This is a genomic window from Rhodospirillaceae bacterium (assembly GCA_016722635.1).
GTDB lineage: Bacteria > Pseudomonadota > Alphaproteobacteria > JAEUKQ01 > JAEUKQ01 > JAEUKQ01.
The window spans coordinates 343,912-401,582 of sequence record JADKIX010000011.1 but is presented as its reverse complement, the minus strand read 5'-3'; the positions used below and the strand labels follow the sequence as shown (position 1 = coordinate 401,582).

Below are 57,671 nucleotides of genomic sequence, written 5' to 3'. Positions count from 1 at the left end.
ACGCCTAGGATCGGCTTCCATAATCTCAAAATTTAATCCGGAAGGATGGACAATCAATTCGCCACGGCTAGGGATGCGGCCGGTTAGGGAAAACATCAGCCCGCCAATCGTATCAATATTTTTCTTTTCTTCCTCGGCGGTTAAAACCTTGCCGACTTGCTGTTCTAATTCCTCGATGGATAGCCGTGCATCCGCCAACCATGATCCGTCGGAGCGATGGATTAAACCGGGGGTCTCCGGCACGTCGTGTTCATCTTCAATATCCCCAACAATTTCTTCAATGACATCCTCGATGGTAATCAGCCCATCCGTACCACCAAATTCATCAATAACCACGGCCATGTGAATGCGGCTTAATCGCATTTCAAGCAATAAGTCCAAAACCGACATGGTGGGGGCCACAAATAAAATATCACGCTTTAACGCTTCTAACTGGTATTCGCGCTCATGAATGGTGCAAGCCAAAACATCCCTTATATGGACAAACCCAATCACCTCATCCAGATGGTCCCGGTATAAAGGCAGCCGGGAATGACCATCACGGCTAAAAACTTTTAATAGTTCTTGTAAAGTTTGGTGATGCGGTACGGCGATAATATCGGCTCGCGGGATCATGACATCATAGGCTGTTAAATCACGCAGTTTTAATATGTTTTTTAGCAAACTGCCTTCATCAGCCCCAAATGCCGAGGAATCGGGGTCAGCGTCATGTTCTTCAATCAAGTCTTCTATCACTTCACGCAATTCTTCCCCCCCATTGCGGCGCTTCCAAAAATTAAAAATACGTTGCCACAGCCTCTTCTTCCCAGGTTCAGGATTAGGGGGAGTGGAAGAATTAAGATGGGAAGAAAAAGAATGTTTTTCTGACATGCTACAGAACCATCATCATCGGTTGGGGAAAGAAGTGATATAAGGATTAGCAATATGGAGCGAGGCTAATGCCCCAATTTCCAATTTTTCCATGATTTTCGCCTCATTTTTATTTTGGTGATCATATCCTAATAAATGAAGAAAGCCGTGAATCAGCAAATGGGTAAAATGATCCTTAAAAGTTTTGTCTTGTTCTACCGCCTCTGCCATTATTGTCTCATAAGATAAAAAAACATCCCCTAAGAAATGAACAGGTTCGCCGTCTTGATCTTGATATTGCTGAGGCAAGCAAAAAGATAGCACATTGGTTGGTTTATTGTGGTGGCGGTATTGCTGGTTAAGTTGCTGAACATGGGAGTTATTGGTTAGAATGATGGACAAAGCAAGTGTTTGGAAGGACGGAGGACAAAATCCTAAACAATTTTTAGCCAAAACTTTTCTGATATGTTGGCGCAGCTGGGGAACAGCATTGTGCCAATTTTTATTGAGCGTTCGAACCGACAAATGAAGTTTTCTTTTAGGAAGATGCGAAAGAGTCATGTTATGAAGGTTGACCTTGCTTCACCAATGTCTGGCGGCGTTCATACGCTTCAATAATTCGGGAAACCAAGGCGTGACGCACCACATCCTCTTTTGAAAATTCAATCATTTGGATATCCTTCACCCCCTTTAAAATAGATAAAGCATTAGCTAATCCTGAGGTTATCCCCGAGGGTAAATCTATCTGCGTCAGATCGCCAGTAACCACCATCTGCGCCCCTTGCCCAAGCCTGGTTAGGAACATTTTCATCTGAACAGCGGTGGTATTTTGGGCTTCATCTAAAATAACAAAGCTGTTTGCCAACGTGCGGCCACGCATAAAAGCTAACGGGGCAATTTCAATATCCCCTGTTGCCAAACGCCGCTCTACCTGTTCGGACGGCAGCATGTCATATAAAGCATCATATAAGGGCCTTAAATAGGGATCGACTTTTTCTTTGAGATCGCCTGGCAAAAAACCCAATCTTTCGCCAGCCTCAACCGCAGGCCTTGATAAAATAATTCGATCAACCTTGCCATTAATCAGTGCGGAAACAGCAGCAGCAACCGCAAGATAAGTTTTCCCCGTACCCGCTGGCCCTAAACCAAATACTAAGGGGTATTGCCGCAAGGCCTTCACATACGCCACTTGATTGGCAGAACGCGGGATAATATGTTTCCGGATTGTTTTGATAACCCCTTCATTAACCGTATCCGGAAGTGAGGCAATGGGTGCAGGATTCGCCTGATCCATGTTGCCCGCAACACTAGCATTTTTTCCCTAATCATGCGGACATTTGCCTCCATCTCTGTCAAATCAACGTCGGAACCTTTTTTTAACCGTTGATACAGAAGATTTAGAACGGTTTTTGCTATATCAATATTAGATATTGATCCTGAAATAAGCAATTTATTCCCCCGTGACACAATAGAAAGTTGCAAGATCTGTTCTAAGCGCGCCAAATTTTCTTCATGCTGACCGTAGAGCGACGACAACAGCCGATTATCGTCAAAAGATAACACAACCGGTGGGGAAAGTCGGGGGTCTTGAGAATCAAGCATTATGTGCACCTTCCCTAGGCGGATAAGAAACCAATTGACCCCCTAAACTATGCGAATTAGCTTGGTCAACCCGAACGCAGACCATCTGGCCAATTAAATCTTCCGAAGCTTCCACATGAACTAATTGCATATGGGGACTGCGCCCATGGACTTGATGCGGTTGGCGGCTTTTCTTTTCCAAAAGCACCATAAGTTCCTGCCCTACCATTTGCTGGTTGAACTGGTATTGCTGTTGGTCTAATAAAAATTGTAATTCCTGTAGGCGTTGATCTTTCAATTCCTCAGATATTTGTTGGTCATGATTAGCAGCGGGGGTGCCAGGACGCGGGCTGTATTTAAAAGAATAAGCCTGCGCATAGGTAATTTTTTTGATAAAGCTAAGAGTTTCTTCAAAATCTTTTTGGGTTTCGCCTGGAAACCCCACAATAAAATCGGAGGAAAGGGCGAGGCCTGGCTTAACCGACCTGATCTTATCGATCACTTTTTCGTAATCAGCAGTATTATGGCGGCGGTTCATCTGTTTTAAAATCTTGTCGGAACCCGATTGCACGGGCAAATGCAGGTAAGGCATCAACATAGAAATTTGCCCATGCGCCTGAATAAGGTCATCTCCCATATCCAAAGGATGGGAAGTGATATAACGCAAGCGCTGCAATCCATCAATCTCTGCCAATTCCAGCAACAACCTAGCCAAACCCCAGGTTGCAATACCTGAAGGGGCCAATCCGTGATACGCATTGACATTCTGGCCCAGTAAAATAATTTCTTTGGCCCCACCTTTTACCAGGTCTTTGGCCTCCACCAGAATAGACTGAACCGGCCTTGAAACCTCGCCTCCCCTGGTATAAGGTACCACGCAAAACGTACAAAACTTATCACATCCCTCTTGTACAGTTAAAAAAGCCACGACCCCTTTACCCAAACGGTGCTGTGGCAAATGATCGAATTTTGACTCAAGGGGAAAACTGGTATCTAATGCCGTTTTCTTCCCTAGAGTAGGAACAGCAGCACTTTCCTGGTAATGCCTAATCATTTCCGGCAGTCGGTGATAAGCTTGCGGCCCCACCACAATGTCCACATAAGGGGCCCGGCGCTGAATTTCTTCCCCTTCCGCCTGGGCCACACAACCAGCAACGGTTAAGATGCTTTGCTGCCCCGTTTTTTGCCTCGCCTGCTTCATTTGATGGAAGCGGCCCAAATCTGAAAAGAGTTTTTCAGCTGCCTTTTCGCGGATATGGCAGGTATTCAAAATGACCATATCGGCTTGTTCAGGTTCGTCAACCTGGCGGTATTGCATGGCAGCCAAAGATTCGATCATCCTTTCCGAATCATAAGCATTCATTTGGCAACCATAGCTTTTAACAAAAACCTTTTTCATCCCTTCATCTTTCCCCTTTCATTTGAAAGGGGGCTTGCCTGCCGACCGGTAATTGCCTCCTGAAATCCCTCCTGGACTTGCTGAAAACAATAATCAGTCATCTCTTTACGGGATTTGAATTGATGGATATTAACCGGTTCATGAAACTCAATTAAAACACGTATTTTCCCTAAACGTAATAATTGCCAAATATGCTCACCAAACCCTACATCCCCATACCAAGCTATTAGATATCGCCAACTATACCCTAGCGGCAGCCCGTTCAAATGGGTATAAGCGATCGATACGGGTTGTACCATGACATATGGATGCGTGACATTATCATCGGGTATTAATTTGGTTTCCGCGGCAGATAACAAAGAACTGCGAAAAGGAAAAAGCCTATTCCCGTCATTGGTGGTCCCTTCGGCAAAAAGCATCAGGCTATCGCCTTCTTGAAGGCGATCCGCCATTGAATTGCGATGGATACCCGTGTTTTTACGTTGACGATCGATAAAAACTGTCCGTTGCAACCTAGCTAATAAGCCAAAAATTGGCCACTTACCAACCTCCGCCTTGCTCACAAACGAAATCGGCATCAGAGAAGCAAAAGAAATAATATCGACGTAACTTGTATGGTTAGCTACATACAAAGTCGGCCGATGCGGCGATGGTTGACCTTTGATGGATATGTAAATCCCTAATATCCGGCAACATATCCGATGATAAAAAACGGCAAATGCCCCTAATTTTTCGCCATTCACCCAACGTAAAACCATTTGGGTGCTAATAAAAACCAGATTGATTATGGCATAAATGAATAAGCGCCATATTGCCAATATTCTGGAACCCAAGGAAAAGGCGCGCATTTTTTTTGGCTGTCCAGGTAAACTCTGGATTTCCTCCAATGTTTCATGCGTCATATGGCCGGTTTTCAATTTTCTTCCTCACGCACCGTATAATGCCTAATATATTTCCCAGTTACCAAGTCCGTTTTGACGACGACATTGACATCGGTTGTATTAAATTGTTCATCAACCACCGCCCCCTCGCCTATAAACCCTCCCAAGCGCAGATATCCCTTAATTAGGGGGGGCAGACTGGTTAAAGTTGCTCGGACATTGATCTTTTCTTTAGGAACCATGTTCATATTAACATAGCGCTTGGTTACAGCAACCGCCCGTAGGTCTGGCGGAGCCAAATGAAAATGATGCAAATAAGCCAATTGTGTGGATAATTCTTGCAGATTGGTACCCGGCAAACTTGCACAACCAAACATGATTTGCACCTGATAAAAACGGACATATTCGACAATCCCCCGCCATAAAAGCTGCATCGCAGGGCCAGTCCGATATTGCTTAGCAACGCAAGAACGCCCTAATTCCATAATTTCACCCGGATGTGCCATTAATCGGCTGATATCATATTCATCTTGGGAATAAAACTGTCCACATCTTTTTGCAGCCTCGCGTTTCATGAGACGATATGTTGCGACCACATGCGGTTGGTCAAGAGGATGAGAGTTGGGTTGTTCCCCAGAATCTTGATGATTCAAAATAATCAAATGATCACAAAATTGATCAAACCTATCAAAATCGCGTCTAAGTTTTCGGACTTGATCACTTGGTTTAGCCGCCATTTCTTCATAAAAAACCTGATAACGCAACGCCTGTGCTGCATCGATTTCCTGCGGTGTACCAGCCAATCTTATTTCCAATGGGCCTACCCTGACCTGCACTGGCGACTTTTTTGTCTCCCCCGATAATTGCTGCATGTTCCTAGTTTACCCTAACCATATAAATAGTTATTTGTTTCATGATTTATATCATCACTTTGCTTATTTTTTCTTTAGAGGTATAGCATAAAGCTCCAGGCGATGTCCAATCAACTGATAGCCAAGTTTTTCCGCAACTTTTTGCTGTAAATCTTCAATTTCCTGGTTATGAAACTCAATGATACCGCCGCTACGAACATCAATTAAATGATCATGATGAATATCCGGCATCTCTTCATAGCGGGAACGTCCATCCCGAAAATCATGCCGGGCAATAATATTAGCTTCTTCAAATAGCTTGACGGTACGATAAACCGTAGCCATCCCGATTTTTTCATCCAACTGCTGCACTCGCTGCAAAACCATTTCGACATCCGGATGATCGGTGGATTCTGACAGAATCTGTGCAATCAACCGTCTGGCCCCGGTTAATTTAATACCTTTTCCCAAACAGTTTTTTTCAATATTTGATAAAGAATTGGTTTTATTATCCGCCATAACATACCTATCCTGTCTCAGTGGCTATATAATGAAAAAATTTCTCACCCCAGTCCTATCTAAATTATTTTCACCAGAGGTCATATTTCAAAACCATGGCATCTTCCGGTTCCTGCGGAGGATTATAATAATAATTAGGTCGAATTGACAACAGTTTAAAGCCCATCGATTGATAAAATTTTTGGGCGGATAGATTTTTGCAACTGACTTCAAGCAAGAAATTTTTTAATTTTTCTTGTTTTCCCCACTCCATCATATGTCGTATTAAGCAAGATGCGGTGCCTTGCCTGCGGCAAGAGGGAATAACCCCTAGCGATAAAATATCCCCCACATCATCTGTAAGTCTAAAAACCAGATAGCCAATCTTTTGTTGGTTTTTCTGTGCCAGCAAGGCGTAGGTTCTATCCACCCCCAGCGCTTCCTGCCAGCTTGCTAACGACCAGCTCTGATCAAAACATTGCTGCTGTAATTGCCATAAAATTTGCCAATCAGTGGCTTTAAGAGGATGAATGATCATCAGGCAATGACCAAAACAGTTTTTTGGCTTCCGAAACATCCGGTGTCTTCAAATAAATTGGAAGCGCATCTAAACCAGGTTGTTTTTGCCGTAATTGATAAGCCGCCAGCTGCGCTACATACTTGGCATGTGGCTGATAAGAATTGTTGATGAGGGAAGAAATATGAGCCGGTGTTTTGGCGGTTCCATCCCCGATAATGATGGCCGCCTTGTGACCGATTAGCGTTTCTATTTCCTCTGGCATGATCACCAACGGCAGGGTTAAGGGTTTTGCCTGATGGGTGTAGAATCTGGCAAAAACATCTTGGCGCTTGCCGTCCAATAAAACCAGGATAGCACGGTTATCAGACATTTCTGTTGCCGCCGCTGAGGCTAAAGCCAAAAAACTGCAGACGCCAAAAACGGGGATACCTAGGCTGAACCCTAAACCCTGCGCCGCGGCTAATCCAATCCGCAAACCCGTATAAGAGCCGGGTCCGACACTCACTGCTATCTGATCCAATTGCTTAAGAGAGATTTTTGCTTCACACAATAATAACTCGATCAGCGGGATAATCGATCCTACCGCACCTTGCGTGGTTTCTTGCATCCGCATCGCCTGGGATCCGCTCTGCCATAAACAAACTGAACAATGGCTTCCACCTGATTCAATTGCTAAAATAGTTGTCAACTGTTATCACTTTCCTATTTGATAACTTCATGATATGAAATAGTCAGAAAATTGCAACTATCCCGTTATTTTCGTCCGTATTGATTATCAACATCGCATGCAGGGTCTTATGTTAATCCCTATAGAACCGTCCCGATTTGATGTGGAAATTGCTTTGGCTTATGCAACCACCAGCAATGTCACCAACAAAAAAATTTATCAACACGCTTTTTGTTATCTGCACCCAGACGCTGCAAACTGTTTGGAAAAAGCCATCAAACTATCCGCTACCCTTGGGTACCGGCTAAAAATTTTCGATGCTTTCCGCCCTGTTGAAGCGCAATGGATATTGTGGAATCAATTCCCAGATCCTAATTTTGTAGCTGATCCCCGGAAAGGTTCACCCCACTCAAGGGGTGTTGCTATTGATTTGACTTTAATTAACCATCAGCAGCAAGAGTTAGACATGGGAACAGCGTTTGATGCTTTTACCCCCCTGTCCCACCACGGTAACCTTGGTATTTCAGCAATAGCCCAACAAAACAGGATGGTTTTACTGGGGATTATGACGGCAGCTGGCTGGGACTTTTACCGGAATGAATGGTGGCATTACCAATTATTCAATTCCCGGCGTTACCCTTTATACCAAGATAGCGCTGTTCCCAAGCGGCTGATGACCCCTATCGCTAAATAATTCGGCAAGTTTCCTTAAAAGTCAGCCGGTCATTGCGAGGGAAAGCTTTACCCTGGTCGGCATAGCCCAAATTGCAAAGGAAATTGCTTTGAAAGCGCCCATCGGGGAAAAATTCTCGGTCCAACTTCTTTTGGTCAAACCCTGACATCGGCCCGCAATCCAAACCCAAAGCCCGAGCAGCCAACATAAAATAGGCACCCTGCAGCGAGCTGTTGCGGAACGCCGTGGCTTTAATTTCCTCCTCATTACCAACAAACCAGGATTTCGCATTAGCTTGCGGAAACAGTCGCGGCAAATAATCATAAAAATGCATATCTTGGGCGATAATGGCCGTAACCGGTGCTTTCATCGTTGCTTCAATATTGCCGGGCATCAAACAATCCCTCAAACGCGCCTTGCTAGCAGTACTTTTGACGAAAACCAGGCGCATCGGATTGGTATTCGCACTCGTCGGGGCCATTTTGGCCAAATCATAAGCCGCTTGCAGCAAAGATTCTTCCACAGGTTTATCTAGCCAAACGCGGTGCGTATGCGCCTTTAAAAACAACTGATCCAAAGCACCTTGAGAGATTTTGTCGAACATGTGCTACCTATCCCTTACTAGAATTATGATCATGATATATCCGGGGGCTAAACAGCTTTTACTTGCTTGACCTCGGGAACATAGTGACGAAGCATGTTTTCAATGCCCACTTTCAAGGTCGCGGTTGAACTGGGGCAACCCGCGCAAGAACCGCGTAAATGGACATAAACAGTCCCATCTTTAAAATCGGCGAAGACAATATCCCCACCGTCTTGGGCCACAGCAGGCCGCACCCGGGTCTCTAATAATTCTTTTATTTTGGCCGTGATCTCATCATCTTCCACAACCCCTAACACTTTTGCTTCCATGGTTTGAATAGCCGGTTGGCCGCTCGTAAAATGGTCCATCATGGCGCCCAAAAGGGCTGGTTTTAATATCTGCCAATCTTTTTTAGGATTTTTGGTAATGGTCACAAAATCATTCCCCAAAAACACTCCCTCCACACCCTCAATCTTAAATAATCTGGAAGCCAGGGGCGATCCAGCTGCCTGTTGGCTCTTCGGGTAATCAACCCCTTCTTTCCCCGTGACTTTCTGGTTAGGCAAGAATTTCAGGGTTTGGGGGTTGGGGGTCTGTTCGGTTTGAATAAACATTTTGGTCTTTCCTATGATTACTTTTGCATCCTAATGAAATAGGAAGGGCGACACCCTTATTCAATCCTTCCTTTATTGCCTATTATCCTGCTAATAAGGCACAGCATATCTCAAGAAAATTTTTATGTCACCCGCCGAATGTCTTCTTCCGTCAAATTATTCGGCACAATGATTAAGGGTATTTTAAGACGGGCTGATAACTTTGCATTCCACTGGGAAGAAATAGTCCCGGGGGTTTTCCCGACGACATCCACAATCATTACCAAGGCACTAATTGTTTGCTCTTCCTCAATCAATTGGGCGGTTTCATCAATTTTCTTGCCTTCCCGGATAAATAACGCGGGCGTTATACCAGATTGACGCTGAACCTCACCAGCTGCTTTTTGGAGCACCTGTTCGGCTTCCTGGCGCTGTTGTTCTTGCAATAAATTGCCAACTGATTGCCATTCTACAAAGTCAGAGGGTTCCACCACATATAATAGGGCAATCCTGCCATTGACCCTTTTGGCCATGCGGCATGTATAATACAGGGATATTTTCATATCTATCTTTGATTCCATAACCACCAAGAAGACTTGGCGGCGTTCCTTTTCTATGTCGACATTGATCATAATCTTTTACCTCCGACGGAAAAATACATACCCGACCCCTCCCCCCAATATGGCAAGACAGATCGACAATGACCCATAAAACCATTTTTGCTGATGGGCAAAATCAAATATTTCGGCCCCAAAACCAACCTTACTAACAACCAAAGGAGTCCGCTGCACCCCCACAACGTTTTTATCGCGCACCAACATGATATCGACAACATAGTCGCCAGTTGGCACATTGGAAGGGAAAAAAATATTGGTGCGGAATAATTCCCGCCCCATAAAATTAACCCGGGCAATATCAGTATAATATAATTCTTGCAGTCTTTTGTTGGTAATTAACGCCTCATGAAATTGCTTTTCTTCCTCCGCTGTTAATTCCCCATCCACTTTCATCGGGACGTTCTCAATACCGATATTTAATTGCTTTTGTGTTTCAGCACTTAAAATCTGTTCAATCGGCTTGCTCGAGGCAATGGCATAAAAGCTTGGGATATTTTCAAAAGTGACATTCGCTTGATTAACCCAAACTCCGGCCAGCCTTTCTTTTTTCCTGACGATAATGCTGGTCAAGGGGCCTTGTACCACCACAATAATATCCCCTGGGGCATCAATTGAGCCGAACATCAACAAATCTGTGCCTTTAAAACCTGTCGTAATCGCAATCAAATGGCTGGACAAATCGGCAATCAGGGTATCGGCTTTAGCAAAAGGTGACCCTATCAAAGTTAAAGCTATCAACACCATTTGCCTGAAGAAATAATTGTTTCTCAACGCAATTCTCCGATTGTCCGAATCGAATAAATAGCGCTTGGTTTGACTAACAACTCATTCGCAAGCCCCACGCAAACACCCAACATTAGCAAGGAAAACCCAAATCGTACATACTCCCCCCGAATCTTGCCACTTAATTTTGTTCCCCACTGCGTTCCCACCACCCCACCTGTCATCAGAATCGCCGCCAGCAATATGTCAACCGACTGGTTTTGGATTGCTTGTTGCAAGGTGACGTTGGCAGTTACGAAAACCATTTGGAATAGCGAAGTTCCAACCACCACCGTAATTGGCATCCCTAATAAATAAATCATGGCGGGAACCAGCAAGAAGCTTCCGCCGACCCCCATAATTGCCGACAACAACCCTACCCCAAAACCAATTGCCATCGGCAAGCAAATGCTAATATATAATTTTGATTTCGGAAAATTCCGTTTAAAGGGTAATGTTTGAATCCACGGTCGTTGATAAAAAGGTAGGCGGACTTTCGTGGGTGGTTTAATCATTTTTTTAAAAAGACTGCGGATACTTTCCCACAACATCAGTAGCCCGATGGATCCTAAGCAGGAAATATAACTGATAGCCACAACCAGGTCGGCCTGGCCAATTTTTGCCAAAAGTCCAAACAGCCAGACCCCCAAACTGGACCCGCCCATTCCGCCAATTAATAATATTCCACCCATTTTAAAATCAATGTTACCCCGGGACCATTGTGATAAGGTGCCGGAAAGCGAGGTTGCCACCACTTGGTTCGCTTGGCTCGCCACCGCAACCGGGGATGGGATGCCAATAAAAATCAAAATCGGCGTCATCAAAAAACTGGCACCAATCCCGGAAATGCCAGATATAAATCCTACTAATCCGCCAAGTGCTAGCAGCAAAAATACATCCAACGATAATTCAGCAATTGGTAAATAAACTTGCATGCTTTTTGCTCAGCGCCTTATATAGCCGTAAAAATTAACATTTAAGGGTATCCTGTTTCCAGAAACCCCATAATTTGATGAACTTCATGTAGGGTTTTATTGGCAACTGCCCGCGCTTTCATAACACCTTTTTTTAAGACTTCATCAATATAAGATGGATCTTGCATCATTCTTTTCATCTTGTTGCCAATCGGCCCCAGATGGGCAATCAGCACCTCAACCAGTTCTTTTTTAAAAAAAGAAAATTCTTTGCCAGCAAATTCCTGCAAGGTTTTTTCGATCGACTGCCCCGCAACTGCGGTATACATATTCAATAAATTAATTGCCTCGGGACGATCCATCGTGATTTGCGGGTCTATTTCACCAGAAGACCTAAGAACTTCAGGGCCAGGCAACGGATATAAATCGGTTTTGGCTTTACGGATTTTATCCCGGATTAAATCGTCATCATCCAATATATTCAACCGACTATAATCAGAAGGGTCTGACTTGCTCATTTTTTTAGTACCATCCCGCAAACTCATTAATCGGGTAGCGGTACCCATAATTTTTGGTTCCGGCAACTGAAAATACGCAACCCCGAAATCATTGTTAAATTTTTGGGCAATATCCCGGGTTAGTTCAATATGTTGTTTCTGATCTTCCCCAACCGGCACATGGGTTGCTTTATAAAGCAGGATATCAGCCGCCATCAGGGTAGGATAACTAAACAAGCCGACGCTAACATTTTCTTTGTCTTTGCCCGCTTTTTCCTTAAACTGGATCATCCTGTTCAACCAGCCCACGCGCGCTACGCAACTGAGTATCCAACCTAACCTTGCATGGGCTTCAACCTGGCTTTGGTTAAAGATAGGATGCAGGTCAGGATTAATTCCCGCCGCTAAAAACGCGGCTGTCACTTCCCGGGTTTGCTGCTGCAGAATTTTCGGATCTTGCCAAACCGTTATAGCGTGCAAGTCAACCACCGTAAAAAAACAGGTGCTTTTTTCCTGCAACATTACCCAATTGCGGATTGCCCCTAAATAATTACCTAGGTGCAGATTGCCGGTGGGTTGAACCCCTGAGAGGATAAGGTCTTTATTCATGATAAAATCGCCTGGCAAAAATTTCAACATTCTTTTAAAGCTATGGCATCATCAAGTTTATCTTGTGGTTCGCTTTGACCATGAAATAACACCCATCAAGAAAAGACAAGTAAAATAAACCAAGGCAGCACTGATGATGATAACAAATAAATATAAAAACCGCCCCCATAAAGATACAGGCCACACAACGTAACCTGCAAAAAGGGCGACCATGACACCCATCAGCGCGCCGCTTAGGCACATTTTCCCTATATTTTTTTTTAATTTTTTGCTCAGCTCAAAATATCCCCATTTCTTTGCTTGAAGGTACAGCATGATCGCATTGGCAAAACTGGCCACCACCGTGGCAACAGCAATCCCTATAAAACCTATCCAGGGAAATAAAGCCAAATTAAGAGCCATATTGATGGCCACACAAACCAAGGCAATATGGAAGGGGGTTTTGGTATTGTGCCGGGCATAAAAACAAGGCAATAAACTTTTAACCCATAAATAGGCGGGCAACCCAACAGATAATATTTGCAGTGCCAGGCTGGTTTCCAGGGCATCTGCATGGGTAAATTGGCCGCGTTCAAATAAAAGGTTCACGATGGGATAAGGAATAATAATCAACGCAATGGTCGCAGGTATGCCCAATAACAACGATAAAAATAGACCTTGCTCCTGCAGATTGTTGGCCCGATTTTTATCCTGCTTTGCCAACGCTTGGCTTAGCATCGGCAATAACGCCGTGCCTGCGGCGGTACCAAGCAACGCCAAGGGCAGTTGGTAAACCCGGTCAGCATAATATAAATAGGAAACCGCACTATCTTGCCAGGTGGCAATGATGGTTCCCACCAACAAATTAATCTGGGTCACCCCAGCTCCCACAAACCCCGGTAACATTTTTTTAAAAAATGCTTTGATCTCGGGTGTTAGGCGGGGGTAAACAAAATGCAGTGAAAACTCGGCCCTATAGCAGAAAAACCCCGTCATCAGGAATTGCAAAACGCCGGAAACAAAAAGTGTCCATGCTAAAACAAGGCCGGGTTGGCTTGAGCCAGGAACCAGAAAATAAAGAGCAAAAATCAGACAAAGATTTAATAGAATGGGAGCTAAGGTTGCAACGGCAAATCGGTTCAGGGAATACAAGATACCACTTTGCAAGGCCGTTAAAAACATAAAAATCAGGTAAGGCAGGGTAATTTGGGATAACTGCGATGACAGGTTAATTTTTTCCGGCGTGTCCGCATAACCAGGGGCAATCACGTCAATCAGCCAAGGCATCCCTATTTGTAAGACGCTAATAAATAAAAATAGACCTGTAACCATCAGGGTTTGTAACCGTTCGGCGAACAGCTTCGCCTGCTCTTTGCCTTGTTGATGCAACAATTGCGAAAAACTAGGCACAAAAGAGGCGTTAAAGGCGCCTTCGGCCACTAAATTACGGAACATATTGGGCAAGCGCTGGGCCACGATAAAGGCATCTGCCACTAATCCAGCCCCCAAATAAAAAGCCATCAACACTTCTCGAAGCAGACCCAGAACCCGGCTGACCAGGGTATAAAACCCTATCGTTAGCAAAGACTTAGAAAGATTTCCAGGGCGATTGATCAAAATGATATCTTCAACTATTAAAGGTTAAGGGTGTGTACGTATCGTCTTTTTTAGGCAAAAAGCATTCATTGGGTTGCAGGTTAACACTGTTCTTTGGATTATTTATAGTGAAAAAAAGAAGGGTTTATTTTTCAGTAATTTTGCTTAACTACTTAAAATTATCTTAGGCATTATGGCAAAATGATGGCTTAATCATAAATGGCTTTCTTATTAGCATCAGTTGTCTTCAAAAGATAATGCTGATATAATCGTCAAGCAATCATGAACAATTAAATAAGGAATAAAATTATGCGTTTTTGTTGGATTACCTTGGTGGCTCTAGTCATTTCAGGTTGCGCTTCATCGAGCGGCCCTTCTTACAAAAAAAGCATTCAAGCAAATCTAGCAGGGAATGTGGTTCAAGTTGTCGTTTTGGATAAAAGCCGGGTCATTCAAGCCAGGTTAAAAAACGGCGAAAAATTCTCATTCAATCAACCCAAATTCAGTATCAACAGTTTGTGGAACAATCGCACCCAGCTTTCAGCCCGAGCATCGGTTTTGGGGTTGGCGCTTTCACCGGCGGCAATGTCCAGTTCGGTGGCGGAGTTGGGGTGGATGTGCCCTTAACTTCCCGTGACCATAATCTGTGGATAGAAAGTTCTGTTGCCATTGCTATCCCCAATATGGCCAATTATCGTCAATCTTGGTCTTCTTGGTCGGTTGAAGTGGTGCTTGAAAACCCAAGCTCCCCTGAGGAACCCATCATGATACAAATTCCAGCTCCTCAGCCGCAATAATGGGATCGTGATTGCTGACAGCCGCTCCATTTTTTAAGATTTTGGGATAGGTTTTTTTACCAGATTTTGCAGTTCATATAGTTTTTCCAAGGCTTGCCGGGGTGATAAAGCGTCCACATCAAGCTTTAAAAATGCCTCTTCCACAGCTGACAACTTGTCAGATTCTTTTTCACTTTTGTCCATACTGATTGGCTTGTCAGAGGAAAAGCGGCAACCCCTCTGGTAATAAACCCATATTTTTTTTGTTGTCGTTTGCTTCGAGTAGGATAAGAATTTTTCGGGCCCTAGAAATAACGGCCTTCGGGACACCGGCCAACCTGGCTACATCTATACCATAAGACCTATCGGCAACGCCTGGGATTAATTGATGCAAGAACACGATTGTTTCCTGCCATTCTTTTAATTTAAAACAATACTCTCTCATTGAAGACAGTTTCTTTCCTAACCCTGCCAATTCCCTGTAGTGGGTGGCAAATAAACAACGGCTTTTAAGCGTATCATGCAGATGTTCCAAAACCGCCCAAGCAATCGCTAATCCATCAAAAGTTGATGTGCCACGGCCAATTTCATCCAAAATAACCAAAGAACGGTCGGTCGCTTGGTTAAGAATGGCAGCGGTCTCCAACATCTCCACCATAAAGGTTGATTGACCGCGAGCCAAATCGTCAGCTGCACCAACCCGGCTGAACAATTTATCAACAACACCAATATTTGCCTGCGTTGCCGGAACAAATGAGCCAATTTGCGCTAAAATAGTAATCAAGGCATTTTGCCGCAAATAAGTTGATTTGCCAGCCATATTGGGTCCGGTAATCAGCCATAATTGTTGTCCGGCACTTAGGTTACAATCATTGGCAATGAAGGATTTACCGTGCTTCATCAAAGCATATTCAACAACCGGATGACGTCCACCTTTGATATCAAAATGCAGGCTATGATCCACCAGCGGGCGACAATAACTCTGTTCCACAGCAAGCGCAGCAAGGGCAGCAATGACATCGATATGCGCCAAAGCATCGGCTGTTTTCTGGATCATCTCTGCTTGGGTGTTAACTTCTTGTACCAAATCCTGAAACAACAGCAATTCCAACGCTAAAGCTTTATCGGCGGCTTGAAAAATTTTCTGCTGCAACTCACTCAGCGCAGTTGTCACGAAACGGACAGCACCAGCCATTGTCTGCCGGTGAATAAAATTTTTATCCGGATAATCAAATAGTTTCGGCGATTGGGCGGTGGTGGTTTCGATATAATACCCTAAAATATTGTTATATTTGATTTTTAGGCTAGTTAGGCCGGTCAACCCACGATATTGGTTTTCCAGAACCGCAATTTCCTGGCGCGAATCATCCCGCAAATGACGCCATTTATCTAATTCCTGATGATATCCAGCGACAATAAACCCCCCTTCTTTGGCATCCAACGGCAAAGAAGGTGTAAGTGCTTTAGCAAGCCGCTCAATCAACGGTTGATGATAGCCAAGTCCAGCCAATAATTCCTTAAAAGCCTTGGGTAACATCGATATCGAGGAAAGGTTTTCTTTAATGGTTGTTGCCTGTTGTAAGCCCGACTGGATTGCCCCCAAATCCCTGGGACTACCACGCCCAATCATCAGCCTAGATAAAGCCCGTTGCAAATCCGGTATTTTGGCCAATTTCTTTTGGGTGTCGATCCTTGCTTGTCCTTGAATGATTAGAAACTCAACCATTTCTTGTCGACTAATGATTTTGGCTGTATCTGTCAAGGGATAGGCCAGCCAAGCAGATAAACAACGAGATCCCGCCGCGCTGCTGGTACGGTCAATCACTTGCAGCAAACTTCCCTCATAATGATTGGATTGGGTGCGGTCAATTTCCAAGCTGCGCCAAGTGAAGGCATCAATTTCCATGATCTCGTTGCCGAACACCCGTTTCAAGGGTTTTAATAAAGGGATTCTGCCTTGTTGAGTCAATTCAATATATTCAATCAAGGCTCCTGCAGCCGCAATTTCATTCGGGTTGAACGACCCCAATCCTTCTAAAGATTGGATATTATAGACTTTCTGCAACCGTTGCCTGGCGCCCTTAGGATCAAAGCGATCTTTGGGACGAATGGAGACAATTTTGCGCCACTCCGGCAATAAAGCGCTGATTATCGTTTCCGAATTTTCATCGGATATCAGTAATTCCCTTGGGGATAAGCGCTCAAGCCACGATAATAATTGACCCATTGGTATTTCGGCGGTATAAAAATCGGCAGTTGACAAATCGATCCAAGCCCCTGCCATCAATCCATTTTCTATACATAAAGCAGCCAAATAATTATATCTTTTGTTATTTAATAAGTTTTCTTCTGTCAGCGTCCCGGGGGTCATAATTCGTACAACCCGGCGTTGGATGATGTTTTTCCCCTCTCTTTTTCTAACCTGCTCAGCTTCTTCCATTTGTTCGCAAATAGCAACCTTGCGACCGTTTTGAATTAATTTAGCCAAATAATTTTCAGCCGCATGGGCAGGTACCCCGCACATAGGAACGTCCTGTCCCTGATATTGGCCCCTTTTCGTTAACACCAAGCCCAAAATTTTAGATGCTTGAATGGCATCTTCAAAAAACAACTCATAAAAATCACCCAAGCGATAAAATACCAAACTATCCTGATGGTGCTTTTTAATATCAAGATATTGCGCTAAGGCCGGGGTGGTAGAATTTTTATTATCTGAGTCAACCATGACGCTTATTTTTCACCGTAAAAGGGGGTTTTTCCTTGAAAGATGGGAAAGCTTTTGATAGGAAAACCAAGGGGATTTATCATAGGCGTTTTCACATGATAATTCTTGATCAAACGACCCAACAACGCAACCAATAATTGAAGAGCGATCGGACTTATTTATTTTATATCAAGACATGAAAAAAAAATTCATCTATAAAATAAAAATGGCCTGCTGGGAAGTAGCAGGCCATTCGATCCTACATCATCAATCAAATTTTCAATCTTACTGTCCATTAATGGTAACGGATTTAATCCAGTACGTACCACCACCGTTAACCACCGTAAAATTATCGAAACCGCGGTTCAAACTATTATCGTTGCTACGCGCCACTACCCTGTTGTCAACCAGCAGATTCATAGCCCCACGCCCATCGCGGTTCAATTCAATGACATGGTACTTACCATCTTCAAACCCAATATTGCTGCTGGATGAAGCCAGAATAGTCGTACCCCTGTTGGTAACCTTCAGCAATTGTATCCCGTTATTAGAACCAGGTGTGTAGGATACAACGTAGGAAGCGAAACTTTGAGCATTGGTGACAACAAAATCGACCCTGCCACCTGCAGCACGTGAGTTAAATTCCACTTTTAATTGGAAACTATTGGGGATCTTTAAGAAAATCCCAATTTGGGCAACTTGTGCGGCCACATTTTGCTGGCCCGGTTGTTGGAATAAGGCGCCTAATAAAGCTTGTGCTACATTCTGGCTGTTACCAGCATAAGCTGAATAAACCGATGAACGCAGGCCAAGATTACTACCGCCGGTATCAATCCGCCAATTGCCTGATTTGACAGTCCAAGCTGGATTTCGGGTGTAGTCGCCATCACGGAAATTATCCGACAAAATAATGCGCGACCAACCTGAGGCAGGCGGATTATTATTGTCATTATTACCTGTTGACAATCTTTCGTAGCGTTGCACAAAATCATTCAAATCATCTAAGAAAGCGGGGTCAGCTGCCTCGGCCCGGTCCGCTTCCCGGATCATTTGCTTCAGTTCGTTAAACATTCCTTGTAGGTTGTTCGCATTTCCATCCCAAGGGCGATATTGTTGAGCTGAAAGCTGGGACAAGGCAACGCCAGATAACAAAGTTGCACCCATCAGGGCTTGTGTGAAGCGGTTATGGAAGAAATTCATGGATCAGATCCTTTTTAATTGGTTGTCGCTACATTCGGAACAAGTAAAGCCTGTCTGGTTGTACTATATTTACATCAACAAAACAATATTTGTATGTTATGTGTGAAAAACACTATTTTGAGTCCTTTAAAAAAACGGACTTTTCCAATCGCCGTTGCCCAAATGTGGCTACGGATAATTATGTTAAATAGGTAATGGATTGGCATGATACCATCAAAAGCATTTCCCCTAGCCTTTATCGTACGCAGTTTTGTTTTCAGTGTTTTGTTAACAGGGTTACTGAGTGGGTTAGGATTGTTAGAGATCTGGGGATTTTTCGTTTGCCTGTTAAGCCATTGCGTAATCATTGCCTTTGGCTATTTTCAATTGAGTCGGAAGACCACAGCTAGGGAACATAGACCAGGAGAAAGACAGGGAAATGATATTTTAGATTTATCCCCTTCCCCTGCACACCATCCTGAATCTTTATCAAATACCTTTTTTGTTTCCCCAACAGCCAAATTTTTGCTGGATCTTTTGACCCGTTTGTTTGAGAACTGGCCAGAGGCAGTATTAATCATAAATACCCAGCAAAAAATCATTTACAGCAATGCAGAAGTTAATAAATCATTGGGATACACCGGATCTTTGGTAGGAGTTGAGTTAGCGGGCCTGATCCGTCATCCCGATTTGTTAAATGGGATCAATCAAATCAATCAACAGCAATGCGAATTTTTAAACCTGGAATTTTCTTTAACAATCCCGGTAACTAGGCATTGGAATATTACCTTACAACAATTATCCTTGCCCTTAGCAGAGTTTCTGGCCACCGTTATTGTTTTACGTGATCAGACTTTTGCTAAAAAAATGATCCAAAAGAATCAAGATTTTGTTGCGAACGCCAGCCATCAACTACAAACGCCTTTAGCCGTTATTTCTAGTCTTACAGAAACACTTCAAGATCACTTCCCCGAAGATCTTAAAAAAAGAGAGCTTTTTCTTTCTTTATTTCAACAACAAGTCCGGCGCATGGGCCAATTAGTCAAAGATCTGCTCCTCCTGTCCAAGATTGAACAGCTGGAAAGTAGCTATCCAGAAAACATTGTTTCCTTGGCATCTATCCTGGAAACAGTGCAAGGTGATCTGCAACCATTGTTAAATAAATATTCCATTGATCTGCAATTGGGGGGTGAGCCCACCTCATTTGATTTTATTCCTCCTGGGGAGGGATTTTTAGAAAAAACGGATGATTTACCTACCTTATCCGGTGATAGTCAACAATTATACATCCTGTTTGAAAATTTGCTGGATAACGCCGTTAGATACAGTATGCCTGGCAATAAAATCTGGTTGGTTTTCAGGTATCGCCAATTGGACGCCGGGGGAAAAGAGTTAGAAATCTTAGTGGTGGATTCAGGAATGGGGATTGCGGAAGAAGATCTTGCAAGGATTACCGAACGTTTTTATCGCGCCGATAATAATCCTAATACACAAGGAACAGGTTTGGGATTAGCGATAGCTTCACATATCATTCAGCGCCATCGTGGCCGGTTAAAGATATATAGCCGCCCCAAACAAGGAAGCTGCTTTGTCGTTTCGCTACCTGTCCATAACGAATTAGCTGTTTAATATAATCAATCCGTTTGTCATGAAGTTGTCATAATCATTTGCCAATATGATTGATATTATCATTTGAATTGATAATGATATTTGCAACCCCTATCAAAATTAGGACTAAGCTCATGAAAATATTATCAACTGCCCTTGGGATAACTTTATTATCCTGGGCAACCATCGCCGAAGCACGGGATCAGATCCGTGTTGTAGGCTCCAGCACCGTTTTTCCTTTTACCACAAATGTTGCCGAAAATTTTGGCCGAAATACAAAATTTCGTACCCCTATTGTTGAATCAACTGGCACAGGGGGTGGAATCAAATTATGGTGTTCAGGTTTTGGTGAATCTTATCCCGACGTCGTTAATGCCTCAAGACGGATCAAAGATTCGGAAATCGAGCTTTGCACCAAAAATGGCGTCACCGAAATCATCGAGTTGAAAATAGGGTTTGATGGTATTGTTATTGCACAATCCAACCAACATCAGCCTTTCAACCTGACTACCAAGGAATTATGGCTGGCGCTGGCAAAAACCGTTCCAGTCAACGGGAAATTAGTGGCTAATCCCTATAAAACCTGGAAGGATATTAACCCGCAATTACCCAATGATAAAATTGAGGTTTTGGGGCCCCCGCCAACTTCCGGTACCCGTGATTCTTTTGTCGAATTGGTAATGGATAAGGGATGTATGCAATTTCAGGAAGTTGCTTCTCTAGCGGCCGACCAACGGCAAAATATTTGCCAAACCATGCGGGAAGACGGCGCTTTCATTGAAGCAGGCGAGAACGATAACCTTATCGTTCGGAAATTGCAGGCCAACCCTAAATCTGTGGGCATTTTCGGCTATAGTTTCCTTGAGGAGAATGGGAATATTTTATATGGTTTGGCGATTGATGCGGTAAAACCAGATTTTGATAGCATTGCCACAGGGCGTTACAAGATTGCCCGCCCTTTGTATGTTTATTTCAAAAAAGGTCATTTTGACCTTGTGCCAGGATTAAAAGAATTTATGCTGGAATATGCTAGCGACCAATCGAGCGGGCAAGATGGATATTTAGCTGATAAAGGTTTAGTTCCCTTACCTGCATCGGATCATGCCCAACAATTGCAAAATATCCGGCAGTTGAAGGTTTATCGGCCTTAACGATTAAGATATTGGCCCTAAAATGGAGGGAATGGCGTGCTGTTTTTCTTGATGCTGGCTTTTCTCGCTCTTACTTCTTATTATTGGGGAAGCCGAAAAGCTTCCCTAATCCAGCGAAAAACTGGCCTGGTTCTGGCTGCACGCCCCGCCTATTATGGTTTCTATTCTGCAGTGTGGGCAGGCGGTATTGGTCTTCTGTGCCTCTTGGCTAGTGCCATTTTCCTACCTTATTTCACCTATCATCAAACAATTGCTGGTATCCCTGAAAACATTTTTAGGGACAGCAACCTTACCCCCCAAGATTTTTATTCCCTTCTGCAAGCAAGCTTAACCAATCCTTTTTCACAGATATCGCCCATTGTGCCGCAGGATATTTGGGATAAATTCCAGCATTTGCTGCAAAAATGGCAGGAGATAGAATATTATGCCTACATAATGATTCTGTTGATTGGCACAATAATTGGCGGCTGGTGGTCAAAACACTATATCAGAACAGATTTCCGGGCCCGCCCAGCTGTTGAAAGCCTGGTTAAAATATTTCTGGCAGCTTGCGCCAGCATCGCGATTGCCATTACCCTAGGGATTGTTTTGTCTCTATTAATGGAAGCTTGGCGGTTTTTCGATCGTGTGCCCTTAGGTGAATTCCTGTTTGGTACGGAATGGAGCCCACAAACCGCCATTCGAGCAGATCAAACCGGAAGTTCAGGCAGCTTCGGGGTCATTCCTGTTATCTTGGGCACCGCTTTAATCACAGTGATAGCCATCACTATCGCTGCCCCCTTGGGTTTAATGTCTGCTATCTATATGGCCGAATATTTATCGCCGCGGCAGCGCTCAATCCTGAAACCAGTGCTTGAATTATTGGCAGGGATCCCTACCGTCGTTTACGGGTATTTTGCAGCCATCGTGCTGGCCCCCCTTATCCGTAAATTGGGGGAAAGCTTAGGTTTGGACGTCGCCGCTGAAAGCGCCTTAGCAGCTGGATTGGTGATGGGAATGATGATTATACCCTTCGTAGCCTCCCTAAGCGATGATGCTTTAAAAGCAGTCCCCAGCTCACTGCGCGATGGTTCTTACGCATTAGGCGCTACAAAATCAGAAACCATTTGCCGGGTTTTGGTCCCCGCTGCTTTGCCGGGAATTATCGGGGGAATATTGCTCGCGGTATCACGCGCGATCGGCGAAACCATGATCGTAGTAATGGCCGCTGGCTTAGCTGCCAATTTAAGTATTAACCCTCTCCAATCTGTCACCACCGTCACCGTCCAGATCACGACCCTTTTAACAGGTGATCAAGAATTTAACAGTTCTAAAACTTTGGCAGCTTTTGCCCTTGGTTTACTGCTGTTTGTGATTACGTTGAGTTTAAACATTATATCTTTATGGATTTTATCGCGCTACCGGCAAAAATATGAATAATACCCTGTCCTTGACCCAAACCCCGAAAAAATTGCGGCAACGCTTGAAAGGTGAACGCCGTTTCAGGATAATGGCGTTGGTTAGCTTGGCAATACCCAGCAGTTTTTTATTTTTCCTGCTCACTTATATTATGTATCATGCGTGGCCAGCTTTTTTTCACACCTATATTAGCCTTGAGGCCACAACAACGGATATAGCGCCCTTAGCCAGCAATGATGGGACCGGACCGGATTACCGGGTCATGATCCGCCAGCTGTTGGAAAAGAACCTTGCCATCAACCCAACGTCTTCAGAACGCCGGGAACTCATGAAACTGTTATCCCCGCATGCTGCAGACGAACTGCGCGACCTTCCACCCCCCATAGGCCAGCCATCTTCTTTTTTCATTGACGTGCGCACGTCAAGCTTGGTTGACGAATATCAAACAACCGGCCAAAAAGATTCAAAACTTAGCGATAACCAACGCCAATGGGTGGAACAACTGGAACAACAGCAACAGATCAAAACCTCTCTTGATAAATTGTTTTGGAGCAAAGGCGATAGCCGTGAGCCGGAAGAAGCTGGTATTTTGGGCAGTATTACAGGCACTTTCCTAACCATGGTTATTACTTTATTATTATCTTTGCCTTTTGGGGCGGCGGCAGCTTTATATTTGGAAGAATTTTCCAAGAAAAATTTCTTAAGCCGTTTAATCGAAATTAATATTAATAATTTGGCAGCCATTCCCTCCATCATATTCGGGTTATTGGGAATTGTCGTATTTTTGGGATTTTTTGATCTGCCCCGTTCTTCCCCAATGGTTGGGGGAATGGTGCTTGCCTTAATGACCCTACCGGTTATTATTATCGCAGCGCGGGCTGCGCTACGTTCGGTACCCGATTCCGTGAGGCAAGCAGCCCTGGCGGTCGGTGCTTCCCCAGCCCAAGTTGTTTGGCATCATGTTTTTCCTTTGGCGTTACCCGGAGTTTTAACGGGAACGATTCTAGGGATGGCGCGTGCATTAGGTGAAACGGCACCTTTAATGATGGTCGGCATGATCGCTTTTGTGGTGGATATCCCAGCAAAATTCACCGATCCCGCAACCGTTTTACCGGCACAAATTTATATGTGGTCTGATCTGCAGGAGACTGCTTTTGTTGAAAAAACCTATGCAGCTATTTTTGTGTTGTTATTATTTTTGGTGTTAATGAACTCGGTTGCCATTATCATCCGGCAACGGGTGGAAAAAAAATGGTAAAACCAAGCTAGAATTTTTTGCTTTTTATTAAAAACAATAAGGCGTTTAGTAGAAACCTATGACAACCCAAGCGAAGATAACTGTTAAAGACTTAAATGTTTATTATGGGGAAAAACAGGCCCTCAAGTCTGTGACCTTGGACATCCTGTCGTCCCAAGTAACCGCTTTAATTGGCCCATCCGGCTGCGGTAAATCTACTTTCCTGCGGTGCTTAAACCGGATGAATGATGTGATCGCCAGTTGCCGTATCCAAGGCGAAATCCTTTTAGATGGCCACAACATTTATGATCCCCAAATTGATGTAGTCACCTTGCGTGCCAAAGTTGGGATGGTTTTCCAAAAACCGAACCCTTTTCCCAAATCAATTTATGAAAATATTGCCTACGCTCCTAAATTGCATGGATTAGCCAATAACCGGCAGCAACTGGATGCCATTGTTACGAACAGCCTAGAAAAAGCAGGGTTATGGAAAGAAGTCAAAGACCGTTTGAAGGAACCAGCTTTATCGCTGTCTGGCGGCCAACAACAGCGGCTTTGCATTGCCCGGGCAATTGCTATCAATCCCAATGTTATTTTGATGGATGAACCCTGTTCAGCACTTGACCCCATTGCGACCGCTAAGGTTGAGGAATTGATTGATGAGTTATGCCACAATTTCACGATTGTCATCGTGACCCATTCCATGCAGCAAGCGGCCCGCGTTTCTCAAAAAACTGCTTTTTTCCATCTGGGTGAATTGATTGAAAGTGGCGCAACCGACGAAATTTTTACCAGCCCTCAGGATCAGCGCACCCAAGGATATATCACCGGACGTTTCGGCTAAAAAAATAAAAAAAGGAAAAGATGATGGTAAATTTACCCGAACATATTGTGAAATCATTTGATGACCAATTAAAACAATTAGGCAATATCCTTGTTGAAATGGGTGCTTTGGTCGAATCGCAACTACAACAGGCGGTCGAAGCCTTGGCGTCCCATGATTTGAAACAAGCGAAAGAAGTGGTTGAGCAAGACCAAAAAATTGACTCGCGCGATCAAATGGTCAGTAATTTAGTTGTCAAAATCCTGGCACTCAGGCAACCGATGGCCCAAGATTTACGAGAAGTTGTCTCCTCTTTAAGAATTTCCAGTGATTTGGAGCGCATGGGCGATTATGCCGCCAACGTTGCCAAACGTGTCCCAGCATTACCCGAAACCATGATGAACGGACAGTTTATGACAGGTATTGCCCGGATGGGCAAAGCCGTGCAACAAATTGTTAAAAATGTGTTGGATGCCTATATCAATAAAAATATAGATCAAGCCCTGCAAGCCTGGCGGCAGGATGAAGAAGTGGACGCCCTTTATACCAGCGTCTTCCGGGAGCTTCTGACCTATATGATGGAAGATGTACGCACCATCGGTGGGTGTATCCATCTATTGTTTATTGCCAAGAATATTGAGCGGATCGGCGACCACGCCACCAATATTGCGGAAACCATTTATTTTATGGTGCATGGCTCCCCAATTAAAGGGGACCGTCCCAAAAGCGATCACACGATTACCAATTCTTACCTAACTCCCACCCCATCTGCTCTTCCTAAGAAGGAATCGCCCAAATAGTCCAGCCTGTTTCGATGACAATTTTGATTGTTGAAGATGATCCAGCCCTGATGGCTATCCTGGAATATAACTTAGAGTGTGCAGGTTACCAGGCGATCCTGGCTAAAGATGGTGAGATTGCCTTAACATTGATCCGGGAACAGAAACCCGACTTGGTGATTGCCGATTGGATGGTGCCTAAAATTTCTGGCATAGAACTTTGCCGGATCTTAAGACGTTCCCCACAATTTTATTTATTGCCCATCCTTATTTTGACAGCCCGTACGGAGGAAGATGACAAGCTGCGCGGGCTGGAAACAGGCGCTGATGATTATATGACCAAACCGTTCAGCACCAAGGAATTGCTGGCCCGGGTGAAAAGCCTGCTGCGGCGTAGTTTGCAGTTAACCTCAAACAGCCAATTGCTTTATGCCAATTTAACCGTTGATCTTGACCATCACCAAGTTTATCAGGAACAAGAGTTGATTTTATTAAGCCCAACAGAATTTAAACTATTAAGGCATTTGCTGCTAAACCAAGGCCGTCCGTTAACCAGGGAACAATTGCTGGATGCAGTGTGGGGCCAAGGTCACTATATTGATCTTCGAACAGTTGATGTCCACATCGGGCGCTTGCGGCAGGCCCTATATAATCCTAAGAAGCCCAACGACCCCGATATAATCCGTACCGTCCGATCCGTTGGGTATATGGTTGATAAACTTAGGTCTTCCCCTGCGATTTAACCCCTGGGCGCCATTGCAGGATAAAGGCCAAGGAAAGAGCTGGCAATGCCAAGCACGCACTGATCAAAAAGAAATTGCTATAGCCAACCTGCTCGGTTATCCAGCCTGAAAATCCGCCCAAGATGGTGCCTGGTAAGTTCATTAAAGAACTGAATAAAGCATATTGCGTAGCCGTATAGGCCTTATTGGCCAAGCCCGAGAAATAAGCAACTAAAATTGTAGCCGCCAAGCCATTGCCAAAATTATCGGCACTGATGGCTGAAGCCAATAATAGGATATCTTTTGGATGGTCTGCCAGCACCATAAACATCAGGTTAGGCACAGCTAGTAAAATGATAGCAGGCAACAACAACCTCTTAGCAGAATAGCGGGCAACTAAAATTCCTGCTATGAACCCCCCTAATATAGTGATCGCAAATCCATAAACCTTGGTAATATTGGCAATTTCGATATTCGTAAACCCCAAATCTTTGTAAAGAGGGTTGACCATTGGCCCCATGACAATATCACTGACTTTGCAAAGAGCGATAAACCCCAAAATAACAAGAGCGCTACTCCAAGATTGGCGTTGAAAAAACTCAATAAAGGGCCTTAAAACAGCTTGTTGGATGTGTGCAAGAAACCCCCTTGCAGGAGATGTTGAGTAAGCTTGAGGTTCATGAGACAGCAAAACCACCAGGATAAGTGGCAGGAAACAAGCAGCCATCAATAAATAGGCATCTGGCCACGACAATAAATCCGCCAAATAAAAAGCCCCCACCCCTACCACCAAAGATCCGGCGATGCGATAGCCCAAAATGTAATTGGAAACCATAGCTCCTTGGAACTCTTCCCCAGCCACCTCGATCCGGTAGGCATCAATGGCAATATCCTGGGTTGCCGACCAAAAGGCCACCCACAAAATCGCCAGGATAAACATCCCCATATTCCCAAGATATGTTAAATTTCCAAGGCCTTTAGGCTGATCAAGTATAGGGTCAGGAAAAACAGGTGCTCCCCAAACCATCAATAATAATCCACTGACAATCCCTATCTGGGACAGCAAAATCCAGCCGCGCCGCTTTCCCAAGAACCGGGTAAGAAGGGGGATTTTTATTTGATCTACCAAGGGGGCCCATAAAACTTTCACCCCGTAGAAAACTCCAACCCAACTGATATAGCCTATCATTGCTCGATCCACGCCACCCTCACGCAACCAAGCGGTTAAGGATCCATGCAACAGGAAATACGGCATGCCTGCAGATATCCCCAGCAATAACAAGGCAAAACTGCGGCGGTCTGTATACAGACCGACCGCTCTCAACCACCAAGATTTTTTAGGTGAACCTAAATGTTGGTTTTGTCCCAATATGCTATTAATCCGAATTTTGTTTGTTGAATCTCTTGCGCTCATTAGGGTTTAAGTATTTCTTGCGTAGGCGGATGTTCTTGGGCGTGACTTCAACCAATTCATCTTCTTGGATATAAGACATCGCTTTTTCTAACGTCATGATCAGCGGTGGAGTCAGGCGGATAGCCTCTTCTTTCGCCGTTGTCCGAACGTTGCTGAGATGCTTTTCCTTAATCGGATTCACGTCCAAATCATTCTCACGCGAATGCTCGCCGAGGATCATCCCTTCATACACATCAACGCCGGGGGGAACCATCAAAATACCCCGTTCTTCCAAATACCATAAAGCATAGGTTACAGCTTTACCGTTGGAAGTAGAAATCAATACGCCATTACGTCGGCCGCCAATGGCTCCTTTATAAGGCGCATAACCGTGGAACAACCTGTTCATAACACCTGTACCCCGGGTATCCGTCATAAATTCGCCATGATAACCGATCAATCCGCGAGACGGCACAATGAAAGTGACACGGGTTTTGCCGCTGCCGGATGGCTGCATGTCAGACATTTCCCCCCGACGCATGCCAATTTTTTCAACCACAACGCCCGCATACTCTTCGTCCACGTCAACCAATACCTCCTCGAACGGTTCCAAGCGTTGTGAAGTTACGGGATCTTGCTGATAAATCACCTTCGGTCGGCTGATGGACAATTCAAAGCCTTCCCGCCGCATGGTTTCAATCAACACACCCAATTGCAATTCACCCCGTCCAGAAACCTCAAACGAATCCTTCTGATCCGATTCCTTGACGCGAATGGCGACGTTCCCCTCGCCTTCCTTCCAAAGCCTGGCGCGAATTTCTCGGCTGGTAACTTTATTACCTTCCCGTCCAGCTAGGGGTGAATCATTCACGCTGATATTAATGGACAGGGTTGGCGGATCAATGGGTTGGGCTGGAATGGGGGTCATGACAGCGGGATCGCAAATGGTATCGGCCACGGTGGGTGCCCCTAACCCCGCAATGGCTATAATATCACCTGCAACTGCTTGCTCAACTGGGATCCGTTCCACACCGCGGAAAGCCAATAATTTGGTTAGACGTCCTTGTTCGATGACCTTTCCATCGGGGCTTAGTGCCTTGACTGGCATATTGACTTTTGCTTTTCCCGTATTGATACGCCCTGTTAAAATACGCCCCAAATAGGGATCTGATTCGATAATGGTAGCAAGCATAGCGAATTTTTCATCGGGGTTGCATGTCGGCGGCGCCACGTGTTTGACAATCAAATCAAAAAGCGGCTCTAGATTTAGGCGGGGGGCATCTAAGGAATGTGCGGCCCATCCCTGCTTGGAAGATGCGAAAAGGGTTGGAAAATCAAGTTGCTCATCGGTAGCACCCAATAAGGCAAACAAATCAAAAACCAGATTTTGTACCTCTTGGGCTCGGGCATCAGGACGATCCACCTTGTTAATGACCACAATCGGCTTCAACCCTTGTTTTAAAGCTTTCATGGTCACAAATTTGGTTTGCGGCATAGGCCCTTCAGCTGCATCCACCAACACCACGACCCCATCCACCATGTTTAAAATACGCTCAACTTCTCCGCCGAAATCGGCGTGCCCCGGCGTATCCACAATATTCAGCTTAATGCCTTTCCACGTAACCGACGTGCATTTGGCCAAAATAGTGATACCGCGTTCCTTTTCAAGCTCATTCGAATCCATCACCCTTTCCACCATTTGCTGGTTGGCGCGAAATGTTCCGCTTTGGCGTAACAACTGATCAACTAAGGTTGTCTTACCGTGATCGACGTGGGCAATAATTGCTAAATTTCTGAGTAACATACACTTTCCAATCGTTAGTTATAAAATAATACGCGAACCTTCTAAAAGCTTTGATAGAGAAACAGCTGGCCTAGCACCCAAATGGCTGATAATTTCTGCGGCGGCAAGGGATGCAATTGCCCCACAATCTTTTAATGGATATCCTCGAACAAAACCATATAAAAATCCTGCTGCATATAAGTCACCTGCACCGGTGGTGTCAACAATATCCCGAACAGGGACAGCTTTAACAAGGATGGTTTCTTGCTTGGTAATGATCAAAGAACCTGCAGCCCCTTGGGTAACAGCTGCCAAAGGCACCTGTTGCCTGGTTTGCTCAACCGCAGACGCCAACTGATCTGTTTGCCATAAAGCCATGATCTCGGCATCATTGGCAAAAAGGATATCCGTAACCTCGCACAATTTTTGGAATTTTTGCCGGTGCCTATCAACGCAATAAGGGTCGGAAAGGCTGATGGAAACTTTTTTACCTTTCTTCTTGGCATAATCAATAGCCTGCTCGCAGGCGGCAGCGGCCGAAGGGGAATCCCATAAATATCCCTCGAGATAGGTGATCGCCGCAGATTCAATTAAAGTTTTCGGCACATCTTTAGTTGAAAGGGTTACGCAGGCCCCCAAATAAGTTTGCAACGTACGGTGGGAATCGGGGGTCACAAAAACCATACATCTGGCTGTTGATGGCCCCTTGACCAACGCTTGACTATCGAAATGAACGCCAGCGGCTTGAATATCATGGCGAAAAATATTGCCAAGCTGGTCATTGCGTACCTTGCCAATGAAAGCAGTCCGAACCCCAAGCGATGCTAAACCCGCTGCCGTATTGGCGGCAGAACCGCCGGAAACTTCGGTGGCTGGGCCCATCAATTCATATAATTTATCCGATTGGGCTTCATTAATCAGGGTCATTGCCCCTTTTTTAAGTCCCGCTTTATCCAGAAAAACACTTTCAACATGCGCCAAAATATCAACGATAGCATTGCCAATCGCCACAACATCATATTGGTGGTTAGCCATTTCATCCATCCCCTTAAACTTCCCTTGTTCTGCCATCAATTATAAACTTGTACAAGTTATTTTCGTGACCGATGCAAAAAAGACCTTTTTAGGTTGATTGATTTTGGCTATGCTGTCATGCCATTCATTCTCCCTATTATCTCATGCTTATTCTGCTTTTAAGGATATTACCCATGTCAGAAAAAGGTAGCATTTTATATTATTTATCAGCTGCCGTAGCCATTTTTGGCACGGTTGGATATCATTTCTTGGTTAAAAAAATATCGCCAACCATTAACCCGCTTGTCTCGATTACAGCTATTTATATGGCTGTACTCGCGATTTGTATCCCCATTTTATTGCTTTTCCCCATCCAAGGAGGGCTTGTCACCCATATGAAACAGTTAGGCTGGGTTCAGTTAGGAATTGCCGGGGCTGTTATTTTGATGGAATTGGGATTTTTACTGATGTATCGCCAGGGCTGGGATTTAAGTGTGGGAAATGTTGTAACCGGGGTGGTGATCAATATCATATTAATGGCGGTTGGCTTGCTGGTTCTTAAGGAACAGCTAAACCTGATTAATATCGCCGGTATTATTTTATCGATGATAGGGGTTGCCATGATCAGTTATAGAAGATCATGACGGGTTGCTACACACAGTGCCTGAACACAAGGCTGAAAAGCGATGATTCGAAGAAAGGCTATGGCGCTGCTGTTTTCTTTAAAAAACTTCTGTTGCAATTTATATAATTATGGTATGTAGAGAATAATACATATATTTATTTTCAGGTACAGTATAAGGATTTGGCCATGTTCGGAAAAAAGAAAGAGCGTGAAATGCCCTTAAAAGAAACAGTTTCTTCTTCCCCATCACGGGAAAATTCACCAGAACCCTCCGTGCTGACCAGTAATCGCCCGGTGCACCGTAGCGAGCCAAATGCTACCCCCTTGAATAACCGTCCTGTTGCCCCGATGGCAAGGCCTGCTTCCGGCATCCATACCGAAAATATATCTTCCTCTATCTCCGTGCGCCGTAATGAAGCAAAAACGAATTCCGACTCGGAGGGCAAACGCTTAATCGTCGGTCGCGATATCGTTTTGACTGGGGAAATCCGGGCTTGCCAAAGGTTGATCGTGGAAGGTCGCGTGGAAGCTTCCTTAACCGATAGCCGCAGTATTGAAATTTCTGAATTTGGGGTTTTCAAAGGTTCGGCCCACATCGAAACAGCTGACATTAGTGGGCGGTTTGAAGGTGACATTACTGTCCACGGCCGTTTAACTGTGCGTTCCACTGGCAAAGTTGTGGGTTCCATCCGCTATGCCCAGCTAGAGGTAGAAAAAGGAGGGGCATTATCTGGCCAGCTTGAGCTTCTTTCTGATTTACATGATAACCCGCATCATGGGTATGAGCATGTTTCGGTTAGCTCAACTAATACCCAACCAACTTATCAAATTGATGAAACACCGTCTGGCCAATAGTTTAAGCAACTGGTAATGATCGCTGGTTGTCCCCTATTTCCAAACTGGTTGCGGGCAGTTTTTCTGTTAGCTAGCTGGTTGTCCGTTTCTGCCTGTCAGTCAGGGAGCAAAAACCTAGATAGCTCCTTGCCCAACCGAGCTTTAGTTACTTCTGCTGCTATCATTAATAAATCGCCACAGGAGATTATGGCGTTATTCGGCAGCCCCGTTTTAAAAAGGTCCGATCCCCCAGCTGAATTATGGCAATTCCAGCAAGCAGATTGTGTGGTTGACATATTTTTTTACTCCCGCGCCCATCAACAGTCTTTGCGGGCCACTCATGTGATCGCCCGTTCTCGCGCAGGTATTGCAACAGACACGGATTTATGCTTATCGCACTTAGTAAAAATTTAAGAAACTAAGAAACAATGTCTTTTAGAATCCGCCGAACGGGATTAGCTAGCAGTTTTTTCAGGATATTCGCAAATATCTTTAATACAACAACGCTGACAATCTGGCTTGCGGGCTTTACAAACATATCGCCCATGTAAAATAAGCCAATGATGGGCAGATTGTTGGTAAGCGTGTGGAACCCTTTCCCCAAGCATTTTTTCAACCAAGGATGGCGTGGCTGCCAGTGCCAGTCCTGTGCGATTGGCCACCCGAAAAACGTGGGTATCAACAGCAATCGTCGGTTCGCCAAAAACAATATTTAGAACCACATTAGCGGTCTTCCGACCAACACCTGGCAGTTCCTCTAGCTGTTGCCGGTTTGCGGGCACTTGCCCTTGAAAATCCGTCAGCAATTTTTGGCTCAGCAACAAGATGTTTTTAGCTTTACTGTTATAAAGGCCAATTGTTTTGATATATTCCCGTAGTTTCTCCTCACCTAATGCAACCATGGCCTGGGGGCTGCTTGCGACCGCAAATAAAGCAGATGTTGCCTTATTAACGCCTTTATCGGTTGATTGGGCAGACAAAACGACTGCAACCAGCAAGGTGTAGGGGTTTTGATATATTAATTCCCCCTTCGGCTTCGGATTAGCCACAGAAAATATTTTAAAAATTTCTTTTATTTCGAGTGCTGTTAATAACCGCTTGGCCTGGATTGTCATCAGCTCACATCATGTGGGGGAAAAAGCTACGGTCGCAAATTTTTCCAAAATTCTTTCACTTTGGTTAAAAATTTTTCCATAATTGGATAGTTTTTTGGATTACCTTCAGAAATTTCCGTAAATTCTTTTAAAAGCTCTTGCTGGCGCTTGGTGAGATTGACGGGCGTTTCAGTCACCACGGTACAATACATATCCCCACGGTTGGAGGAGCGCAAGACACTCATTCCTTTGCTTTTCAAACGAAATTTTTGTCCGCTTTGGGTACCCGCAGGAATGGTGACTTTACCCCAATTTCCTTCAACCGTTGGCACATCTACCGATCCACCTAGAACAGCTGTTACCAGCGGGATAGGAATCTGGCATTCAATGGTTGCCCCCTCCCGCTGGAAAATCGGATGTTGCCGGATACTCACAAAAATATAAAGATCCCCTGCAGGTGAGCCGCGCATACCAGCTTCCCCCTGTCCTGATAAGCGTATACGGGAGCCGTCTTCAACCCCTGCGGGAATATTGACTTCCAAGGTTTTTTCACGTTTAACGGTACCGCTGCCCCGGCAAACCCGGCATGGTTTTTCAATAATCTTTCCTAAGCCCGCACATTGTTGGCAGGTACGCTCAATGGTAAAAAACCCTTGGGCTGCCCGTTGCTTGCCGCTACCGCGACAGGTAGGGCAGTTAATAGGCTGGCTACCCTGCTCGCTGCCAGAACCGTGGCAAGCATCGCAAGCAGATGACCCCGGCACGCGGATCGTCACTTGCTTACCCGAAAAAGCCTCCTCTAAGCTTATTTCCATATTATAGCGCAGATCCGTACCACGGGCTTGGCGACCACCGGTACGCGAATCCGTAAAATCACCAAACATTTCATTAAAAATATCGGCAAAACCACCCCCGGCAAAACCAAATCCCTCTGCCCCCTGCCCGTTAGGCCGCCCTGAACGCCCCCCCCCACTTTGGAAGGCCGCATGACCAAATTGGTCATAGGCTGCCCTTTTCTGCTCATCTTTTAGAACATCGTAGGCTTCGTTGATTTCTTTAAATTTTTGTTCTGATGCCTGATTACCCGGATTGCGATCCGGATGGTGTTTCATCGCCAACGCACGGTAAGCTTTTTTCAAATCCTCGCCGCTTGCCGTTTTGGATACCCCAAGCATTTCATAATAATCTTGTTTAGCTGCGGCCATTTTCTACCCTAAAATCCAAAACCAGCCTTAAAAAGATTTAAGGCTGGCGGAAGAAACATCTCTATGGTTTTTTACGTTTGTTATTGTTGACTTCTTGAAAATCAGCATCAACAACTTTTTCTTCATTTTCTGTCTTGCCTTCACCTTGATTGTCGCCTTGAGGTGCGGATGTTTGCTGCTGGGAGCGATACATTGCTTCCCCCATTTTCATCGCTAATTGCGCCAACGATTCGGACCGGGACTTAATCGCTTCGATATCCGTCCCTGACAACACTTCCTTTAAGGAACCAATGGCTTTTTGGATGGAATCCTTATCGGTTGCACTGATTTTGCCCTCATTATCCTTGATCATTTTTTCATTGGCATGAACCAGTGACTCGGCTTGGTTGCGGGCTTCCACTAACGCCCGTTTTTTCTTATCCTCACTGGCATTAGCCTCGGCGTCTTTAACCATTTTCTTAATATCTTGCTCATTTAACCCGCCGGAAGCCTGGATGCGGATTTGCTGCTCTTTATTGGTTGCCTTATCTTTTGCAGAAACGCTGACAATGCCGTTTGCATCAATATCGAATGTTACCTCAATCTGCGGAACGCCCCTTGGTGCCGCTGGCAGCCCTAACAAATCAAATTGGCCCAGTAGCTTGTTGTCAGCCGCCATTTCGCGCTCCCCTTGGAAAACGCGGATGGTAACAGCGGTTTGGCTGTCATCTGCCGTTGAGAAAATCTGACTTCTTTTGGTAGGAACAGTGGTATTGCGGTCAATTAACCGGGTGAAAACCCCACCTAATGTCTCAATCCCTAAAGAAAGGGGCGTGACATCGAGTAACAAGACATCTTTCACTTCACCTTTCAAAACCGCCCCCTGGATAGCAGCCCCAACTGCCACTACTTCATCAGGGTTAACACCTCGGTGAGGTTCACGGCCAAAAAAGCTGCGGACTGTTTCAATCACCTTAGGCATACGCGTCATACCGCCGACCAAAACAACCTCATTGATTTCGGAAGCTTTCAAACCAGCATCTTTTAAAGCAGCCCGGCAAGGCTCCAGAGTACGTTGGATAAATTCATCCACCAAGGATTCAAGCTTTGCCCTTGTTAAACGGATATTCATATGCTTGGGCCCATTCTTGTCCGCCGTAATGAAAGGTAGATTGACCTCCGTTTGCATCGCACTGGAAAGCTCAATCTTGGCTTTCTCAGAAGCCTCTTTCAGGCGCTGCAAAGCCAGCTTGTCTTTGCGCAGGTCAATCCCATTTTCTTTGCGGAATTCTTCGGCCAAATAATCCATAATGCGGTTGTCAAAGTCTTCACCCCCAAGGAAGGTATCGCCATTGGTTGACTTGACCTCGAATACACCATCACCAATTTCAAGTACAGAAATATCAAAGGTACCACCACCCAAATCATAAACAGCAATAATGCCGCTGCCTTTTTTCTCAAGCCCGTAAGCTAAAGCTGCCGCAGTGGGTTCGTTAATAATACGCAAAACCTCTAAACCGGCAATCCGACCAGCATCTTTGGTAGCTTGGCGTTGCGAATCATTGAAATAAGCAGGCACCGTAATCACGGCTTGGGTGACTTTTTCACCCAAATAATTTTCTGCGGTTTCTTTCATTTTTTGTAAAATGAAAGCACTGACTTGGGAAGGCGAATATTTTTTGCCACGGGCTTCAACCCAAGCATCCCCATTATCCCCAGCAATAATTTTGTAAGGAACTAATCCCTTATCTTTTTTAACCATCGCGTCATCATAACGCCGGCCAATAAGCCGCTTAATCGCAAATAATGTATTTTCCGGATTGGTTACCGCTTGCCGCTTCGCGGCCTGGCCAACCAACCGTTCATCTGTATCGGTAAAAGCAACAATTGAGGGGGTTGTCCGTAACCCCTCGGCATTTTCAATAACTTTCGTGTCTTTGCCTTCCATAATAGCAACGCAGGAATTGGTGGTTCCTAAATCAATTCCGATAACTTTACTCATGATTCCTCTCTTCTCGGCAGATTACAGCCACAACCTTTAACATCTGAAGCATTCGTGGCAATCCCCATAAATTTATAAATGGTTAAATAGTTACTAGATATTGGTGAACATGTTGAGATATAAGAATGATTACGCCAATCTACAAGTTATCTGCAACAAAAATTATTTGGCAATCTTTGCTTATTGGTTTTTACGAGCTGCCTCCTCCTCTTTTGAAGCAGCTTTGACCACGGTAACAATTGCTGGTCGTAACAAGCGATCATGAAGGGAAAACCCCGCCTGGAAAACATCTGCTACCGTTCCGGGAGGTTGGGTAGATGACGGCACTTCCATCACGGATTGATGCTGATTGCCGTCAAATTTTTCACCTATTGGTACAATTCGTTTCAACTGGTGTTTTTCAAAAACTGCCGCCAATTGGCGCTCCGTCATGGTCACCCCTTCAATGAAATTCTTGATCAATGGATCTTCCGTGGCAATGGGGTTTTTAAGGGCCCTTTCCAAATTATCATAAACCGCAATCAAATCCTTTGCAAAATTGCTGACCGCAAATTTTTGGCTATCCTCTTTTTCGCGCTGCATCCTTTTGCGGATATTATCGCTTTCCGCCAATGTCCGTAATAACTGGTCTTTTAATTGGCCAATCTCTTGACCTGCTTCAGATAATTTTTGCTCCAAAAATACCTATTTTTTCCGCTGCTTTAGAGACTGATTCGTCTGCAGCTACGGATGTTGCCTGTTCACTCTTATGGTGTGAATCAGGAAGAGGTTGTTCCACTTCCTCGGCAGGCTTTGACATCTGCTGATCGGAAGATTTTGTATGTTGAGGCTTTGTCATTTTTTCTACCTTCGCATCATAAAAAATATCTTATTTTTTGGTTAAAAACCGCCCAATCAGTTGGGCTGTGTAATTGACCATAGGGATAATCTTTGCATAATCTATCCGGCTAGGGCCAATCACACCTACCGCCCCGATCACCTGTTGCCGGTTATTCTGGTAAGGGGCGATAATTAAAGAACAACCGGTCAAATTAAATAATTCATTTTGAGAGCCTATAAAAATCTGGACATCTTTAGCCTTTTTTGATTCTTCGAGCAAACGAATCATTGATTCTTTATTCTCAAGCATTTGAAATAAAATGCGGACCCGTTCCAAATCTTCTAATTCTTTCACTTCCTCTAGTAAATGGCTTTGCCCGGTCAAAATAAGGATACGCTCATTTTTTGTCCCTGCCCAGGTAGCTAACCCCGTTTTGATAACCTTTTCTGTCAATAAATTCAATTCCGTCCGATGATCATCCAATTCTTTGGTAATTTCAACCGTTGCTTCAGCCAACGTTTTATTAATCAATCGCGCAGTCAAATAATTTCCCGCTTCCACCAGTGCAGCTGGCGGTAATCCTTTAGGTAAATCAATCAGGCGGTTCTCGATTAGCCCGTCCTCCGATACCATGACCACCAAGGCACGATCAGGCCCAAGCTTTAGGAATTCCATGTGCTTCAACCTATATTCGGTGGTGGGTGCCACAACCAATCCGGCGCAACGGGAAAGTCCTGACAAGGCTTGGATGGCTTGTTCGAGCATAACAGGGAAATGATGACCCCCCACTTGGCATTTTTCCTCCATATTGCGTCGTTCATCTTCCCCCAAATACCCAATTTCGAGTAACCCATCGACAAATAATCGTAACCCTAATTCCGTAGGCATACGACCCGCAGAAATATGGGGGGCAAAAAGTAACCCAGCTTCCTCTAAATCTGCCATCACATTTCGGATAGTAGCCGGTGACAAATTCAGGTTCGCCCGCTTCGAAATAACCTTTGAGCCGATCGGTTCGCCCGTTTCAAGGTACGTATCCACAATATGACGGAAAATTTCCCGTGACCTCAGGCTAAGCTCTTGGATACTGGCTTTGCTTTTTATCACCATCGTTTCAACTGTATCAACCCTTCTTGAGGATAGTCCCAATCAAAATTAATTTGCTTATGCGTTTCTAGTAAATAGGAATTATTTCGCAACTTCTCAACACTTCTCTATCATTTTATTTTCATATCGTTTATGAATAAAGTGATAATATTCAGGCATTTTAAGCAATGAAAGTTATTTATAATGGTTAATACCCCCCTTCGTCCCTCTGGCCGCCAACCCGATCAAATGCGCGTCGTTAAAATGGAAATGGGCGTCAATAAATATGCAGAAGGATCTTGTTTTATCCAATTGGGCAATACGCATCTTCTCTGTACTGCTTCTGTCGACAACCAATTGCCAGGTTTTTTGCGGAATACCGGCAAGGGTTGGGTAACAGGGGAGTATGGTATGTTACCGCGGGCAACTGCGACGCGCAGCGAACGGGAAGCCAGCCGTGGTAAATTAACCGGACGCACGCAGGAAATTCAACGGCTGATTGGCCGATCTCTACGGGCTGTTACCAATTTGGTTGCCTTGGGCGAACGGCAAATTTTTATTGACTGTGATGTTATTCAAGCGGATGGGGGCACCCGTACGGCAGCTATTACTGGCGGTTATGTTGCCTTACATCAGGCTTTAGCCCGTTTGGTCAAAACTGGTGTGATCAAGCAATTCCCTTTGCAAGATTATGTTGCAGCCATCTCCTGTGGTATTTACCGGAATACACCCATTCTGGATTTAGAATATATGGAAGACAGCAATGCCGAAGTTGATTCGAATTTTGTGTTGAATGGTAAGGGGGATATCATTGAAATCCAATCTACAGCCGAGAAAAATTCGTTTACCCAACCACAACTGATCCAAATGCTTGATTTGGCCCAGAAGGCAACCCGCTCTTTAGTGGAACAACAAAAACAACTTTTGGCAACTTTGGCAGCATAACAGCAGTCATGCAACGGTCTTCCCATTCCCGTTATTTGCTGCAAGGCCCTTTGGTTTTAGCAAGTCATAACCAAGGGAAAATTGCCGAACTACAGGCAATTCTTCCCCCCTCCATCCGTCCGCTCTATTCGATTAAGGATTTGGGCCTGCCGGAACCAGAAGAAACAGGGGTAACTTTTGAGGAAAATGCTCTAATCAAAGCAAAACAAGCAGCCATCCTTTCCAAATTACCTTCTTTAGCGGATGATTCAGGGATCGTGATTCCAGCACTTGACGGCGCCCCTGGTGTCGTGTCTGCCAGGTGGGCAGGCGAAAAGCGTGATTTTAAGGTGGCGATGCATAAAGTTTACCAAGAATTGGGGAAAAAAGGCATCACGGCAATCACGGGTTGCCCGGCTTTTTTTATTTCGGTTTTGGCGATTGCCTGGCCGGATGGACATCATCAAAGCTTTGAGGGCCGGATTGACGGGACATTGGCCTGGCCTCCCCGTGGAACAAAGGGTTTCGGCTATGATGCAATGTTTGTGCCGGATGACTACACCCAAACTTTTGGGGAAATGGATCCTAGCCAAAAAAACAGGATCAGCCACCGCGCAAAGGCTTTTGCAAAATTTAAAGAATTTTGCCTGCATGTATCAGGGTAATCAATGAATAATTACCCTATTAACCCACAAGACACAGATTTTGGGCTTTATATCCACTGGCCCTTTTGTGTATCAAAATGCCCTTATTGTGATTTTAACAGTCATGTTAGAGCCGCGGTTGATTGGCAAGAATGGTTTGCCTGCCTTAAGGCCGAAATAGATTTTTATGGCAAGCGGACATGGGGACGACGGTTAACCAGTATTTTTTTTGGTGGCGGCACCCCGTCTTTAATGCCCGCGGTAATGATTGAGGGACTAATTGCTACCGCCCAAAAATATTGGGCGTTTGACCAGGGGATTGAAATTACCTTGGAAGCCAATCCCTCTAGTGTTGAAAGCCAAAAATTCGCCGATTACCGCCAAAGCGGGATCAACCGTCTTTCCATAGGTATCCAATCATTAAACGATCGGGATTTAAAATTTCTGGGCCGTCATCATGACAGTCGGCAAGCCATTCAAGCTATTGAAATAGCTGCCAACCATTTCGAGAAATATTCCTTTGATTTAATCTATGCCCTTCCCCATCAAACACTAGGTGATTGGCAACAAGAACTGAACCAAGCCATGTCTTTAGCTGGATCGCATCTTTCCCTGTATCAATTAACTATTGAGCAGGGAACCGTTTTTGAAAAAAATTATAAGGAAGGCCTATGGCCAATGCCTGACCAGGAATTATCGGCAGATTTTTATCAATGGACCAATAACTTTATGAAGGGGAAAGGGTTCCATCACTATGAAATTTCCAACTATGCAAAACCTAACGCCCAATGTCGGCATAATTTAACCTATTGGCGTTATCAAGATTATATAGGTATCGGCCCCGGCGCCCATGGCAGGTTCAAACTCAACCAACAAAAATATGCGTCTTTCCAACTGAAAATTCCTGAAACCTGGCAGCAGTATCTGTTACTACATGGTCATGGAACCAAAGACTTCTATCCTTTATCGCCGCTTGAACGGCGTACAGAAGCAGTGTTGATGGGGTTACGCCTAGAAGACGGGATTAATGTGGCTTTAGCCGCCCATGAAACTGGGATTAATTTGTTGGCTTCACTGTCAGATAAAGCTTTGCGCGAATTGCAAGCACAGCAATTGTTAACTGTCACCGCTACCAAAATTCAAGCAACAGAACTTGGCCGTTTGAAGTTAAATGCCTTGATTGATTATCTTTTAACTGCTTAGTTGGTTAATGGCATCAGGGTGGAGGGGGCTGGATCTTTAACCAACAGCCGTTGCCGTTGAATTTCATAAACCGTCAGGCCGTATTCTGCAATACCGTCCGGCAGAAATCTGAAAATGCCATTTATACCCTTCATTTCACCAAAACCAACAATCGCATTCCGGCTAAAATCAGCCCCTGGTTTTCCACCTAAACGAGTGGCAAATACCACCATGTCATAAACGGTAGCTGCCAGGCGATTAGGGGATTCGGCAAAATTTTCACGGTACCTTTTTTCAAAATCATCGCGCCCTTCCGAAGAATAACTGGGATACCACCCCCCTAACAAACTTGCCTCTTTTCTTAAAGCTGGCGCGTCCCAAAGGTTGGTACCCAAAAGCCTGACTTGGGTCGTATCGATACCATGGTAAGGAGCCAATGATGACAGGGTGATTAACTTTTCCCCTCCTTCCGCAATCAGCAGCGCTTGATAATTTACCACTTTCACGGGTTTATAAGGCGGCATCCAAGCTGGCGGCGGATTATTGGCAGTGATCTGTTGCCCTTCAATGATATCGGTATTGTCCAGATTTTCAGTTAAGTCACTTTCTGAACTTTCTGGATCGGTTTCGGGATTTTCGTCGAGTAACGGCACCGGGTCACCTGGCCCTAACCTTTTAACCGTTTCTGAAAGATTGGTATTTGCCGGGTTATAAAATTCTGTCTGGAAAATCTCCACTTCGTTTGCGTCAGCTGATTGTTTGGCCGAACTTTCAACTACCCGGCCATACGCATTGTCGGGCAATAACAAGGCAATCCTTTTGATCCCTTGGGTTGATGAATAAGAAATAACCCGGTTGATTTGTTGCGGCAAGGTTAACCCACCAACAAATACGCCCTGACTAGTCAGGGTTTCATCATTTGAGAAACTAATTATCTGGACACCCTTAGCTTGGGCAATAGGGGCAATTTCGCGCACTTGGGCTGCAAAAACAGGCCCTACCACCAATCTGGCCCCATCTTTCATGGCATCTTGCAATGCCTGCGCTGCACCACCTGTCTGATTAGTGTCTTTAATAATAAGTTCAAAATCAGCACCACCCTCATCTAAAACAGCCATCTGGGCAGCATTGAGAAGCGCTTTACCCAAAACCGCATCTTTGCCCGTAAGGGGCAGCAAAATAGCCACTTTAGGTGATCCGCTGCGTGCCGCAGAACGCTGGGAATCGGTTGTTTGACAGCTTATTAAGGCAAGGGATAATCCGAAAAGAGCAGCCAGGCTAAAAATTTTCATGGGACAATTTCAATCTTTCATGTAGGATCCAGGCAATTGTGAAAAAATATGAGCAAAAGATTAAACAATCCATAATCTTCACTACCTCTAAATTTTCACGCACTTTAAACGATTTTCATCCGTCTGGCAAATGACTTTATCGCTTCCGCCCAATTGTCTTGATTCAATTAAAACCAGTATGCAGGGGCTGATCCTGGTGGCAACCCCCATTGGTAATTTGAGCGATATCAGTTTGCGAGGCCTACTAACCTTGCAGCAGGCTGACATGATTGCCTGCGAAGATACAAGGGTTACGCGCAAGCTTCTCGAGCATTATGGGATACAGGCGAAATTACAATCTTATCATGACCATAATGCTGCAAAAATACAGCCCCTTTTAATCCATCATTTAAAACAAGGCCATTCGCTGGCGCTCGTATGTGATTCGGGAACCCCCCTTATTTCTGACCCAGGCTATAAATTGGTCCAGGCAGCCATCATGGAAGGCATTAGCGTCCAGACAATCCCAGGTGCTTCAGCGCTGCTGACCGGTTTGGTCATTTCTGGATTGCCTACCCACCAGTTTCTTTTTGCAGGGTTCCCTCCTCCTCGATCGGCAGCCAGACAAAAATTCCTGCAGGCTTTTTCCTCTATCTGCGCGACGTTGGTTTTTTTTGAATCGCCGCAACGGTTGCAAGATAGTTTAAAGGATTGTTTAACGGTTTTTGGCAATAAACCGGCAGCGGTCGGGCGAGAATTAACCAAAATGTTTGAAGAAATAAGAAGGGGTGATTTGCAGGACTTAGTTGATTATTACCAACGAAATCCCTTGGTAAAAGGGGAGATTGTGGTGATGATTGACTTAACCAAACCTTTAATCCTTTCCCCAGAAGAAAAAGAAGACATGGCCGCAAGCTTGCTGCAACAATACCTACCTTTAATGTCGGTCAAAGAAGCCGCTAAAAAAATATCCGATGAATTGGATATCTCTAAAAAAATTGTTTATAATCAAGCCCTTGTTCTACAAAAGAAATAGTATGCTATCTTTTTATCTTTACCAAAAACTGCGTCGCTTTATCAGACGGCCGAAAAAAGCCTGGGTTGGCCAATATGGCGAGTTTTTGACTTGCCTGTATTTATGGGGCAGCGGGTATCGGATCATCCGCCGCAACTATCAGTCGAGTTTAGGTGAAATTGATTTATTGGCAACGAAGAACCACAATTTATATGTTATTGAGGTTAAATATCGAGGGTCTCTAGCCAAAACCCATTGGCCTTACCACCCCTTGCAACGCCAACGACAATTAAGGCAATTACAGTTTTTTTTAGTAAAGCACCCTCGATACCAAAATTATCCCGTTTATCTGGTTTTGGCGATTGTTCAACCCTTGCAGATACCCAAATTAGTGATATATTCTTAATGTTAAATCTAATCATCCCGATTCCTTAAAAATAAGGTTATGATCATGTCGTCATCTGTTCTTCGCTATCATCCTTTATTACGCCTAATACATTGGTTTATGGCTATTTTGGTTGTCGCCATGATCGGTACAGGTTTTATGCTGGAAGAAAAACTAGTGGTTGCAGGATACCCAATTATTTTCTGGCACCAGTCTTTTGGCATTAGTATTTTTGCATTAATTTGGCTGCGCCTCCTTGTTCGCTGGTCTTTTGCAAGACCTGCACCGGTTGCAAGCTTTAGCAATGGGGAAAAATACCTGTCGCTTGCAGTTCACATTCTTTTCTATATTTTTATGATTATTGTACCAATATCTGGATATTTGGCCCTTGTAGGGGATGGAGCTTCCCCGCAATGGTTTAATTTTCCCCTTCCCTTTCCAGCTGTCACCACCACCATAAAGCAGCTTGGCAATGCCCATGCTTTGCTGGCCTTTTGCTTCATAGGCCTGGTCGGCCTTCATCTGCTTGCTTTCGTCAAACACCGGTTGGTCGGCAAAATAAATTTGCTGCAACGGATGTAAGACCGTAAAATTTCGTTAACCCAGGAGGATATCATTGCGTTGCGTATCGCCATTCAAATGGATCCCATTGAAACGATTAACATCGACACAGACACAAGCTTTGTTATCGCCTTAGAGGCCCAGCGGCGCAACCATGAATTGTATTATTACACCCCTAACAACTTACATTTCCTGGATGGTGAAATCTATGCCTTTGGCCATGCGATAACCTTACAACGTCAAAAAGGGGCCCATGCCCAATTGGGCAAAAAGCAGAAATTGTCCTTAAAAGATTTTGACGTTGTCCTGATCCGCCAAGATCCACCCTTCGATATGGCCTACATAACCAACACGCACTTATTAGAGCTTTTGCCCTCCTCTGTGCTGATCCTGAATCACCCAAGAACTGTCCGTAATGCCCCGGAAAAATTATTTTTATTGCAATTTCCCGATCTTATCCCACCCACCCTGATTACGGCAGATGCCGCAGAAATCGTGGCTTTTCGTCAAAAACACCAAGACATTGTGATAAAGCCCCTTTACGGCAATGGAGGATATGGCGTTTTCCACGTAAAGGCGGATGATGAAAATTTGCATGCTTTGTTGGAAGTCCATCAACGCACATCAAGGGAACCACTGGTGATCCAACGCTATATCCCTGAAGTTAGGCAGGGCGACAAAAGGGTTATCCTGATCGATGGCCAAGCAGTTGGGGCGGTTAACCGGATCCCCAAATCAGGTGAGGCACGCTCCAACCTGCATGTGGGCGGCAGGGCTGCAAAAACCGATCTTTCGGCACGGGATTTGCAAATTTGCCAAGCAATAGGCCCTACCCTAAAAAAATTAGGCATCCTATTCGCGGGAATTGATATTATCGGCCCTTACCTTACGGAAATTAACATTACCTCACCCACAGGGTTTCAGCAGATTAATCAGCTCAACAACACTTGTTTGGAAAGAATATTCTGGGACGCCCTCGAAAAACAGAAAAAGGGCTAATGGTTGGTTTTGCGAGCGATCTTTTGGGAATTAATCTGTCGGCGCTTAACTTCATGCCTAACAATAAAAATCCCGCTTAACGTAATCAAGGCGCCGCCAGCATACAAATATAAATCAGGCACCTCCGCCCAAAAAAGATATCCCCAAATGATGGAGTAAAGGATATCGGTATATTGAAAGGGCGCTACCACCGCAGCTGGGGCAATACGGAACGCCTGGGTCATCGCAATCTGGGCAGCCCCCCCTACACACCCAATCAGGGCCAAAATACCAACATCCCTTAAAGCGGGTGGAGCCCAGCCAATAATTCCTTGTTTCACCCATATATGATCTGGGGAAATCCACTGCCAGGGAATGGTCAGAAAACTGCCTATTAAACAAACCAAAATAAAATAAAAGATGGTGGTGGCCCCACTATCAGTTTTGCTTAAATGGCGAACGCAAATCATTGATAGGGCAAATAGAAAAGCGCTGGCCAAGGCAAAAAGGGCAACACCGTCAAAAAGGTTTTTCCCGGGGCGGGTAATCAGCAAAACGCCAATGAAACCAACCCAGATAGCAATCCATCTTTTCCATCCTACTGCCTCCCGCAGCAAAAAACCGGAAAGCGCCGCCAAAAAAATCGTGCTAGACATAGTTAATGCCACCGCTTCCGCCAAAGGCATCAGCTTGAAGGCCACAAAGATGCTGGCCATCGAAATAACGCCGATGAGACCCCGTAACAACTGTAATCCCAAGCGCTTGGTTTTAAAAAAAGCAAAGCCGCTAGTCCGGTAAAAATAAAAAGCCATAGGGATACAAGCAAATATATTGCGGAAAGTCATAATTTGCCCAATCGGATAAATACCCGACATTGCTTTGATCAAAGCGTCAGCTACACTGAACATTAAAACGCCACCAACCATCAAAATAATGGCTTTCAATGGCTGGTCATGCGGCCTTGAGGCGTAATTGGTCATTATGTTATATAAGTCAGCTTGTTTAAAATTCTGGCTAAACCGTATTACGAGTTAGCAATATTTAGTTTTAGGCTTTAATTTACCGAGTAGCTATTATCTTTATTATTAAATTGATCACGAAATTAATCTTTAACGGATATAGGAAAATATTACCTTTCTATACCTACCAACGCTATATGATCCTTTGGGATTTTTCAATTATGTTTTACGATTAACCGGGATACTTGGAGTCATTGGCCATTTTTATATCGACCATTTTGACTGTTTTATTGATGTGGCACTTGATTTTGAAAATTTATATTGCAAGATATATTCGTGAATTTTTATCTTAATGCCTTAATTTGTAGGATTGATGATGGGTGTATCCGTTAAAACAGTTGCCTTTTCCGGATTTTACACCCAAGCAGTTGAAGTGCAGGTGCAATTAACCAATGGCCTGCCCAGTTTTACCATCGTAGGCCTACCCGATAAAGCCATTGCAGAAAGCCGTGAGCGTGTCCGAGCGGCTTTCCAAGCCATCGGGTTGGCATTACCCGGAAAAAGAATCACTGTTAACTTGGCACCTGCCGATTTGATGAAAGAAGGTAGCCACTATGATTTGCCGATTGCTTTGGGGTTGCTGGCAGCTATTGATGGATTACCTGCTATCTCGTTAGAAAAATATTGTGCCATCGGGGAATTGGGGCTTGATGGCCGTATATCGCCTATAAACGGTGTTTTAGCAGCTGCCTTACATGCCTCATCGCGCGGTTTGACATTAATTTGCCCCGAACAGCAGGGGGCGGAGGCTGCCTGGGCAGGATCGACAGAAATTATTGCGGCCCCCAATTTAATTGTTTTGCTGAGTTACTTAAAGGGGGAAAGACCGTTATCGCCTCCAACAGCAAAAATCCTTAAAAGCAAGCCGGAATTAAAAGATATCCGCGATATCCGCGGCCAAGAAACGGCAAAACGGGCCTTGGAAATTGCCGCAGCTGGCCATCATAACCTTTTGTTGATCGGCCCGCCGGGGGCAGGAAAGTCCATGTTGGCTGCAAGATTGCCCGGGATATTACCCCCCTTATCTGCACAGGAAGCTTTGGAAACCACCATTATTTACAGTTTGGCTGGGCAATTGCCCGAAACATCGCTGATTCAGGAACGCCCTTTCCGCGATCCCCATCATTCCGCATCGATGGCTTCCTTAGTGGGCGGTGGCTTACGGGCAAAACCAGGGGAGGTATCTTTGGCTCATAACGGGGTTTTATTTTTGGATGAAATGCCCGAATTTTCCCGCCAATCTCTGGATTCCTTAAGGCAGCCCTTGGAGACAAAAAACATCACGATTGCGCGTGCCAACCACCACATCACCTATCCCGCCAGGTTCCAACTAATTGCCGCCATGAACCCCTGCCGTTGCGGATATTTTGATCACCCGCAATTGGCTTGCAGCAAAAAGCCCCAATGCGCCGAATCGTATCAGTCAAAAATATCGGGGCCTTTTCTGGACCGAATTGATTTAACAATTGAGGTCAATGCCCTACCACCCGCAACCCTGCATAGCGAACGGGTGGGGGAATCCTCGGGGCAAATCGGTCGGCGTGTGGCCAAGGCGTGGGAAAGGCAAACAAAACGCCAGTCGCCCGCATCAATGGCCTCCATTCCTTTATCAAATGCAGAACTTGACTTAAATACCCTAGAGAAAGTGGCCGCTTTAGATGCGGATGGGCAAAGTTTGCTGACAAAAGCTGCCGAAAAAATGGCTTTGTCAGCGCGTGGGTATCACCGTGTCTTACGGGTAGCACGAACGATTGCTGATTTAGCGGAATGCGAGAGAATTGAACGCACCCATATTGCCGAAGCGCTTAGCTACCGCCGCATCCAACCCAAATTAGCTGATTGATCATTCGAGTTGGTCTTGATTGGCCAGACAGTTGCCCTCAATGATTAGTTAGTTGCTATCCCTTTTTGCAGTATAGGCCCCAAGGGATGGCCGCCTAAGAGATGCAGGTGAAAATGGGGAACTTCCTGATGGGCATTCTGCCCGTTATTGACCAAAACCCTATATCCTTGCTTGTCTAATCCTAATTGCCTAGCGATTAATCCCACCGCCTGCATCAGCGCCGCCATTTGGTGAGGGGTGGCATAGGCTGAAAAATCATCCCAGGATTGATAAGGCTGTTTTGGGATCACCAAGATATGGATTTTGGCCTGTGGTTTTATATCATAGAATGCCAACACATCTTGATTCTCATAGACTTTTTTGCAAGGAATTTCGCCACGTAAAATTTTCGCAAAAATATTGTCTGGGTTATAAGCCATTTTTTCTTCCCATCTTTATTATTTTGTATTTTATTCTTCTGTTGTTTTACCCGCTTGAAATATTTTATCAGGGGGTCGATCTTGTTACTTAAAGAACCTATCCCATATATAAGATGCTTTCTAGCGTCAAATCAAGCAGGAGAAATAAATTGAACGATGGATCCCCTACATTAGGGTCACAATCAAATCACCCCCCCTCTTGGCACGGGACAACCATTCTTTGTGTCCGTAAAGGCGAGCAAGTGGTGATCGCTGGTGATGGCCAAGTTTCTTTTGGGGCTACTATCATTAAATCCACGACCCGCAAAGTCAGAAGGCTGGGCAAAGGTGATATTATTGCAGGCTTTGCTGGTTCAACGGCAGACGCCTTAACCCTTTTTGAACGTTTAGAAGCAAAACTGGAAAAACACCCTGGGCAATTAGCCAGGGCTTGTGTCGAATTGGCCAAAGATTGGCGCACCGACCGCTATTTAAGAAGATTGGAAGCGATGATGGCGGTTGCCGACAAAAATGTCAGCTTTATTATTTCGGGGGCTGGCGATGTATTGGAGCCGGATAGCGGGTTAATCGGCATCGGCTCAGGCGGAAATTTTGCGATTTCCGCGGCCAAGGCCTTACTACCTATTGAAAATCTGGATGCCTTGGAAATCGTCAAAAGATCGATGAAAATTGCCGCTGAATTATGTGTTTACACTAACAACAATATTACGATTGAAACCTTATGAACGATCATTTAACCACCTCAAATCCCTCCTCCACCGCTGCCAATTTCAGCCCACGGGAGATTGTCTCGGAACTAGACCGCTATATTATCGGCCAGCATGAAGCCAAGAAGGCAGTGGCCGTCGCCCTGCGCAATCGCTGGCGGCGCCAACAATTGCCTGCCGAACTTCGCGATGAAGTCTTGCCAAAAAACATTCTCATGATAGGGCCTACAGGGGTTGGCAAAACAGAAATTGCCCGCCGCTTGGCTAAACTCGCACAAGCCCCTTTTATTAAGGTTGAGGCAACCAAATTTACAGAAATAGGTTATGTCGGACGGGACGTCGAGCAAATCATCCGTGATTTAATAGAAATCAGCATAAGCCAAACACGCGAACGCATGCGCAAAGAAGTGAACAGTAAAGCTGAAATTATGGCGGAAGAAAGGGTTCTGGATGCCTTGGTTGGGGAATCATCGACCCCTGAAACCCGCGCTAAATTCCGTAAAATGTTACGGACAGGCGAACTCGACCAAAAAGAAATTGAAATCCAAGTGAAGGATACCGGCAACCGCTTGCCGACCTTTGATATCCCGGGGATGCCTGGGGCCAGCATGGGCATGCTGAACCTCAATGACATGCTTGGGCAGGCCATGGGCGGACGCACGAAAACCCGTCGTACAACTGTTGCGGAAAGCTATAAAATATTGATTGTCGAGGAAAGCGATAAATTGCTGGATCAGGAAAAAATGGTTCAAGAAGCCATTAAAACAGTTGAGGAAAACGGCATTGTTTTCATCGATGAAATTGACAAAATTTGCGCGAGATCCGAGCGGATGGGAGCGGATGTCAGCCGTGAGGGCGTGCAACGTGACCTATTGCCATTGATTGAGGGTACGCAAGTCCCCACGAAATACGGCACCGTTAAAACCGATCATATCTTATTTATTGCATCGGGGGCTTTCCATATGGCTAAGCCATCTGATTTATTGCCGGAATTGCAAGGTCGTTTGCCGATTCGGGTGGAGCTTAAAGCTTTAAGCCGCGATGATTTTAAACGCATTCTGCGGGAACCTGAAACCAGCTTGATCAAACAATATAAAGCTTTGTTAAAAACCGAAGATATTACCTTGCACTTTACGGAAGAAGCCATTGATAGTTTATCGGATTTAGCCGCGATGATCAATTCAACCGTTGAAAATATCGGTGCCCGTCGCCTCCATACGGTTTTAGAGAAACTGTTGGAAGAGATCAGTTTCCAAGCCAGTGACCAAGCAGGATCGACGATTACCATCGATGATGCCTATGTACAAGAGCGGATTGCCGGACTTGCGAAAAACACCGATCTCAGTAAATTTATTCTTTAGGCTAATGAAAAGAATAAAGGCTGGACAATAGAGTTTATAGATTGTGTAGCCTTTTGGTTATTATTTCAATAAGATGTCTGGGTGTCCCCAACCTGGAATCTTGCTTATTCGTTGCAGCCATTGTTGAACCTTTCGAGGTACATCAACCTCGGCTTGTTCTGCCCAAAATAAGTATCCGCACAAGGAAAAATCAGCTATTGTTAGCTTTTCTCCGGTGATAAAAGTTCTTCCATCCGCCAATTCTTCTTCTAAACGGCTAATATCTGTTTTATACCGCCCTTCAATCCAAGAAATAGCGCCTGCCGGATAATTTTGTGGTGCGAAACGCCGGGCATAGCGCAAATTAGGCAGGCTAAAACCCAAGCGGTTAGCCTCCCAGAACAGCCATTCCCGTACTTTTGACAGCAATATTTCATTCTCTGCCCCAAATTTTTTGGTGAGATTTGCTAAAAACATCAAAATCGCATTGGATTGGACATAAGCTTGTTGACCAGCGGTTAGTAAAGGCACTTCCCCGAATTTTGCTAGTTTTCTAAAAGACTCCGGCCTTTGCGGCCGCGGGATATTAATATCGATGATTTGATAGTCATGGGCCAAGCCCGCAATTGCCATCATTAACTTAACTTTGTAACAATGCCCTGAATCAGGATGGCTATATAGGGTCAAATGTTGCTTGGCAGGTTTATCTATTTTTTTTTGAATACCCATTTCCTCGTCATCCTTACCTTTTTATAAAAGTTTATTTCTTTTCAGTAAAACATATAACGCCCCTTGCCCCCCTTGATTCCGCTGGGCGTAGCAAAAAGCCAGGATGATGGCACGAAGGGGTTGGGTATTCAGCCATTTGGGTACACCCTGTTGTAAAACTCCCGCTTTTAACCCCCCTGCCCCTTTACCGGTAATCACTAACACACAACGGTTTTGCTGCGCGTAAGCTTGATTAAGAAAGGAGGTTAACCGGGCAATCGCCCTATCCTGGGTTAGGCCATGCAAATCCAAGGTCGCAGAAATGGTTAATTCGCCCCGCTTCATCTTTTGCTGCAGGCTACGATCCAATTGCTGCAGATCCCCAACGGATAAGGAAGGTTGAGGGTTAGGCTGCGATCGCACGACCGGTTGTCTGTCAATAATAGGTTTTTTTCTTGGGGAACGAATGATTGGAAGGGCTAGAATTTCTTGGGGAACGCTTAGCAAAATTTTTATTCCCTTGTTTTTAAGGGGCTGGACATTTTTAACAACCTGTTCCCAAAGCTTGCCATCTGGCTCTACGATCGATTTGCTTGATTTTCTTTGGGTCATTTCTAAAAATTATTCTCATTGCTTTGGGTCACAGTACGTAACAAGGCATCTGCTTACTTAACTGTTAATTCAGCTGGGATCGGAATTGTTTTAGGGACAATCAGATAATAGGTGCCGTTTTGTTTCATATAACCAGCAATGTTCCCTGCAGCCTCACCCGTCCCCCAAAAAACATCCCCCCGAATCGGTCCTTTAATTGCCCCCCCTGTATCCTGGGCGATCATCAATCGTTGCAATTTTCTTTCTAGCACAGGGTTACCGCTCTCGCCCGCCCCCTTTGGGACAAATGGCCAAGTACTATCAAGCCAAAGCAATGTTCCTAAGGGAATATAAACCGGATCAACCGCCATACTGCGGCCAGCCGTCAGAACCACCCCTTGTGCGCCAATTGCACCCTTTATATCAGAGGGTAGAAGGTTGAAAAAAACATAGCTCGGGTTAAAATCCATGAACTTTTGCTGCTGTTCCGGATGACGGCTAAGCCACTCGCGGATGGATTGTAAACTGACCTGTTCCCGGGTTAGGATTCCGTCTTGGATGAATTTGGCACCGACCGCTCGGTAAGGATGGCCGTTTTTGCCAGCATAGCCTACTCGAATCTGTTGATTATCGGGTAACCTGATTACCCCTGATCCCTGAATTTCCAAGAAAAACCCATCAATCCTATCCTGTAGCCAGATAATTTCTTGCCCTTTGCCTTTTAGGGCACCTTGGGCGATTTGTTCACGGGTATAATAAGGCTGAAGCGTCCCATCCGTAATCCGACCGATAATTTGTTGGTTCTGCCATTCTTCCCTAAATTTACCGAGATCAACGATAATCAAATCATCGGGGACACGGTAAAGGGGAATTTGGTGCTTGGCATCGGGAAGCGTTGATCCCTGAATTTCTGGTTCATAATAACCGGTGAAAAGCCCGGGTATAGGTTGAAATGGTTGCAAAGCAAAGGGTTGCAACCATTTTTCAAGAAACTTTACGACATCCGAAAAGCTAGGGCCTATAAGGCCTAATTCTTGGCAAAGCGGTAACCAATCTGCCACTTTTATCCGCCAATCGGCACTGCCTACTGATCGCTCTGGTGCCAGTTTTTTATATTTTGCGCAAGAATTCTCTAAAGCCGGAATGATTTCGCTAATATTATCTTGTGACCAACCCGGCAATTGCTGGAATGATATAGGGGTTACCCATATTTTTTGCGGTAAAAGAGTCACTGGCACGGATGACGGCCGGTCTTTAATCCATAGCCACGTTCCCAAAACTAGCAGACACATAAAAAGGACGACGGCAATCGGATGGCGCGATAAAAAGCGTCTAATCTTCGGCATTATGGGTGGCCACCAACAGCCAATTCGGATCCATATTACGCAAATCCTTGCGGAAAGTCCAAAGGTCGCGAATGTTCCTGACAGCCGTTGCATCCCCCTCTATCACTTGGCCATCTTGGTTGCGAACAACATTAATTTGCTCCGAAATTATCAAAACCGTGATGAATGCTTGACCGTTTTCAATTTTAATTGATTCGATTTTCGCATCATTAATCGCCACAATCATGGTTTGCTGTTGCTGGCCTTTATTTTGGCGCTCAGCAATAGACCCAGCAAAAGCATCAAAAATTTCTTGATCCACCAAGGATTTTAGCGTTTTAGTATCCCCTTCGGCGTAGGCATGCAGAACCGATTCAAAAGCGATTTTAGCACCTTTTAAAAAGGAACTAGGCTGAAAAGCAGGGGAAATAGTTTGCAGTTTTTTTAAATCAGCTACCTGGTCTTGCCCCGTCAGTAAAGAAGCGATTTCTTGATCACTGTCTATTTTATCCTTTACCGCCACCTGATCCTGCGGCCTTAGGGGCACTGGCCTTAGGGATTTGGGGGTCAATATCTTGCCATGTTTATGTTCTTCGCCGGTTTTTTGTCCTAACACACTACGCAGCCGAAAAAAGAAGAATAGGGCGATAGCAGCGAAAATAATGATTTGAAGCCAATCTGTATTTGTCATTTGTTTGATTCTACAGTACAATTTTAAACATAAAGGGCTTTTAAACACCCCAATTTTCTCTGAGGATTTTAGCAAATACCGCGGAAAAGGCAAATTGTATTGTTCAAAAATCCGCCCACATTATATGGATTGATTTCTTGATTTAGTATTTTGCCACATCAGTTCAGTGAATAATATCTCGGGTAAAGCCTAATATATCAAGATACTTGCTAAAAAAAACAGGTTCGGGCATAAGGGTTGTTGAACTTCTTTTTGTAAAGTTATTATTGTTAGGGAATATGGTACATGACAGAAAATGCACGCGCCCCCAAAAACGCCGTTGATAAAGAAGCAGTCCCGGCACCTTCGGCGAAGGTCGAAGGGGTTGATAGGGAAAAGAAGGGTCCCAGTTTTACGTTAGTTTCGCAATATTTGAAAGATTTGTCTTTTGAGAATCCAAATGCAGTTGAAATTCTGCAACAAGGCGTTAAAACCCCCAAAGGGAATATAAAATTTGATATCCGGGTCGCACAATTTAACACTAGCGATTTTGAAGTGATCTTGAAGATTTTAATTGAATCTACTGTCCAAGAGAAATTCAAATGCTTAGCAGAAATTGAATATGCTGGTTTATTCCATTTGCAATCAGTGCCAGTTGAGGCAATTGAACCCTTATTGATGATTGAAGCCCCTCGGATGTTATTCCCCTTTGCCAGGCAAATTATCATGAACCTTTCAAGGGATGGGGTCATTCCGTTGCCCCAATTGCAACCGATTGATTTTGCAGCGTTGTACCAGGAACGTCAACGCCAGCTAACCAACCCTTCTGCGGAAAGCGCCTCAATACAATAAAAATTAAGAATTGACGATTATTTTAGCTGGAGCCATAGTGCCTTACGCAATTTTTGCAGGACATGCTGGTGATCCGCATCCTCTTGGGGGGAAGAGGGAATGATTAATTTCCTTGAAAAATTTTTCCGCGCTTGTGGCTTAGCTAAAGAATTATGGGAAGATTCAAGGGAATCCAAGGCAAAACCTTTTTGTCTTCCCCCCCGCAATTCCAAATAAACTTGAGCCAATAATTGACAATCAACCAATGCTCCATGTTTTGCCCGGTGACTTGTGTCAATATTAAACCGTCTGCATAAAGCGTCTAAACTTGCCGGGGCACCTGGAAATTTTTGACGGGCCAATATGATCGTATCCACGCTGCGGGATAAGGGAAAAGGCGGATGTTTAACCCGGGCCAATTCTGCATTGAGAAAACGGATATCAAAGTCTGCATTATGGATAACAAAAGGCGAGTCTGCAATAAATTCAAGGAAACCTCCTATTATTTCGGGAAATTTCGGTTTACCTAATAGAAATTCGCTCGTAATGCCATGAATAGCCACTGCATCGGCTGGGACCAGCCTCTCGGGATTTATATAATATTGCAGGGACCGTCCGGTGGGCAAGTGATTAAGCAACTCCAGGCAAGCAATTTCAATTACCCGATCCCCTTTTTCTGGATCCAATCCTGTTGTTTCGGTATCCAAGATAATTTCGCGCATTTTGTATTCCTTAAGGATATTTCTGATAAGAAGATTTCTGGCTTAAAAAGGCTTTTAGTTTGCTAAGGAATTGCCAGCGGCTACTCCTTAAAGTCAGGCCAGTTGTGATAACCGCCTGGGAGTGTTTCATTTTCCATCTAGACGGCAATTGCTGGGAGTCAATGAATGAGAACCATTCTGCCGTCATATTCTTTCTTTTGAAAGCCCGTTGTTTTTGGATAGAGGGTGGGACATAGGATAAAAAAATAGCATCAAACCGACCTTGGTAATCTGCCACCTCAAACAACAACGGGATATCTAGGAAAATGACTTTTCGCCGTTGCCGATGCGCTTGCCTAATGAATTTCGTTTCCAAAATATGGACCGCCGGATGATATATGGCTTCCAACTCCTTTAAAAGGTGGGGAGATTGTAAAATTAATTCCCGCATCTGTTTAGAAGAGATTGGCTTTTCTGCATCTGCAACCAAGCCTTTTTTGGCCAAAAGCGTCCGAATTGCCTGCGACTGGCTTTGTAAAAATTTAACTTGTTTGTCTGCTTCAAAAACAGGAATTTTTTTCTGCTGTAAGATTTTGGCCAAGGTGGTTTTGCCGGTCGCCATATTTCCTGTTAACCCAAATATTTTCATAGTTTGCCGATTTTTTCCTCTAATTATCTTAGTAATAGTTCTTTTTTTAAGAAAAGGATCAAAGGATGCAATGGTAATCCGAGAATGGAAAAATAGTCACCCCTAATTTTCTGGAAAAATTGGATCCCCTCTCCTTCCAATTGGTAAGAACCCACACAATTAACCACCCATGGGTTACGTTTAATATAACCCTTTATAAAAGCTGGGGAAAGGCTGGCCAGTTTCATCGAGGCTTTGGCGGTGTAATGCCATCGTTCTTTCCCGTCTTTAACAACAACACAACTTGTCCACAATTGATGGGTTTTACCCGCAAGTTCCAACAATTGTTGCACGGCCTTTTTCTCAGTTCCAGGTTTTTCAAAAATCTTTTCTTGGACAACCAGCAATTGGTCAGCCCCGATAACATAGCTGTTTTTTACCAACGCCGAGACGTTCCAAGCTTTTTCTAAGGCTAGTATATAAGACATTTTTTTAGGGTGGATTGGCTTGGTGGCGATTGCCTGGCGAAGTTTGTTTTCATCAATATCCGCCGCTTGGACTTTAAACCTAACGCCAGCATTTTTAAGCAAAATGGACCGAATCTTGCTGCCTGATGCCAAAACGATGTTAGCCATTTATTTTTCCTGTTATTTTAAATCGTTCTTTTTTAGCATCTCTAACAAACTGTGGATAAATACCCCGCGTTGTTTTCTCTTCCCTTTTATCAACATTTCATCCATTGATCTATTCACAAGGGGATATTTTTTTATTAGACTGGTGGATAAGTTGGATAACCCTCCCTAACGCAGTTTAACAGCTATATTATATAAAAAAAATTAATGATAAGGTTGTTTATATTATTCTAATAAAATTTTTTTCCCGTTTTTATGTCCCCCTACTACCAATACTAATATTATTTATATAAATATTAATGATGAAAAAAGAATTACTTTTAACTTTTACCAATGAAAACACCCGCCCATCTGTATGGTTAATGCGCCAAGCTGGCAGATACCTTCCCGAATATAGAAAATTACGCGGGCAAGCTAAAAACTTCATGGATTTTTGCCTAAACGCAGAACTTGCGGCGGAAGCAACCTTACAACCAATTAGAAGATTTGGTTTTGATGGTGCAATCTTATTTTCTGATATATTGGTTATCCCTTACGCTTTTGGACAAGAAGTGACTTTTGTGGAAGGCATAGGGCCTAAACTTTCCCCCCTTGAAAACGCGGAAAAACCTCTATCGTTTTTAAAACAGGCATTCACAGAAAAATTAAGTCCCGTATTTGATACCATAAAGCTTGTCAAAAGCCAATTACCTGCAGAAACAACTTTTATAGGGTTTTCAGGTTGTCCGTGGACCTTGGCTTGTTATATGATTGATCAAGGTTCTAGTAAGGATTTTTTTAATACGCGCTTGCTTGCTTACCAAAAACCTCAGATATTTAAACAATTAATTAAAACATTGTCGGAAGCAATCATCTGGTATTTATCCGAGCAAATTAGGGCAGGCGTTGAAATAGTCCAACTTTTTGATAGCTGGATAGGACTGCTTTCAGCGGAGGCCATGAAGGAATGGGGAATAAACCCCACCTCCTACATTATACAAGAAATAAAAAAGGAGTTTCCTAAAACGCCTGTTATT

Annotated in this window: 59 protein-coding genes and 2 pseudogenes (2 of these 61 only partly in view); 24 read left to right on the top strand and 37 right to left on the bottom strand. The window is 44.5% G+C overall.

Annotation, left to right across the window (positions count from 1 at the left end; genetic code table 11):
• The 9 genes and pseudogenes from IPP67_09335 to tsaB all read right to left on the bottom strand — a co-directional run.
• Window positions 1-870, bottom strand: the 5' portion of a protein-coding gene (locus IPP67_09335) for an HlyC/CorC family transporter (protein ID MBL0339340.1). Its footprint begins 42 nt before the window's first position; 870 of the gene's 912 nt are visible here — the first part of the coding sequence; its start codon is at window positions 868-870; the stop codon falls past the left edge of the window.
• Window positions 871-885: 15 nt separating this feature from the next.
• The gene (gene ybeY, locus IPP67_09330) at window positions 886-1,410 is read right to left on the bottom strand and encodes an rRNA maturation RNase YbeY (protein MBL0339339.1); all 525 of its coding nucleotides are present in this window, start codon (window positions 1,408-1,410) and stop codon (window positions 886-888) included.
• 1 nt (window position 1,411) lies between these two features.
• A pseudogene (locus tag IPP67_09325) lies at window positions 1,412-2,451 on the bottom strand (PhoH family protein).
• A complete protein-coding gene (gene miaB, locus IPP67_09320; protein ID MBL0339338.1) occupies window positions 2,444-3,829 on the bottom strand; it encodes a tRNA (N6-isopentenyl adenosine(37)-C2)-methylthiotransferase MiaB in 1,386 nt (461 codons plus the stop codon). Before miaB ends, IPP67_09325 begins: the two are co-directional and overlap by 8 nt.
• Window positions 3,826-4,746: a 1-acyl-sn-glycerol-3-phosphate acyltransferase gene (locus IPP67_09315; GenBank protein ID MBL0339337.1), complete on the bottom strand. Its 921-nt coding sequence runs from the start codon at window positions 4,744-4,746 to the stop codon at window positions 3,826-3,828. The genes miaB and IPP67_09315 overlap by 4 nt, the downstream gene beginning before the upstream one ends.
• Window positions 4,743-5,582, bottom strand: a complete 840-nt coding sequence (locus IPP67_09310; GenBank protein ID MBL0339336.1) for a GNAT family N-acetyltransferase — start codon at window positions 5,580-5,582, stop codon at window positions 4,743-4,745. The genes IPP67_09315 and IPP67_09310 overlap by 4 nt, the downstream gene beginning before the upstream one ends.
• Before the next feature lie 63 nt (window positions 5,583-5,645).
• The gene (locus IPP67_09305) at window positions 5,646-6,080 is read right to left on the bottom strand and encodes a transcriptional repressor (GenBank protein MBL0339335.1); all 435 of its coding nucleotides are present in this window, start codon (window positions 6,078-6,080) and stop codon (window positions 5,646-5,648) included.
• A gap of 70 nt (window positions 6,081-6,150) precedes the next feature.
• The gene (gene rimI, locus IPP67_09300) at window positions 6,151-6,597 is read right to left on the bottom strand and encodes a ribosomal protein S18-alanine N-acetyltransferase (GenBank protein ID MBL0339334.1); all 447 of its coding nucleotides are present in this window, start codon (window positions 6,595-6,597) and stop codon (window positions 6,151-6,153) included.
• Window positions 6,578-7,267 carry a tRNA (adenosine(37)-N6)-threonylcarbamoyltransferase complex dimerization subunit type 1 TsaB gene (gene tsaB / locus IPP67_09295; protein MBL0339333.1) on the bottom strand — a complete coding sequence of 230 codons (690 nt, stop codon included), beginning with the start codon at window positions 7,265-7,267 and terminating at the stop codon, window positions 6,578-6,580. Before tsaB ends, rimI begins: the two co-directional genes overlap by 20 nt.
• A gap of 109 nt (window positions 7,268-7,376) precedes the next feature.
• Here tsaB and ddpX point away from each other — a divergent pair, with 109 nt between their 5' ends.
• Complete coding sequence (gene ddpX / locus IPP67_09290) at window positions 7,377-7,940, top strand: D-alanyl-D-alanine dipeptidase (GenBank protein MBL0339332.1); 564 nt, start codon at window positions 7,377-7,379, stop codon at window positions 7,938-7,940.
• On the opposite strand, the gene IPP67_09285 is transcribed toward ddpX, so the two are convergent.
• The 7 genes from IPP67_09285 to murJ form a co-directional block, all read right to left on the bottom strand.
• Window positions 7,933-8,523, bottom strand: coding sequence for a malonic semialdehyde reductase (locus tag IPP67_09285; protein ID MBL0339331.1), 591 nt, complete (start codon window positions 8,521-8,523; stop codon window positions 7,933-7,935). The genes ddpX and IPP67_09285 overlap by 8 nt on opposite strands.
• A gap of 47 nt (window positions 8,524-8,570) precedes the next feature.
• Window positions 8,571-9,116, bottom strand: a complete 546-nt coding sequence (locus IPP67_09280) for a NifU family protein (GenBank protein MBL0339330.1) — start codon at window positions 9,114-9,116, stop codon at window positions 8,571-8,573.
• Between the two features lie 122 nt (window positions 9,117-9,238).
• Window positions 9,239-9,727: a universal stress protein gene (locus IPP67_09275; GenBank protein MBL0339329.1), complete on the bottom strand. Its 489-nt coding sequence runs from the start codon at window positions 9,725-9,727 to the stop codon at window positions 9,239-9,241.
• A 6-nt stretch (window positions 9,728-9,733) separates the two neighbouring features.
• A complete protein-coding gene (locus tag IPP67_09270; protein MBL0339328.1) occupies window positions 9,734-10,450 on the bottom strand; it encodes a TIGR02186 family protein in 717 nt (238 codons plus the stop codon).
• A gap of 29 nt (window positions 10,451-10,479) precedes the next feature.
• Window positions 10,480-11,409: a sulfite exporter TauE/SafE family protein gene (locus tag IPP67_09265; protein MBL0339327.1), complete on the bottom strand. Its 930-nt coding sequence runs from the start codon at window positions 11,407-11,409 to the stop codon at window positions 10,480-10,482.
• Window positions 11,410-11,450: 41 nt separating this feature from the next.
• Window positions 11,451-12,524: a tryptophan--tRNA ligase gene (trpS, locus tag IPP67_09260; protein ID MBL0339326.1), complete on the bottom strand. Its 1,074-nt coding sequence runs from the start codon at window positions 12,522-12,524 to the stop codon at window positions 11,451-11,453.
• A gap of 27 nt (window positions 12,525-12,551) precedes the next feature.
• Window positions 12,552-14,090, bottom strand: coding sequence for a murein biosynthesis integral membrane protein MurJ (gene murJ / locus IPP67_09255; protein MBL0339325.1), 1,539 nt, complete (start codon window positions 14,088-14,090; stop codon window positions 12,552-12,554).
• A 497-nt stretch (window positions 14,091-14,587) separates the two neighbouring features.
• Here murJ and IPP67_09250 point away from each other — a divergent pair, with 497 nt between their 5' ends.
• Entirely contained in the window at window positions 14,588-14,866 is a 279-nt protein-coding gene (locus IPP67_09250; protein MBL0339324.1) for a hypothetical protein, read from the top strand.
• Between the two features lie 33 nt (window positions 14,867-14,899).
• Here IPP67_09250 and mutS read toward each other — a convergent pair.
• Together mutS and IPP67_09240 are read right to left on the bottom strand one after the other, a co-directional pair.
• Window positions 14,900-17,570: pseudogene (gene mutS / locus IPP67_09245) on the bottom strand (DNA mismatch repair protein MutS).
• Between the two features lie 264 nt (window positions 17,571-17,834).
• A complete protein-coding gene (locus IPP67_09240) occupies window positions 17,835-18,749 on the bottom strand; it encodes a hypothetical protein (GenBank protein ID MBL0339323.1) in 915 nt (304 codons plus the stop codon).
• Window positions 18,750-18,953: 204 nt separating this feature from the next.
• On the opposite strand from IPP67_09240, the gene IPP67_09235 reads away from it, so the two are divergent.
• The 7 genes from IPP67_09235 to IPP67_09205 all read left to right on the top strand — a co-directional run bounded on the left by IPP67_09235 (window position 18,954) and on the right by IPP67_09205 (window position 26,467).
• Window positions 18,954-20,357: a hypothetical protein gene (locus tag IPP67_09235; GenBank protein MBL0339322.1), complete on the top strand. Its 1,404-nt coding sequence runs from the start codon at window positions 18,954-18,956 to the stop codon at window positions 20,355-20,357.
• A gap of 113 nt (window positions 20,358-20,470) precedes the next feature.
• Complete coding sequence (locus tag IPP67_09230) at window positions 20,471-21,487, top strand: substrate-binding domain-containing protein (protein ID MBL0339321.1); 1,017 nt, start codon at window positions 20,471-20,473, stop codon at window positions 21,485-21,487.
• A 51-nt stretch (window positions 21,488-21,538) separates the two neighbouring features.
• The gene (pstC, locus tag IPP67_09225) at window positions 21,539-22,906 is read left to right on the top strand and encodes a phosphate ABC transporter permease subunit PstC (protein ID MBL0339320.1); all 1,368 of its coding nucleotides are present in this window, start codon (window positions 21,539-21,541) and stop codon (window positions 22,904-22,906) included.
• Window positions 22,899-24,143, top strand: coding sequence for a phosphate ABC transporter permease PstA (pstA, locus tag IPP67_09220; GenBank protein MBL0339319.1), 1,245 nt, complete (start codon window positions 22,899-22,901; stop codon window positions 24,141-24,143). The genes pstC and pstA overlap by 8 nt, the downstream gene beginning before the upstream one ends.
• Before the next feature lie 58 nt (window positions 24,144-24,201).
• Window positions 24,202-24,966, top strand: a complete 765-nt coding sequence (locus tag IPP67_09215; protein MBL0339318.1) for a phosphate ABC transporter ATP-binding protein — start codon at window positions 24,202-24,204, stop codon at window positions 24,964-24,966.
• 23 nt (window positions 24,967-24,989) lie between these two features.
• A complete protein-coding gene (gene phoU, locus IPP67_09210) occupies window positions 24,990-25,745 on the top strand; it encodes a phosphate signaling complex protein PhoU (GenBank protein MBL0339317.1) in 756 nt (251 codons plus the stop codon).
• Window positions 25,746-25,759: 14 nt separating this feature from the next.
• Window positions 25,760-26,467, top strand: a complete 708-nt coding sequence (locus IPP67_09205) for a response regulator (GenBank protein ID MBL0339316.1) — start codon at window positions 25,760-25,762, stop codon at window positions 26,465-26,467.
• On the opposite strand, the gene IPP67_09200 is transcribed toward IPP67_09205, so the two are convergent.
• From IPP67_09200 to IPP67_09190, 3 genes are read right to left on the bottom strand one after another with little or no spacing between them, the layout of a single operon-like run.
• The gene (locus tag IPP67_09200) at window positions 26,445-27,860 is read right to left on the bottom strand and encodes an MFS transporter (protein ID MBL0339315.1); all 1,416 of its coding nucleotides are present in this window, start codon (window positions 27,858-27,860) and stop codon (window positions 26,445-26,447) included. The two genes, IPP67_09205 and IPP67_09200, sit on opposite strands and share 23 nt — an antisense overlap.
• Complete coding sequence (gene typA, locus IPP67_09195) at window positions 27,823-29,643, bottom strand: translational GTPase TypA (GenBank protein MBL0339314.1); 1,821 nt, start codon at window positions 29,641-29,643, stop codon at window positions 27,823-27,825. The genes IPP67_09200 and typA overlap by 38 nt, the downstream gene beginning before the upstream one ends.
• Before the next feature lie 18 nt (window positions 29,644-29,661).
• A complete protein-coding gene (locus tag IPP67_09190) occupies window positions 29,662-30,657 on the bottom strand; it encodes an adenosine kinase (protein MBL0339313.1) in 996 nt (331 codons plus the stop codon).
• A 173-nt stretch (window positions 30,658-30,830) separates the two neighbouring features.
• On the opposite strand from IPP67_09190, the gene IPP67_09185 reads away from it, so the two are divergent.
• The 3 genes from IPP67_09185 (at window position 30,831) to IPP67_09175 (ending at window position 32,509) form a co-directional block, all read left to right on the top strand.
• Entirely contained in the window at window positions 30,831-31,280 is a 450-nt protein-coding gene (locus IPP67_09185; GenBank protein MBL0339312.1) for an EamA family transporter, read from the top strand.
• Window positions 31,281-31,447: 167 nt separating this feature from the next.
• Window positions 31,448-32,116 carry a polymer-forming cytoskeletal protein gene (locus tag IPP67_09180; protein ID MBL0339311.1) on the top strand — a complete coding sequence of 223 codons (669 nt, stop codon included), beginning with the start codon at window positions 31,448-31,450 and terminating at the stop codon, window positions 32,114-32,116.
• 15 nt (window positions 32,117-32,131) lie between these two features.
• Window positions 32,132-32,509, top strand: a complete 378-nt coding sequence (locus tag IPP67_09175; GenBank protein ID MBL0339310.1) for a hypothetical protein — start codon at window positions 32,132-32,134, stop codon at window positions 32,507-32,509.
• 41 nt (window positions 32,510-32,550) lie between these two features.
• On the opposite strand, the gene nth is transcribed toward IPP67_09175, so the two are convergent.
• The 6 genes from nth to hrcA all read right to left on the bottom strand — a co-directional run bounded on the left by nth (window position 32,551) and on the right by hrcA (window position 38,305).
• Window positions 32,551-33,210, bottom strand: a complete 660-nt coding sequence (gene nth / locus IPP67_09170) for an endonuclease III (GenBank protein ID MBL0339309.1) — start codon at window positions 33,208-33,210, stop codon at window positions 32,551-32,553.
• A 26-nt stretch (window positions 33,211-33,236) separates the two neighbouring features.
• A complete protein-coding gene (gene dnaJ / locus IPP67_09165) occupies window positions 33,237-34,394 on the bottom strand; it encodes a molecular chaperone DnaJ (protein ID MBL0339308.1) in 1,158 nt (385 codons plus the stop codon).
• Window positions 34,395-34,455: 61 nt separating this feature from the next.
• On the bottom strand, window positions 34,456-36,375 hold the full coding sequence (gene dnaK, locus IPP67_09160) for a molecular chaperone DnaK (GenBank protein ID MBL0339307.1): 1,920 nt from the start codon (window positions 36,373-36,375) through the stop codon (window positions 34,456-34,458).
• Between the two features lie 180 nt (window positions 36,376-36,555).
• Window positions 36,556-37,053 (bottom strand): nucleotide exchange factor GrpE, encoded by a 498-nt coding sequence (locus tag IPP67_09155; protein MBL0339306.1) that lies wholly within the window; start codon window positions 37,051-37,053, stop codon window positions 36,556-36,558.
• Window positions 37,034-37,213 carry a hypothetical protein gene (locus IPP67_09150; GenBank protein MBL0339305.1) on the bottom strand — a complete coding sequence of 60 codons (180 nt, stop codon included), beginning with the start codon at window positions 37,211-37,213 and terminating at the stop codon, window positions 37,034-37,036. The genes IPP67_09155 and IPP67_09150 overlap by 20 nt, the downstream gene beginning before the upstream one ends.
• Before the next feature lie 30 nt (window positions 37,214-37,243).
• Window positions 37,244-38,305, bottom strand: a complete 1,062-nt coding sequence (hrcA, locus tag IPP67_09145; protein ID MBL0339304.1) for a heat-inducible transcriptional repressor HrcA — start codon at window positions 38,303-38,305, stop codon at window positions 37,244-37,246.
• 180 nt (window positions 38,306-38,485) lie between these two features.
• On the opposite strand from hrcA, the gene rph reads away from it, so the two are divergent.
• The 3 genes from rph to IPP67_09130 are packed head-to-tail and all read left to right on the top strand — an operon-like array spanning window position 38,486 to window position 41,052.
• Window positions 38,486-39,226 carry a ribonuclease PH gene (gene rph / locus IPP67_09140; GenBank protein ID MBL0339303.1) on the top strand — a complete coding sequence of 247 codons (741 nt, stop codon included), beginning with the start codon at window positions 38,486-38,488 and terminating at the stop codon, window positions 39,224-39,226.
• Between the two features lie 8 nt (window positions 39,227-39,234).
• Window positions 39,235-39,870, top strand: a complete 636-nt coding sequence (gene rdgB, locus IPP67_09135) for an RdgB/HAM1 family non-canonical purine NTP pyrophosphatase (GenBank protein MBL0339302.1) — start codon at window positions 39,235-39,237, stop codon at window positions 39,868-39,870.
• A 3-nt stretch (window positions 39,871-39,873) separates the two neighbouring features.
• On the top strand, window positions 39,874-41,052 hold the full coding sequence (locus IPP67_09130; GenBank protein MBL0339301.1) for a coproporphyrinogen III oxidase: 1,179 nt from the start codon (window positions 39,874-39,876) through the stop codon (window positions 41,050-41,052).
• Here IPP67_09130 and IPP67_09125 read toward each other — a convergent pair.
• Window positions 41,049-42,323 carry a penicillin-binding protein activator gene (locus IPP67_09125; GenBank protein ID MBL0339300.1) on the bottom strand — a complete coding sequence of 425 codons (1,275 nt, stop codon included), beginning with the start codon at window positions 42,321-42,323 and terminating at the stop codon, window positions 41,049-41,051. The genes IPP67_09130 and IPP67_09125 overlap by 4 nt on opposite strands.
• A gap of 130 nt (window positions 42,324-42,453) precedes the next feature.
• Between IPP67_09125 and rsmI the strand changes: the two genes are divergently transcribed.
• The 4 genes from rsmI to gshB are packed head-to-tail and all read left to right on the top strand — an operon-like array spanning window position 42,454 to window position 45,262.
• Window positions 42,454-43,338 (top strand): 16S rRNA (cytidine(1402)-2'-O)-methyltransferase, encoded by an 885-nt coding sequence (gene rsmI, locus IPP67_09120; GenBank protein MBL0339299.1) that lies wholly within the window; start codon window positions 42,454-42,456, stop codon window positions 43,336-43,338.
• Between the two features lies 1 nt (window position 43,339).
• Window positions 43,340-43,723: a YraN family protein gene (locus tag IPP67_09115; GenBank protein ID MBL0339298.1), complete on the top strand. Its 384-nt coding sequence runs from the start codon at window positions 43,340-43,342 to the stop codon at window positions 43,721-43,723.
• A 45-nt stretch (window positions 43,724-43,768) separates the two neighbouring features.
• Window positions 43,769-44,284 carry a cytochrome b gene (locus IPP67_09110; protein MBL0339297.1) on the top strand — a complete coding sequence of 172 codons (516 nt, stop codon included), beginning with the start codon at window positions 43,769-43,771 and terminating at the stop codon, window positions 44,282-44,284.
• A 33-nt stretch (window positions 44,285-44,317) separates the two neighbouring features.
• Window positions 44,318-45,262, top strand: a complete 945-nt coding sequence (gene gshB, locus IPP67_09105; protein ID MBL0339296.1) for a glutathione synthase — start codon at window positions 44,318-44,320, stop codon at window positions 45,260-45,262.
• Here the strand turns inward: gshB and IPP67_09100 are convergent.
• Window positions 45,259-46,221, bottom strand: a complete 963-nt coding sequence (locus IPP67_09100) for a DMT family transporter (GenBank protein ID MBL0339295.1) — start codon at window positions 46,219-46,221, stop codon at window positions 45,259-45,261. The two genes, gshB and IPP67_09100, sit on opposite strands and share 4 nt — an antisense overlap.
• 355 nt (window positions 46,222-46,576) lie before the next feature.
• Between IPP67_09100 and IPP67_09095 the strand changes: the two genes are divergently transcribed.
• Complete coding sequence (locus IPP67_09095) at window positions 46,577-48,103, top strand: YifB family Mg chelatase-like AAA ATPase (protein MBL0339294.1); 1,527 nt, start codon at window positions 46,577-46,579, stop codon at window positions 48,101-48,103.
• Window positions 48,104-48,147: 44 nt separating this feature from the next.
• On the opposite strand, the gene IPP67_09090 is transcribed toward IPP67_09095, so the two are convergent.
• Window positions 48,148-48,522: a histidine triad nucleotide-binding protein gene (locus IPP67_09090; protein MBL0339293.1), complete on the bottom strand. Its 375-nt coding sequence runs from the start codon at window positions 48,520-48,522 to the stop codon at window positions 48,148-48,150.
• A gap of 113 nt (window positions 48,523-48,635) precedes the next feature.
• Here IPP67_09090 and hslV point away from each other — a divergent pair, with 113 nt between their 5' ends.
• Entirely contained in the window at window positions 48,636-49,247 is a 612-nt protein-coding gene (gene hslV / locus IPP67_09085; protein MBL0339292.1) for an ATP-dependent protease subunit HslV, read from the top strand.
• A complete protein-coding gene (gene hslU / locus IPP67_09080) occupies window positions 49,244-50,590 on the top strand; it encodes an ATP-dependent protease ATPase subunit HslU (protein ID MBL0339291.1) in 1,347 nt (448 codons plus the stop codon). Before hslV ends, hslU begins: the two co-directional genes overlap by 4 nt.
• A gap of 60 nt (window positions 50,591-50,650) precedes the next feature.
• Here hslU and IPP67_09075 read toward each other — a convergent pair whose 3' ends face one another.
• The 4 genes from IPP67_09075 to IPP67_09060 are packed head-to-tail and all read right to left on the bottom strand — an operon-like array spanning window position 50,651 to window position 53,884.
• Window positions 50,651-51,298 carry a glutathione S-transferase family protein gene (locus IPP67_09075; GenBank protein MBL0339290.1) on the bottom strand — a complete coding sequence of 216 codons (648 nt, stop codon included), beginning with the start codon at window positions 51,296-51,298 and terminating at the stop codon, window positions 50,651-50,653.
• A gap of 21 nt (window positions 51,299-51,319) precedes the next feature.
• Entirely contained in the window at window positions 51,320-51,889 is a 570-nt protein-coding gene (locus IPP67_09070; GenBank protein MBL0339289.1) for a Smr/MutS family protein, read from the bottom strand.
• Window positions 51,890-51,942: 53 nt separating this feature from the next.
• The gene (locus IPP67_09065) at window positions 51,943-53,214 is read right to left on the bottom strand and encodes an MltA domain-containing protein (GenBank protein MBL0339288.1); all 1,272 of its coding nucleotides are present in this window, start codon (window positions 53,212-53,214) and stop codon (window positions 51,943-51,945) included.
• Entirely contained in the window at window positions 53,201-53,884 is a 684-nt protein-coding gene (locus IPP67_09060) for a Tim44 domain-containing protein (protein MBL0339287.1), read from the bottom strand. The genes IPP67_09065 and IPP67_09060 overlap by 14 nt, the downstream gene beginning before the upstream one ends.
• A 285-nt stretch (window positions 53,885-54,169) precedes the next feature.
• On the opposite strand from IPP67_09060, the gene secB reads away from it, so the two are divergent.
• Window positions 54,170-54,715, top strand: coding sequence for a protein-export chaperone SecB (secB, locus tag IPP67_09055; protein ID MBL0339286.1), 546 nt, complete (start codon window positions 54,170-54,172; stop codon window positions 54,713-54,715).
• 17 nt (window positions 54,716-54,732) lie between these two features.
• Here the strand turns inward: secB and dnaQ are convergent, their stop codons facing one another.
• From dnaQ to maf, 3 genes are read right to left on the bottom strand one after another with little or no spacing between them, the layout of a single operon-like run.
• Window positions 54,733-55,416 (bottom strand): DNA polymerase III subunit epsilon, encoded by a 684-nt coding sequence (gene dnaQ / locus IPP67_09050; protein MBL0339285.1) that lies wholly within the window; start codon window positions 55,414-55,416, stop codon window positions 54,733-54,735.
• Between the two features lie 10 nt (window positions 55,417-55,426).
• Entirely contained in the window at window positions 55,427-56,044 is a 618-nt protein-coding gene (coaE, locus tag IPP67_09045; protein MBL0339284.1) for a dephospho-CoA kinase, read from the bottom strand.
• A gap of 23 nt (window positions 56,045-56,067) precedes the next feature.
• The gene (gene maf, locus IPP67_09040) at window positions 56,068-56,658 is read right to left on the bottom strand and encodes a septum formation protein Maf (GenBank protein MBL0339283.1); all 591 of its coding nucleotides are present in this window, start codon (window positions 56,656-56,658) and stop codon (window positions 56,068-56,070) included.
• A gap of 296 nt (window positions 56,659-56,954) precedes the next feature.
• Between maf and IPP67_09035 the strand changes: the two genes are divergently transcribed.
• Window positions 56,955-57,671, top strand: partial view of a uroporphyrinogen decarboxylase gene (locus tag IPP67_09035; GenBank protein ID MBL0339282.1) — the 5' portion only. 315 nt of this gene lie beyond the right edge of the window; only the first 717 of its 1,032 coding nucleotides appear in the window; its start codon is at window positions 56,955-56,957; its stop codon lies off the right edge, out of view.

Coding starts and splice junctions, on each gene's coding strand:
- IPP67_09185 (MBL0339312.1), top strand. CDS start 30,831: ATGTCAGAAAAAGGTAGCATTTTATATTATTTATCAGCTGCCGTAGCC.
- IPP67_09150 (MBL0339305.1), bottom strand. CDS start 37,213: ATGACAAAGCCTCAACATACAAAATCTTCCGATCAGCAGATGTCAAAG.
- IPP67_09180 (MBL0339311.1), top strand. CDS start 31,448: ATGTTCGGAAAAAAGAAAGAGCGTGAAATGCCCTTAAAAGAAACAGTT.
- ybeY (MBL0339339.1), bottom strand. CDS start 1,410: ATGACTCTTTCGCATCTTCCTAAAAGAAAACTTCATTTGTCGGTTCGA.
- ddpX (MBL0339332.1), top strand. CDS start 7,377: ATGTTAATCCCTATAGAACCGTCCCGATTTGATGTGGAAATTGCTTTG.
- IPP67_09075 (MBL0339290.1), bottom strand. CDS start 51,298: ATGGGTATTCAAAAAAAAATAGATAAACCTGCCAAGCAACATTTGACC.
- coaE (MBL0339284.1), bottom strand. CDS start 56,044: ATGAAAATATTTGGGTTAACAGGAAATATGGCGACCGGCAAAACCACC.
- phoU (MBL0339317.1), top strand. CDS start 24,990: ATGGTAAATTTACCCGAACATATTGTGAAATCATTTGATGACCAATTA.
- dnaJ (MBL0339308.1), bottom strand. CDS start 34,394: ATGGCCGCAGCTAAACAAGATTATTATGAAATGCTTGGGGTATCCAAA.
- IPP67_09125 (MBL0339300.1), bottom strand. CDS start 42,323: ATGAAAATTTTTAGCCTGGCTGCTCTTTTCGGATTATCCCTTGCCTTA.
- rimI (MBL0339334.1), bottom strand. CDS start 6,597: ATGATCATTCATCCTCTTAAAGCCACTGATTGGCAAATTTTATGGCAA.
- IPP67_09175 (MBL0339310.1), top strand. CDS start 32,132: ATGATCGCTGGTTGTCCCCTATTTCCAAACTGGTTGCGGGCAGTTTTT.
- IPP67_09190 (MBL0339313.1), bottom strand. CDS start 30,657: ATGGCTAACCACCAATATGATGTTGTGGCGATTGGCAATGCTATCGTT.
- IPP67_09110 (MBL0339297.1), top strand. CDS start 43,769: ATGTCGTCATCTGTTCTTCGCTATCATCCTTTATTACGCCTAATACAT.
- IPP67_09070 (MBL0339289.1), bottom strand. CDS start 51,889: ATGACCCAAAGAAAATCAAGCAAATCGATCGTAGAGCCAGATGGCAAG.
- IPP67_09240 (MBL0339323.1), bottom strand. CDS start 18,749: ATGAATTTCTTCCATAACCGCTTCACACAAGCCCTGATGGGTGCAACT.
- IPP67_09200 (MBL0339315.1), bottom strand. CDS start 27,860: ATGAGCGCAAGAGATTCAACAAACAAAATTCGGATTAATAGCATATTG.
- maf (MBL0339283.1), bottom strand. CDS start 56,658: ATGGCTAACATCGTTTTGGCATCAGGCAGCAAGATTCGGTCCATTTTG.
- IPP67_09230 (MBL0339321.1), top strand. CDS start 20,471: ATGAAAATATTATCAACTGCCCTTGGGATAACTTTATTATCCTGGGCA.
- IPP67_09215 (MBL0339318.1), top strand. CDS start 24,202: ATGACAACCCAAGCGAAGATAACTGTTAAAGACTTAAATGTTTATTAT.
- IPP67_09280 (MBL0339330.1), bottom strand. CDS start 9,116: ATGTTTATTCAAACCGAACAGACCCCCAACCCCCAAACCCTGAAATTC.
- miaB (MBL0339338.1), bottom strand. CDS start 3,829: ATGAAAAAGGTTTTTGTTAAAAGCTATGGTTGCCAAATGAATGCTTAT.
- dnaQ (MBL0339285.1), bottom strand. CDS start 55,416: ATGCGCGAAATTATCTTGGATACCGAAACAACAGGATTGGATCCAGAA.
- IPP67_09060 (MBL0339287.1), bottom strand. CDS start 53,884: ATGACAAATACAGATTGGCTTCAAATCATTATTTTCGCTGCTATCGCC.
- nth (MBL0339309.1), bottom strand. CDS start 33,210: ATGACAATCCAGGCCAAGCGGTTATTAACAGCACTCGAAATAAAAGAA.
- IPP67_09130 (MBL0339301.1), top strand. CDS start 39,874: ATGAATAATTACCCTATTAACCCACAAGACACAGATTTTGGGCTTTAT.
- IPP67_09205 (MBL0339316.1), top strand. CDS start 25,760: ATGACAATTTTGATTGTTGAAGATGATCCAGCCCTGATGGCTATCCTG.
- hslV (MBL0339292.1), top strand. CDS start 48,636: ATGCTTTCTAGCGTCAAATCAAGCAGGAGAAATAAATTGAACGATGGA.
- rph (MBL0339303.1), top strand. CDS start 38,486: ATGGTTAATACCCCCCTTCGTCCCTCTGGCCGCCAACCCGATCAAATG.
- IPP67_09065 (MBL0339288.1), bottom strand. CDS start 53,214: ATGCCGAAGATTAGACGCTTTTTATCGCGCCATCCGATTGCCGTCGTC.
- rdgB (MBL0339302.1), top strand. CDS start 39,235: ATGCAACGGTCTTCCCATTCCCGTTATTTGCTGCAAGGCCCTTTGGTT.
- hslU (MBL0339291.1), top strand. CDS start 49,244: ATGAACGATCATTTAACCACCTCAAATCCCTCCTCCACCGCTGCCAAT.
- IPP67_09235 (MBL0339322.1), top strand. CDS start 18,954: ATGATACCATCAAAAGCATTTCCCCTAGCCTTTATCGTACGCAGTTTT.
- IPP67_09100 (MBL0339295.1), bottom strand. CDS start 46,221: ATGACCAATTACGCCTCAAGGCCGCATGACCAGCCATTGAAAGCCATT.
- pstC (MBL0339320.1), top strand. CDS start 21,539: ATGCTGGCTTTTCTCGCTCTTACTTCTTATTATTGGGGAAGCCGAAAA.
- IPP67_09310 (MBL0339336.1), bottom strand. CDS start 5,582: ATGCAGCAATTATCGGGGGAGACAAAAAAGTCGCCAGTGCAGGTCAGG.
- IPP67_09115 (MBL0339298.1), top strand. CDS start 43,340: ATGCTATCTTTTTATCTTTACCAAAAACTGCGTCGCTTTATCAGACGG.
- IPP67_09095 (MBL0339294.1), top strand. CDS start 46,577: ATGGGTGTATCCGTTAAAACAGTTGCCTTTTCCGGATTTTACACCCAA.
- typA (MBL0339314.1), bottom strand. CDS start 29,643: ATGTTACTCAGAAATTTAGCAATTATTGCCCACGTCGATCACGGTAAG.
- rsmI (MBL0339299.1), top strand. CDS start 42,454: ATGACTTTATCGCTTCCGCCCAATTGTCTTGATTCAATTAAAACCAGT.
- IPP67_09285 (MBL0339331.1), bottom strand. CDS start 8,523: ATGTTCGACAAAATCTCTCAAGGTGCTTTGGATCAGTTGTTTTTAAAG.
- trpS (MBL0339326.1), bottom strand. CDS start 12,524: ATGTTGAAATTTTTGCCAGGCGATTTTATCATGAATAAAGACCTTATC.
- pstA (MBL0339319.1), top strand. CDS start 22,899: ATGAATAATACCCTGTCCTTGACCCAAACCCCGAAAAAATTGCGGCAA.
- IPP67_09305 (MBL0339335.1), bottom strand. CDS start 6,080: ATGGCGGATAATAAAACCAATTCTTTATCAAATATTGAAAAAAACTGT.
- hrcA (MBL0339304.1), bottom strand. CDS start 38,305: ATGGTGATAAAAAGCAAAGCCAGTATCCAAGAGCTTAGCCTGAGGTCA.
- secB (MBL0339286.1), top strand. CDS start 54,170: ATGACAGAAAATGCACGCGCCCCCAAAAACGCCGTTGATAAAGAAGCA.
- IPP67_09265 (MBL0339327.1), bottom strand. CDS start 11,409: ATGCAAGTTTATTTACCAATTGCTGAATTATCGTTGGATGTATTTTTG.
- dnaK (MBL0339307.1), bottom strand. CDS start 36,375: ATGAGTAAAGTTATCGGAATTGATTTAGGAACCACCAATTCCTGCGTT.
- IPP67_09090 (MBL0339293.1), bottom strand. CDS start 48,522: ATGGCTTATAACCCAGACAATATTTTTGCGAAAATTTTACGTGGCGAA.
- IPP67_09275 (MBL0339329.1), bottom strand. CDS start 9,727: ATGATCAATGTCGACATAGAAAAGGAACGCCGCCAAGTCTTCTTGGTG.